General features: G+C 73.6%; 52 protein-coding genes, 1 tRNA gene and 1 pseudogene (1 of these 54 running past the window's edge). 31 read left to right on the top strand and 23 right to left on the bottom strand.

Features of this window, described 5'->3' with window-relative positions; genetic code table 11:
* Positions 1-133 carry the beginning of an HNH endonuclease signature motif containing protein gene (locus BUE29_RS18925; RefSeq protein WP_073392023.1) on the bottom strand. It extends 1130 nt beyond the left edge of the window, so only the first 133 of its 1263 coding nucleotides appear in the window; its start codon is at positions 131-133; the stop codon falls past the left edge of the window.
* Positions 134-178: 45 nt separating this feature from the next.
* Positions 179-1027, bottom strand: a complete 849-nt coding sequence (locus BUE29_RS18920; protein WP_073392022.1) for a DUF4253 domain-containing protein — start codon at positions 1025-1027, stop codon at positions 179-181.
* 131 nt (positions 1028-1158) lie between these two features.
* On the opposite strand from BUE29_RS18920, the gene BUE29_RS18915 reads away from it, so the two are divergent.
* The 6 genes from BUE29_RS18915 to BUE29_RS18890 are packed head-to-tail and all read left to right on the top strand — an operon-like array spanning position 1159 to position 5776.
* Positions 1159-3114: a VWA domain-containing protein gene (locus BUE29_RS18915; protein WP_073392021.1), complete on the top strand. Its 1956-nt coding sequence runs from the start codon at positions 1159-1161 to the stop codon at positions 3112-3114.
* The gene (locus tag BUE29_RS18910; protein ID WP_073392020.1) at positions 3111-3482 is read left to right on the top strand and encodes an SET domain-containing protein; all 372 of its coding nucleotides are present in this window, start codon (positions 3111-3113) and stop codon (positions 3480-3482) included. Before BUE29_RS18915 ends, BUE29_RS18910 begins: the two co-directional genes overlap by 4 nt.
* A gap of 9 nt (positions 3483-3491) precedes the next feature.
* Positions 3492-3941, top strand: a complete 450-nt coding sequence (locus tag BUE29_RS22625; RefSeq protein WP_073392019.1) for a DUF2269 family protein — start codon at positions 3492-3494, stop codon at positions 3939-3941.
* A complete protein-coding gene (locus BUE29_RS22620) occupies positions 3938-4414 on the top strand; it encodes a GNAT family N-acetyltransferase (protein WP_073392018.1) in 477 nt (158 codons plus the stop codon). The genes BUE29_RS22625 and BUE29_RS22620 overlap by 4 nt, the downstream gene beginning before the upstream one ends.
* Before the next feature lie 16 nt (positions 4415-4430).
* Positions 4431-4919, top strand: a complete 489-nt coding sequence (locus BUE29_RS18895) for a SigE family RNA polymerase sigma factor (RefSeq protein ID WP_073392017.1) — start codon at positions 4431-4433, stop codon at positions 4917-4919.
* The gene (locus BUE29_RS18890; protein WP_073392016.1) at positions 4916-5776 is read left to right on the top strand and encodes a hypothetical protein; all 861 of its coding nucleotides are present in this window, start codon (positions 4916-4918) and stop codon (positions 5774-5776) included. The genes BUE29_RS18895 and BUE29_RS18890 overlap by 4 nt, the downstream gene beginning before the upstream one ends.
* Before the next feature lie 113 nt (positions 5777-5889).
* Here the strand turns inward: BUE29_RS18890 and BUE29_RS18885 are convergent, their stop codons facing one another.
* Positions 5890-8313: a bifunctional acetate--CoA ligase family protein/GNAT family N-acetyltransferase gene (locus tag BUE29_RS18885; RefSeq protein ID WP_200800317.1), complete on the bottom strand. Its 2424-nt coding sequence runs from the start codon at positions 8311-8313 to the stop codon at positions 5890-5892.
* A 100-nt stretch (positions 8314-8413) separates the two neighbouring features.
* Entirely contained in the window at positions 8414-9586 is a 1173-nt protein-coding gene (locus BUE29_RS18880; RefSeq protein WP_073392015.1) for an acetoin utilization protein AcuC, read from the bottom strand.
* A 76-nt stretch (positions 9587-9662) separates the two neighbouring features.
* Here BUE29_RS18880 and BUE29_RS18875 point away from each other — a divergent pair, with 76 nt between their 5' ends.
* The gene (locus tag BUE29_RS18875) at positions 9663-10076 is read left to right on the top strand and encodes a hypothetical protein (protein ID WP_073392014.1); all 414 of its coding nucleotides are present in this window, start codon (positions 9663-9665) and stop codon (positions 10074-10076) included.
* 10 nt (positions 10077-10086) lie between these two features.
* Positions 10087-10659 carry a GNAT family N-acetyltransferase gene (locus BUE29_RS18870; protein WP_073392192.1) on the top strand — a complete coding sequence of 191 codons (573 nt, stop codon included), beginning with the start codon at positions 10087-10089 and terminating at the stop codon, positions 10657-10659.
* A 6-nt stretch (positions 10660-10665) separates the two neighbouring features.
* Here BUE29_RS18870 and BUE29_RS18865 read toward each other — a convergent pair whose 3' ends face one another.
* The 4 genes from BUE29_RS18865 to BUE29_RS18850 all read right to left on the bottom strand — a co-directional run bounded on the left by BUE29_RS18865 (position 10666) and on the right by BUE29_RS18850 (position 14044).
* Positions 10666-11442, bottom strand: a complete 777-nt coding sequence (locus tag BUE29_RS18865) for a thioredoxin-like domain-containing protein (RefSeq protein ID WP_073392013.1) — start codon at positions 11440-11442, stop codon at positions 10666-10668.
* A gap of 59 nt (positions 11443-11501) precedes the next feature.
* Entirely contained in the window at positions 11502-12326 is an 825-nt protein-coding gene (locus BUE29_RS18860) for an SDR family oxidoreductase (protein ID WP_073392012.1), read from the bottom strand.
* Positions 12327-12411: 85 nt separating this feature from the next.
* Complete coding sequence (locus BUE29_RS18855; protein ID WP_073392011.1) at positions 12412-13443, bottom strand: LLM class flavin-dependent oxidoreductase; 1032 nt, start codon at positions 13441-13443, stop codon at positions 12412-12414.
* Between the two features lie 25 nt (positions 13444-13468).
* Positions 13469-14044, bottom strand: a complete 576-nt coding sequence (locus tag BUE29_RS18850) for a TetR/AcrR family transcriptional regulator (RefSeq protein WP_073392010.1) — start codon at positions 14042-14044, stop codon at positions 13469-13471.
* 83 nt (positions 14045-14127) lie between these two features.
* On the opposite strand from BUE29_RS18850, the gene BUE29_RS18845 reads away from it, so the two are divergent.
* Entirely contained in the window at positions 14128-15003 is an 876-nt protein-coding gene (locus tag BUE29_RS18845) for an SDR family oxidoreductase (protein ID WP_073392009.1), read from the top strand.
* 21 nt (positions 15004-15024) lie between these two features.
* On the opposite strand, the gene BUE29_RS18840 is transcribed toward BUE29_RS18845, so the two are convergent.
* Complete coding sequence (locus BUE29_RS18840) at positions 15025-16170, bottom strand: cystathionine gamma-synthase (protein ID WP_073392008.1); 1146 nt, start codon at positions 16168-16170, stop codon at positions 15025-15027.
* A 106-nt stretch (positions 16171-16276) separates the two neighbouring features.
* On the opposite strand from BUE29_RS18840, the gene BUE29_RS18835 reads away from it, so the two are divergent.
* On the top strand, positions 16277-17218 hold the full coding sequence (locus BUE29_RS18835) for a serine hydrolase (protein WP_073392007.1): 942 nt from the start codon (positions 16277-16279) through the stop codon (positions 17216-17218).
* Here the strand turns inward: BUE29_RS18835 and BUE29_RS18830 are convergent.
* The gene (locus BUE29_RS18830; RefSeq protein ID WP_073392006.1) at positions 17197-18573 is read right to left on the bottom strand and encodes a cystathionine beta-synthase; all 1377 of its coding nucleotides are present in this window, start codon (positions 18571-18573) and stop codon (positions 17197-17199) included. The genes BUE29_RS18835 and BUE29_RS18830 overlap by 22 nt on opposite strands.
* 84 nt (positions 18574-18657) lie before the next feature.
* Here BUE29_RS18830 and BUE29_RS18825 point away from each other — a divergent pair, with 84 nt between their 5' ends.
* Entirely contained in the window at positions 18658-19689 is a 1032-nt protein-coding gene (locus BUE29_RS18825; RefSeq protein WP_143168261.1) for an SGNH/GDSL hydrolase family protein, read from the top strand.
* A 54-nt stretch (positions 19690-19743) separates the two neighbouring features.
* Positions 19744-20964 (top strand): acetyl-CoA C-acetyltransferase, encoded by a 1221-nt coding sequence (locus BUE29_RS18820; RefSeq protein ID WP_073392005.1) that lies wholly within the window; start codon positions 19744-19746, stop codon positions 20962-20964.
* A 73-nt stretch (positions 20965-21037) separates the two neighbouring features.
* Here the strand turns inward: BUE29_RS18820 and BUE29_RS18815 are convergent, their stop codons facing one another.
* Positions 21038-21820 (bottom strand): Bax inhibitor-1/YccA family protein, encoded by a 783-nt coding sequence (locus BUE29_RS18815; protein WP_200800315.1) that lies wholly within the window; start codon positions 21818-21820, stop codon positions 21038-21040.
* Positions 21821-22073: 253 nt separating this feature from the next.
* On the opposite strand from BUE29_RS18815, the gene BUE29_RS18810 reads away from it, so the two are divergent.
* Both BUE29_RS18810 and BUE29_RS18805 read left to right on the top strand, forming a co-directional pair.
* Entirely contained in the window at positions 22074-23402 is a 1329-nt protein-coding gene (locus tag BUE29_RS18810; protein WP_073392004.1) for an acyl-CoA dehydrogenase family protein, read from the top strand.
* The gene (locus tag BUE29_RS18805; RefSeq protein WP_073392003.1) at positions 23402-24619 is read left to right on the top strand and encodes an acyl-CoA dehydrogenase family protein; all 1218 of its coding nucleotides are present in this window, start codon (positions 23402-23404) and stop codon (positions 24617-24619) included. Before BUE29_RS18810 ends, BUE29_RS18805 begins: the two co-directional genes overlap by 1 nt.
* Here BUE29_RS18805 and BUE29_RS18800 read toward each other — a convergent pair.
* Positions 24612-25226, bottom strand: coding sequence for a TetR/AcrR family transcriptional regulator (locus BUE29_RS18800; RefSeq protein ID WP_143168260.1), 615 nt, complete (start codon positions 25224-25226; stop codon positions 24612-24614). The two genes, BUE29_RS18805 and BUE29_RS18800, sit on opposite strands and share 8 nt — an antisense overlap.
* Positions 25227-25342: 116 nt before the next feature.
* Here BUE29_RS18800 and BUE29_RS18795 point away from each other — a divergent pair, with 116 nt between their 5' ends.
* The gene (locus BUE29_RS18795) at positions 25343-27568 is read left to right on the top strand and encodes an MMPL family transporter (RefSeq protein WP_073392002.1); all 2226 of its coding nucleotides are present in this window, start codon (positions 25343-25345) and stop codon (positions 27566-27568) included.
* On the opposite strand, the gene BUE29_RS18790 is transcribed toward BUE29_RS18795, so the two are convergent.
* The gene (locus tag BUE29_RS18790) at positions 27508-28392 is read right to left on the bottom strand and encodes a LysR family transcriptional regulator (RefSeq protein ID WP_073392001.1); all 885 of its coding nucleotides are present in this window, start codon (positions 28390-28392) and stop codon (positions 27508-27510) included. The two genes, BUE29_RS18795 and BUE29_RS18790, sit on opposite strands and share 61 nt — an antisense overlap.
* 97 nt (positions 28393-28489) lie before the next feature.
* Between BUE29_RS18790 and BUE29_RS18785 the strand changes: the two genes are divergently transcribed.
* Positions 28490-29575 carry a quinone oxidoreductase family protein gene (locus tag BUE29_RS18785; RefSeq protein ID WP_200800314.1) on the top strand — a complete coding sequence of 362 codons (1086 nt, stop codon included), beginning with the start codon at positions 28490-28492 and terminating at the stop codon, positions 29573-29575.
* A 205-nt stretch (positions 29576-29780) separates the two neighbouring features.
* On the opposite strand, the gene lon is transcribed toward BUE29_RS18785, so the two are convergent.
* Entirely contained in the window at positions 29781-32090 is a 2310-nt protein-coding gene (lon, locus tag BUE29_RS18780; protein WP_073392000.1) for an endopeptidase La, read from the bottom strand.
* A 228-nt stretch (positions 32091-32318) separates the two neighbouring features.
* On the opposite strand from lon, the gene BUE29_RS18775 reads away from it, so the two are divergent.
* The 9 genes from BUE29_RS18775 to BUE29_RS18730 all read left to right on the top strand — a co-directional run bounded on the left by BUE29_RS18775 (position 32319) and on the right by BUE29_RS18730 (position 44726).
* A complete protein-coding gene (locus tag BUE29_RS18775; RefSeq protein WP_200800313.1) occupies positions 32319-33035 on the top strand; it encodes a GntR family transcriptional regulator in 717 nt (238 codons plus the stop codon).
* Entirely contained in the window at positions 33032-34864 is a 1833-nt protein-coding gene (locus BUE29_RS21640; RefSeq protein ID WP_084181451.1) for an N-acetylmuramic acid 6-phosphate etherase, read from the top strand. The genes BUE29_RS18775 and BUE29_RS21640 overlap by 4 nt, the downstream gene beginning before the upstream one ends.
* Complete coding sequence (locus tag BUE29_RS18760; protein ID WP_073391999.1) at positions 34861-36015, top strand: anhydro-N-acetylmuramic acid kinase; 1155 nt, start codon at positions 34861-34863, stop codon at positions 36013-36015. The genes BUE29_RS21640 and BUE29_RS18760 overlap by 4 nt, the downstream gene beginning before the upstream one ends.
* Positions 36012-37115 (top strand): N-acetylglucosamine-6-phosphate deacetylase, encoded by a 1104-nt coding sequence (nagA, locus tag BUE29_RS18755; protein ID WP_073391998.1) that lies wholly within the window; start codon positions 36012-36014, stop codon positions 37113-37115. Before BUE29_RS18760 ends, nagA begins: the two co-directional genes overlap by 4 nt.
* Positions 37112-38164 carry an SIS domain-containing protein gene (locus tag BUE29_RS18750; RefSeq protein WP_073391997.1) on the top strand — a complete coding sequence of 351 codons (1053 nt, stop codon included), beginning with the start codon at positions 37112-37114 and terminating at the stop codon, positions 38162-38164. Before nagA ends, BUE29_RS18750 begins: the two co-directional genes overlap by 4 nt.
* A gap of 40 nt (positions 38165-38204) precedes the next feature.
* Entirely contained in the window at positions 38205-39767 is a 1563-nt protein-coding gene (locus BUE29_RS18745; RefSeq protein WP_073391996.1) for a sodium:solute symporter, read from the top strand.
* On the top strand, positions 39764-41131 hold the full coding sequence (locus BUE29_RS18740) for an exo-beta-N-acetylmuramidase NamZ family protein (RefSeq protein WP_084181449.1): 1368 nt from the start codon (positions 39764-39766) through the stop codon (positions 41129-41131). Before BUE29_RS18745 ends, BUE29_RS18740 begins: the two co-directional genes overlap by 4 nt.
* Positions 41128-42903 (top strand): serine hydrolase domain-containing protein, encoded by a 1776-nt coding sequence (locus tag BUE29_RS18735; protein WP_073391995.1) that lies wholly within the window; start codon positions 41128-41130, stop codon positions 42901-42903. The genes BUE29_RS18740 and BUE29_RS18735 overlap by 4 nt, the downstream gene beginning before the upstream one ends.
* 104 nt (positions 42904-43007) lie before the next feature.
* Positions 43008-44726 (top strand): glycoside hydrolase family 3 protein, encoded by a 1719-nt coding sequence (locus BUE29_RS18730; RefSeq protein WP_159440906.1) that lies wholly within the window; start codon positions 43008-43010, stop codon positions 44724-44726.
* A 47-nt stretch (positions 44727-44773) separates the two neighbouring features.
* Here BUE29_RS18730 and BUE29_RS18725 read toward each other — a convergent pair whose 3' ends face one another.
* A complete protein-coding gene (locus BUE29_RS18725; RefSeq protein WP_407657350.1) occupies positions 44774-46402 on the bottom strand; it encodes an acetolactate synthase large subunit in 1629 nt (542 codons plus the stop codon).
* A 160-nt stretch (positions 46403-46562) separates the two neighbouring features.
* Here BUE29_RS18725 and BUE29_RS18720 point away from each other — a divergent pair, with 160 nt between their 5' ends.
* From BUE29_RS18720 to BUE29_RS18710, 3 genes are all read left to right on the top strand, one after another.
* The gene (locus BUE29_RS18720) at positions 46563-47096 is read left to right on the top strand and encodes an acyltransferase (protein ID WP_159440905.1); all 534 of its coding nucleotides are present in this window, start codon (positions 46563-46565) and stop codon (positions 47094-47096) included.
* Positions 47097-47151: 55 nt separating this feature from the next.
* A complete protein-coding gene (locus tag BUE29_RS18715) occupies positions 47152-47556 on the top strand; it encodes a nitroreductase family deazaflavin-dependent oxidoreductase (RefSeq protein ID WP_073391992.1) in 405 nt (134 codons plus the stop codon).
* Positions 47557-47661: 105 nt separating this feature from the next.
* Positions 47662-47847, top strand: coding sequence for a DUF5302 domain-containing protein (locus BUE29_RS18710; protein WP_073391991.1), 186 nt, complete (start codon positions 47662-47664; stop codon positions 47845-47847).
* An 80-nt stretch (positions 47848-47927) separates the two neighbouring features.
* Here BUE29_RS18710 and BUE29_RS18705 read toward each other — a convergent pair whose 3' ends face one another.
* Positions 47928-49763, bottom strand: a complete 1836-nt coding sequence (locus BUE29_RS18705; protein WP_073391990.1) for a phosphoenolpyruvate carboxykinase (GTP) — start codon at positions 49761-49763, stop codon at positions 47928-47930.
* A 146-nt stretch (positions 49764-49909) separates the two neighbouring features.
* Positions 49910-50281, bottom strand: a pseudogene (locus BUE29_RS18700) (winged helix-turn-helix transcriptional regulator); the annotation flags it as partial.
* 92 nt (positions 50282-50373) lie between these two features.
* Between BUE29_RS18700 and BUE29_RS18695 the strand changes: the two are divergent.
* On the top strand, positions 50374-51207 hold the full coding sequence (locus BUE29_RS18695) for an alpha/beta fold hydrolase (RefSeq protein WP_073391988.1): 834 nt from the start codon (positions 50374-50376) through the stop codon (positions 51205-51207).
* 7 nt (positions 51208-51214) lie between these two features.
* On the opposite strand, the gene BUE29_RS18690 is transcribed toward BUE29_RS18695, so the two are convergent.
* Positions 51215-51287, bottom strand: a tRNA-Leu gene (locus BUE29_RS18690).
* Positions 51288-51339: 52 nt separating this feature from the next.
* On the opposite strand from BUE29_RS18690, the gene BUE29_RS18685 reads away from it, so the two are divergent.
* A complete protein-coding gene (locus BUE29_RS18685; RefSeq protein WP_200800312.1) occupies positions 51340-51756 on the top strand; it encodes an acyl-CoA thioesterase in 417 nt (138 codons plus the stop codon).
* On the opposite strand, the gene BUE29_RS18680 is transcribed toward BUE29_RS18685, so the two are convergent.
* Positions 51722-52534, bottom strand: coding sequence for a uracil-DNA glycosylase (locus tag BUE29_RS18680; protein WP_073391986.1), 813 nt, complete (start codon positions 52532-52534; stop codon positions 51722-51724). The two genes, BUE29_RS18685 and BUE29_RS18680, sit on opposite strands and share 35 nt — an antisense overlap.
* Before the next feature lie 91 nt (positions 52535-52625).
* On the opposite strand from BUE29_RS18680, the gene BUE29_RS18675 reads away from it, so the two are divergent.
* Positions 52626-52973: a DUF4235 domain-containing protein gene (locus BUE29_RS18675; protein WP_073391985.1), complete on the top strand. Its 348-nt coding sequence runs from the start codon at positions 52626-52628 to the stop codon at positions 52971-52973.
* 4 nt (positions 52974-52977) lie between these two features.
* On the opposite strand, the gene BUE29_RS18670 is transcribed toward BUE29_RS18675, so the two are convergent.
* From BUE29_RS18670 to eno, 4 genes are read right to left on the bottom strand one after another with little or no spacing between them, the layout of a single operon-like run.
* Positions 52978-53934, bottom strand: a complete 957-nt coding sequence (locus tag BUE29_RS18670; protein WP_234971518.1) for a Ppx/GppA phosphatase family protein — start codon at positions 53932-53934, stop codon at positions 52978-52980.
* Positions 53901-54398, bottom strand: coding sequence for a DUF501 domain-containing protein (locus BUE29_RS18665; protein WP_073391984.1), 498 nt, complete (start codon positions 54396-54398; stop codon positions 53901-53903). The genes BUE29_RS18670 and BUE29_RS18665 overlap by 34 nt, the downstream gene beginning before the upstream one ends.
* A complete protein-coding gene (locus BUE29_RS18660; protein WP_073391983.1) occupies positions 54395-54799 on the bottom strand; it encodes an FtsB family cell division protein in 405 nt (134 codons plus the stop codon). The genes BUE29_RS18665 and BUE29_RS18660 overlap by 4 nt, the downstream gene beginning before the upstream one ends.
* Before the next feature lie 5 nt (positions 54800-54804).
* On the bottom strand, positions 54805-56112 hold the full coding sequence (eno, locus tag BUE29_RS18655; RefSeq protein ID WP_073391982.1) for a phosphopyruvate hydratase: 1308 nt from the start codon (positions 56110-56112) through the stop codon (positions 54805-54807).
* Positions 56113-56348 lie beyond the last annotated feature (236 nt).

Here is a 56348-nt window from a genome sequence, read left to right as displayed (position 1 = left end):
GGTGCTCCATCGCCGCGAGCCGGTTCCGCAGCCGCTCCACCTCCCGCCAGGTGTCCAGCAGGCAGGACTCGTCCCACGACGACAACTCGGCAACCAGCAGCGAGTCCGCCGCGTCACCGAGTTTCGTGGTCATGTGTTCGATTCTAGCGTCTGAAGCGACATCAGACAAGAGTTCAGGTCAGTCCCACCAGAACCACCACGACTGCCGCACCACCTGGCCGGTCACCAGCGCCTGCAGCGTCTGCACACCCTGGTCGACGACGTCCGGGCAGTAGGCGTACTGCTCCCGCCCCACCGCGAGCGCGTCCACCGCCGCCACCGGTGGCCGCGGCACCGACAGCTCCAGGGTGTCGAAACCGAGCGTCACCAGTTCGGCGCCGAAGCGCTCGTGCCAGTGCCGCAGCACGGCGTAGTGCTCGTCGCCGCTGATCTCGGCGTTCGCCGCACCGGTCCACGAGAGCAGGGCCGGCACCTCGCAGCCACCCGCCCGGGCCGGGACGAACGCGAGCACCGTGGGAGCCCCTGCCGCGACGAAACCCGCCGGCTGCACCGCGAGCGCGGGCAGGTCCGCAGCGTCGATCCCCCAGTCGAGCGGTGCCGCGAGCCCCTCGCCGTCCGAGGCCAGCGCCGCCGGGTCACGCTCGGCCAACCACCACGCGGCGTCGATCTCGGCGCCCGCGGCGACCGAACCCGGCTCGTGGTCCCCGCCGGCGATGCTCACCGTCTCCCCGACCGAGGCCGGATCACCGAGCAGGAACGGCCACTGCCCGGTCCGCTCGTAACTCGCGCGCGCATGCCGCCACAGCCCGAGCGGCTCGCCGTGCTCGATCACCGTGCCGAGGACCGGCACCTCCCCCGCCGTCCCGAGCAGTGCCAGCTCGGGGAACCCGGGTTCCTCCTCGCGCAACAGCCGCGTGAGGTCGTCGGCGCGCGGATCGGGCGACGGACGGAAAGCCCAGTCGCCGTGCGGCGGCGGCGCGTCGTCGGTCGGCGGGACGTCGCGTCGGTCTCGGCGGAACCAGGCCATGCACCACCCTGGCACGGCCGCGCATGCTCGGACAGGACGTCGCCCAGCGGTGCGCGCAGACGAGCGCGCAGGGTCTGGCCATCCCCCGACGAGGGCGGCACCGGCCGCCGCCGGTGATTACGCTGGGACCGATGAGCGTTCGCTACGGCGCATGGGCCGGCGGCCCGGACCCGATGGAGCCGCCCTACGACATCCGGCAGGCCCTCGACGAGATCGGGGACGACGTACTGGCCGGCACGTCGGCCCGCGACGCGCTGAACCGGTTGCTGCGGCGCGGCCCGAGCGGCCGCGACGGCCTCGACTCCCTTCGCCGCCGGGCCCGGGAGCGCTCGCGCGACCTGCGCCGGTCGGGGCGGCTCGACGGCACCCTCGACCAGGTCCGCGAACTCCTCGACCAGGCGCTCGAGGAGGAGAAGCGCGCGCTGTTCCCGATCCCGGACGACGCGGCGCGCATGGCCGAGGCCGAGCTCGACACGCTCCCGCGCGACATCAGCCGCGCCGTCCGCGAGCTCGCCGACTACCAGTGGCGCTCACCAGAGGCCCGGCAGACGTACGAGCAGATCCAGGACCTGCTGCGCAGCGAGGTGCTCGACGCGCAGTTCGCCGGCATGAAGGACGCCGTGCAGAACGCGACCCCCGAGGATCTCGAACGCGTCCGGCAGATGATGAGCGCCCTCAACGAGATGCTCGACGCCGACGCCCGCGGCGAGCACACGCCCGAGGACTTCGCGCAGTTCATGGCGCAGTACGGCGACTTCTTCCCCGAGCAGCCGCAGAACCTCGACGAGTTGGTCGACCAGCTCGCCCGTCGCGCCGCCGCCGCCCAGCAGCTGCTCGACTCGCTGACCGCCGAACAGCGCGAGGAACTCGCCGGGCTGATGGCGCAGGCGATGGCGCAGTCCGGCCTCGCCGACGAGATGTCCCGCCTGCAGCAGGGCCTGCGCGCCGCCCGCCCCGATCTGCAGTGGGGCGGCCGGCAGCGCATGGACGGCGAGCAGGGCATGGGCTACTCCGACGCCACCGGTGCACTGGCCGAGCTAGCCGACCTGGACCAGCTCGACGAGCTGCTGAGCCAGGACTACCCGGGAGCGAGCCTCGAGGACATCGACGAGGAGCTCGTCGAGCGGGCGCTCGGGCGGGCCGCCGTCGAGGACATGGCGCAGCTGCGGCGCATCGAGCGGGAACTGCGCGAGCAGGGGTACGTGCAGCGCGGCAGCGACGGCCTGCGGCTCAGCCCCCGGGCACTGCGTCGGCTCGGCAGCACCGCGCTGCGCCGCGTCTTCGCCCTCGTCGAGGCCAAGGGACGAGGCGGGCACGACGTCCGCGACGCCGGCGCCGCGGGTGAGATCACCGGCGCCAGCCGCGAGTGGCGCTTCGGCGACGAGCAGCCGTTGGACGTCGTGCGCTCGGTGCGCAACGCCGTCCTGCGCAACGCGGGCGCGGGGGCGCGCGAGGTGCGCATGCAGGCCGAGGACTTCGAGGTGGTGGAGACCGAACGACGCGCGTCGGCCGCGATCGCGCTGCTGGTCGACATGAGCTACTCGATGGAGCTGCGCGGCACGTGGGGCGAGGCGAAGACGACCGCGCTCGCGTTGCACTCGCTCGTCACCACCAAGTACCCGCAGGACGCGATCGAGATCATCGGCTTCAGCGACTACGCCCGTGTCATGAGCCCCAACGCGCTGGTCGAGCACGACTGGGACCGCGTGCAGGGCACCAACCTGCAGCACGGGCTGATGCTGGCGCGACGGCATCTCGACAAGCACCGCGGCGCCGAGCCGATGATCCTCGTGATCACCGACGGCGAGCCGACGGCGCACCTCGCCCCCGACGGCTTCGCCGACTTCGCCTGGCCGCCGACGGACGAGACGATCGCGGCGACACTGGCCGAGGTCGAGCGCTGCACCCGCCGCGGCGCCACCATCAACGTGTTCATGCTCGACGACGACCCGCGCCTCGTCGCGTTCATGCAGGACGTCGGCCGCCGCAACGGTGGGCGGGTGTTCCAGCCCAAGCGCGGTGCGCTCGGCGAGTACGTCGTCGCCGACTACCTCACCAGCCGCCGCGGCACGCGCCGCGCGGGGTGAGCGTCCGGGCGTCGAGCATCGCCGGGAACGGCGTGTTCGCCGACGATCCGTACGCGACCGGGGCCGTCGTCCTCACCCTCGCCGACGACGGCACCGGCCCGCTGAACCACAGCTGCGACCCGAACCTGGGATGGACGCAGTCACGCACCCTCGTCGCCCTGCGCGACATCGCGCCGGGCGACGAGCTCACCGTCGACTACGCGACCGCGATCGACGACGCCGCGTTCGCGCTGGCCTGTCACTGCGGCACGTACCGCTGCCGCCAGCTGGTCGAGGGCACCGACTGGCGCATCCCCCAGCTGCAGCGGCGCTACGCCGGGCACTGGGCTCCGCACGTCCAGCGGCTGATCGGCGACGCGGCTCGATAGCCTCGCGGCATGTACGACTTCCTGCTCGCGCTGCACGTGCTGTTCGCCGTCTTCGCCGTCGGCCCGCTCGTCCACGCCGCCACCACCGCAGGTCGGGGCGTCCGCAAGGGCGACGGGGTGGCCACCGCGGCGTCGGCGCGCCTGCTGCGGGTCTACGGCTACGCCTCGGTGCTGGTGATCCTCAGTGGACTGATCCTGATGAACCTCGACTCCCCCTACGGCCCGGGCAAGGTCGGCGAGTTCGGCCAGACCTGGATCTGGCTGTCGTTCCTGCTGTGGCTGGTCGCGGCCGGCGTGATCCTGGGCGTCGTCGTCCCGACCCTCGACCGCGCCACCGCCCTCATCGGCGAGGAGAAGTCGGTCGTCGCCCTGACCGGCCGGGTCGCGGCCGCCGGCGGGATCGTCGGGCTGCTCTTCGCCGTCGTCGTCTTCCTCATGGTCTACCGACCGGGACGATGACCGTCGGCATCCGCGAGGTCGACGCGGCCGTCACCCGCCCGCTGCGCCTCGACGTCCTGCGCCCGGGCCACACGCCCGACACCGTCCCCCCGGGCGACGTCGCCGGCGCCGTCCACCTCGCCGCGTACGACGACGACGAGCTGGTCGGCGCGGTCGCCGTGCACGAGCACGCCTTCGCCCCACGCCCCGCCGAGCCGGCGATGCAGTTCAGCGGGATGGCGGTCGCCGAGGACCGGCGCGGCAGCGGGGTCGGCGCGGCCCTGCTCGCCGCCGTCGTCGCCACCGCCGAGCGACACGGCGCGCAGGTCGTCTGGTGCAACGCACGGTCCTACGCCCGCGGGTTCTACGAGCGCGGCGGGTTCGCCGCGATCGGCGACGAGTTCATCATCGCCGCGGCCGGCAACCTGCCGCATTTCGTCATGTGGCGACGGATCGGGAACCAAACCGCCGTCCCGCCTCGTCCTCCTGGGTGAACCGGACGGGAGCGACATGCGTGACGAGGCGGGTTTCCGCGCGTTCGTCGAGGCGAACGGCGCCACGCTGCTGCACGCCGCCCGGTTGCTGACCGGAGACCACCACCGCGGCGAGGACCTCGTGCAGACCGTACTGACCAGGGTGTACCTGAAGTGGGGGCGCATCGACGCCCCGCTCGCCTACGCCCGCAGAGCACTCGTGACCGCCCACGTCGACCAGGGTCGGCGGCGCTGGTGGGGCGAGCGCCCCACCGACACGCTTCCCGAGGTGCCCGAGCCGGGGGCCTCGGTGGCGGCGTCCGACCAGCGCGACGAGCTGCGCCGGCTGCTGGCCGAGCTGCCGGCGCGCGACCGCGCCGTCGTCGTGCTGCGCTACTACTGCGACCTGTCCGAACAGGACACCGCGGCCACGCTGGGCGTGCCCGTCGGCACCGTCAAGAGCAGCTGCGCGCGGGCACTCGCCCGGCTGCGCGTCGAGGTCACGTCGGGAGGTGCGACGGTATGAGCCCGTCCGAGGACGACCTGCGCGCGGCCCTGCGCGCCGGCGAGCACGACCCGAGCGGACGCCCGGACGCCGACCACGTCGTCGCGCTCGGCCGGCGGACCCGGAGCCGCCGGCGGGGCCGGCTCGCCGCGGTCGCCGGCTCGGTGGCGCTCGTCGTCGTGGCGGCCGGGGTGACGACGGTGCTCGTCGGCCGCGACGACGGCGGCACGACGCTGGCCGACCCCACCGGGCCCGGCGTGTCCGCCCCGCCCGGCTCGTCGGTCTCGAGAGCGGCCGGTCAGCGCAGTCCGGCTACGCCGTCGTCGGCACTGTCGTCGGGGCCGTCGTCGCACCGGCCGGCCGATCCCGCACCCCCCGGGTGCCCGGCGACCTTCCCGCAGCGCGCCCTTCCCGGCGGCGGCAGCCCGGGACAGTTCGGCGCCGACGGGTCGGTGCTGCCGACGTCGGTGACGGTCGTGTCGGTGTGCAACTACGGCACCGCCACGATCGCCGCCGCCGGCGCACCCGCGGCGCAGCTCGTCCTCCGGGGTTCGGCGGTGACGGCACTGCGGCAGGCACTGGACTCCGGTGACACCCAGGCCCGGGTCCCGGGGTGTCCGGCGGCGCTCGCCTCGTCGATCCGGCAGGTCGCCTTCGTCGGGGTCACCGCGACCGGCGCGCCCGCCCGGGTGGTGACCACGACGCTCACCGGCAGCTGCGGGCAGCGCGCCACGAACGGCACCGCGTTCCGGTTCTCCTGGCAGCTGCCGGCGGGGCTGAGCGGTCGCATCTACGCGTTGAAGCAGCTCCCGCTCCCGCCGCGGTCGTTCCCGCGACCGGCGCCGACCGGACGCAACATCGGCTCGCCCGTCCGCTGACCGACGCCGCCGGAACCCCACCGTCCCTCCGCGTGATCACGAGGCCGAAACGGCCGTGGGGACGACCACCGCGTCCTCCTGATCACGATGGGGGCGCTCGGCCCGGGCGTGGCTCAGAAGCCGCGCAACCGGCGGGGCCCGCTGTCGGCGCGGGCGGTCGGCGGCGCGACCCGGACCGCGACGTCGGTGACGTGCGCGCCGAACGGGGTGGCCAGCACGGTCAACCGGCACTCGGCGATCTCGGGCAGGGCGTCGCCCAGCACCGACAGCCGCAGGGCGAGATCGGCGAGCGCACCGGTGTCGCACGGCGCGTTGCCGCGATAGCCGCTGAGCAACGGCGCCGCCCGCGGCGACGCGATCAGCCGCTCGGCGTCGAGGCCGGTGAGGGGGACGGCCGCGTAGGCGGTGTCGCCGAGCAGCTCGGTCGCGACGCCCCCGATGCCGAAGGACACGAGCGCGCCGAACGAGCGCTCGTCGAAGACGGCCAGCTCGACGCCGACGGTGTCGGTCGGATGTTCCAGCGACGGGGTGATGCCCGCGCTGCCCGCGAGCCGCAGCGCCTCGTCGTCGCTGAGCGAGCGGCCGCTCGGACTTTCGGCGAGCGCCCCGTGGACGACGTCCCGCGCGGCGGCGAGGTCGACGTCGGTGAAGACCGGCAACGTGCCCGGCTCGGCGAAGCGCCACCGCGCGTACCGCACCGCCCGCGCGAGGGCGCGCACCGCCCGTTCGGGCGAGGGGTAGGACGGCACCGAACCGCGCGGCGGGGCGTCGTCACCGATGCCGGCCAGCACGTCGGGGACGCCCTCGAAACCCAGGAACGTCGACAGCACGGGCTTGTCCGAACCCTCGGCGACCGAGCGGACCGCCTCGGCGACCTCGTCGCCGGCCCCCTGCAGCAGCGGAGGGACGAACACGACGGCGACGGCGTCCACGTCCGGGTCGTCGACCGCCGTCCGCAGCGCCTGCGCGAACGCGGCCGCCCCCGCCTCCACGCCGACGTCGTCGAGCCGGGTCAGCCGCAACCCCTCGGCGGCGCACGAGTTGGCGACGAGCACGCCGATCGCGGTCGAGTTGCCCACCACCGCCACCCGGTCGCCGCGGGGCAGCGGCTGGGTCGAGAGCAGCAGCGCGATGTCGAACATGCCGCTGACCGTCTCGACCCGGATGACGCCGGACGCCTCGATGAGCGCGCGGGTGCTGATCTCGGGCACCTCCATCGCGGTCGTCTGGGCGAGTCCGGCGACGGGCGCGGTGGCCGTGCCGCTCTTGACCAACACGATCGGCTTGGTCCGCCCGAGGCGACGCGTCAGCCGCGCGAACTTGCGCGGGTTGCCGAAGCTCTCCAGGTACATGAGGACGACGTCGGTGCGCTCGTCGGTCTCCCAGAACTGCAGCAGGTCGTTGCCCGAGACGTCGGCACGGTTGCCCGCGGACACGAAGGTGGAGACGCCCAGCCCGCGTCGCGCGGCCTCGCCGAGGATGGTGACGCCGAGCGCACCGGACTGCGAGAAGAAGCCGACCCGTCCCGGCAGCGGCGGCAGCGGCGCGAGGGACGCGTTGAGCCGCACGCCGGGCTCGGTGTTGACGACACCGAGGCAGTTCGGCCCCACCACGCGCATCCCGTGCGAGCGCGCGGACGCGACGAGCCGGCGCTGGGCCGAGCGGCCCGCGTCCCGCTCGTCGGGGTCGCTGCCACGCTCGCCGAAGCCGCCGGAGATCACGACGAGGCCGCGGACGCCACGCTGCGCGCACTCCTCCACCACTCCCGGCACCGAGGCGGCCGGCACCGCGACGACGGCGAGGTCGATCTCGTCCGGAACGTCCAGCACCGATGCGTAGGCGCGGACGCCGTGGACGTGCCGGGCATCGGGGTTGACCGGGTACAGCGGCGCGTCGGGGCTCATCCGCAGCAGGTTGCGGAACATCGCGTTGCCGAGCTTGCCGTCGTCGTTGCTCGCGCCGACCACCGCCACCGACCGCGGCCGCAGCAGTCGGGCGATCGAGCGGGCCTCCGCGCGCTGCTCCCGCTCGCGCATCACGCGCTCGGTGGTGGCCGTCTCGTCCACCGTGAACTCGAGCGTCACCTCGCCGTACTCGATGTGGCGCGTGGTCTCGTACCCGGCCTCGCGGAACACCCGGATCATGCCGGTGTTCTCGGCGAGGACCACGGCGATGAAGCGTCGGAGCCCGATCTCGCGCGCGGCGGCGGCGAGGTGTTCCAGCAGCACCGACCCGATGCCGCGGCCTTGGTGCGCGTCCGCGACGACGAAGGCGACCTCGGCGTCGTCGATGTCGGGGTAACGCTCGTAGCGCCCGACGGCGATGATCTCGCCGGCGAGCTCGGTCACGAACGCGACGCGGTCGCGGTGGTCGACGGTCACGAAGCGGCGCAGGTCGCGCTCGGGGATGCGCGGGTAGGCCGAGAAGTAGCGCAGGTAGCGCGTCCGCTGCGACAGCCCGGCGTGGAACGCGACGAGTGCGTCGGCGTCGGTGGGCCGGATCGGACGCAGGTGCACCGTCCCGCCGTCCGCCGCCACGACGTCGGCCTCCCAGTGCGCCGGCGGCTCCGGAGAGTCACTTTTGGCGGCTGAGCGCGGTATACCGCGCTCAGCCGCCAAAACCGGGTCGTCGGACGGGTCAGTCACGGGGATCGTCCGGGTCGAGACCGAGCAGCGGGAAGACCGCCCGCCGCGTCGCGCCGATGGCGCCGTCGAGCCAGCCCTCGCCGCCGGGCACCCAGGGGACGACCTCGGCGAGCGGCCCCTCCCCCATCCGGTCGGGCAGCGCGCCGGTCACCCCCCGCCCGCGCAGGTAGGACGTCCAGCCCGGCGGGACGGCGGCGTCGGCGGCGACGGCCGCGCCCGTGGCCTCGGCGAGCAGGTGCGTCCAGGTGCGGGGCACGCAGCGCAGGACGCCGTACCCGCCGCCGCCGAACGCCAGCCACTTCCCCCCGGCGACGTCGTGGGCCAGGGCGTGCATGCGCGCGATCGCCGCGCGCTGGCCGTCCACCGTCAGCTGCAGGTTGGCGAGCGGGTCCTCGTGGTGGGTGTCGCAGCCGCACTGCGACACGAGCACCTCGGGTCGGAAGGCCCGCACCGCACCCGGTACGACCGCGTCGAAGGCCCGCAGCCAGCCGGCGTCGGTCGTCCCCGGCGGCAGCGCCACGTTGACGGCCGTCCCCTCCGCGTCGCCGCGGCCGACGTCGCCGGGCAGCCCCGTCCCCGGGAACAGCGTGCGCGGGTCCTGGTGCAGGCTCACGGTGAGCACGCGCGGGTCGTCGTAGAAGGCGGCCTGCACGCCGTCGCCGTGATGGACGTCGATGTCGACGTACGCGACGCGTTCCGCCCCGGCCGCGAGGAGCTCGGTGATGGCGAGGACGGCGTCGTTGAAGATGCAGAATCCGGCGGCGTGACCGCGCATCGCGTGGTGCAGTCCGCCGGCGATGTTCACGGCGTGCTCGACCTCGCCGCCCCACACGAGATGCGCGGCCTGTGCCGAGCCCCCGGCGATCAGCGCCGACGCGTCGTACATGCCGGGGAAGACGGGGTCGTCGTCGGTGCCGAGCCCGAACCCCTGGTAGGACGGGTCGTCGCTCGCCGCCCGCACGGCGTCCAGGTACGCCGCGTCGTGGACGGTGAGCAGCTGCTCGGTCCCGGCCGCGCGGGGCGGGCTGACCTGCAACCGCTCGAGGACGCCGAGCTCACGGGCGAGGCGGACGGTGAGGTCGAGGCGCACCGGGCTCATCGGGTGGTCCCCGAAGTCGTAGGCCAGGTATCCCTCGTCCCAGATCGCTCCGGCGCGGCACTCCATACCCTCCGACCGTAGTGACGACGTCCGGGTACCGGTACTCAGGCATGCCGGCGCGCCCGTGACCAGGGTCGGAGCCGTGACCGCCACCGTCATCCGTGTCCTGGTCGCCGTGCAGGTCGTGCTCGGTGTCGTCGCGACGGCCCTCAGCGGGTTCGCCGTCGTGCTGTGGCTCGTCTGGTTCACCGGTGGCCGGTTCGACGGCGACGGCGTCGTGCTGGTGCTGCTCGGGGTGACGTCCGCGCTCGCCACCGTCGTCGTGGGCGGCGCGGGCCACCGCGCCGGTGCGGGCGATCGCGGCATGGTCGTCACCCTCGCCGTCGCCGAGCTGGTGCTCGGGCTGGGACTCGTGGCGCTGCTGACCGTGACCGGGATCAGCGGCGCCCTCGGCCCGCTGGGGCTGGTCCCGCTGCTCGACCTGCTCTGCTGCGTCGGCGTCCTCGTCGGGTGTGCGAGGGCGTTGCAGCAGGGCGCGGCCGAACTCGACGCCTAACGTGGGCCGGGTGTTGCGCCCCGACTACCCCATCGTCACCGAACGGCTGCTGCTGCGCCCGCTCGACCCGGTGGCCGACGTGGACGCCGTGCACGCCTACCAGTCGCTGCCCGACGCCGTCCGGTACGTGCCCTACGGCCCACGTAGCCGCGCGGACGTCGCCGAGAACCTGGCGTCGAGCCGGATCCGGTCGACGTTCGAGACGCCCGGGCACACGATCTCGTTGGCCGTGGTGCTGCGCGAGAGCGGGGCGCTGATCGGGGACGTCATGCTGGTCTGGAGCAGCGAGGTCCACCGCCGCGGCGAGATCGGCTACATCCTGCACCCCGACCACCACGGGCACGGGTACGTGACCGAGGCGTGCGAAGCGCTGCTGCACATCGCGTTCGAGCAGCTGGAGCTGCACCGCGTCGTCGCCCGCATCGACGAGCGGAACGCCGCGTCCGCCGCCGTGCTACGGCGGCTCGGCATGCGCGAGGAGGCCCGGCTCGTCGAGAACGAGTGGTTCAAGGGCGAATGGACGACGGAGCTGGACTTCGCGGTGCTCGCGCGGGAGTGGCGCGAGCGGCGCGCCGCCGGTTGAGGCGGGTCAGGCCGGGTTGGGCTGCTTGCTGCCGTCGCGGGCGGGTCGGCCACCCACGGCGATCGACACGCTGTCGACGGGGGCGTCCGCCTCGGGCGAGTACGTCGCGTTGCGTCGGAAGGTGTCGACGAACTGCTGCAACCGCGGATCCGTGGCCGAGGTGAGCTTGAGCTGGTAGCCCCAGGACGTCACGACGATGGGCGCCTCCGGGGTGTCGTCGGGCCACGGCGACAGCAGGACGAAGCGGTTGGCCTGCGGCGTCCCGCCCGGGCCGCGATTGCCCTCGGCCAGCATCGACTGCCGGTCCACGAACGCCACGAGCCTGTCGAGCTGCGCCTGCGGCAGGCCCGGCTCGTAGGTGATCCACACGGCGCCGTGCTCGAGGTCGTGCACGGCGCGCTCGCTCGGCACCGGCTTGGTGTAGACGCCGGCGTTCACCCAGTGCGCACTATGCGGGCCACCCACCGGGGGCTGGACGCGGTACCGCACCGGCCCCTGCGCGTGCTGGTGCTCCAGCGTGCCGGTGCCCGCGGTCCCCGCCGCCGGATAGCCGGCGGTGTCGTAGGCGACGACGCCGGCGACGCCCGTGGTGTTCGTCACCGTGGCCACGGGACGCTGGATCGTGAGCGGCCCGGTGACCTTCTTCGGCATCACCTGGGCGCTGTCGTCGGCGGCCGCGCTGCCGCCGCCCCAGCTCAGTGCGGCGGCGGCGAGGACGGCGGTCAGCAGGGCGTATCCGACGTGGACCCGGCGGCGGACGGGACGAGAGGTAGGCACGTGCATTGCCTCGACGGTAGCGACTCGTCCGGATTTGTCACGGCGGCCGACACGCCGTCGGGACGCTATCCCTGGGCCGCCAGCGCCACCGGCTGCCACTCCCGCCACGTCGCGAGGCGGGACTCGTAGTCCTGCTCGGCGATGCCCAACGGCGCCTTGCCGAAGAAGGCGCGCAGCGGCGGCTCGTCGGCGTCGACGATCTGCAGGACCGCGACACCGCTGGCCGTCGGGTCGCCCGACTCCGCCGTGCGCGACCGGCGCTGCTCGGCCGCCTGCTCGCGGAACGTGTCGTAGGCCGGCAACGGCTGCGCGTGCCGGGCCGACGAGCCGCCCCAGTCGGTGGAGAAGCCGCCGGGCTCGATCAGGGTGACGTGGACGCCGAAGCCGGCGACCTCCTGCGCCAGCGACTGGCTGATGCCCTCGAGCGCCCACTTGGACGCGTGATAGGCACCCACGTTCGGGAACGCGCTGATGCCACCGATCGAGGACACCTGCAGGATGTGACCCGAACCCTGCGCGCGCAGGAAGGGCAGGGCCGCCTGCGTCACCCACACCGCGCCGAACAGGTTGGTCTCGAGCTGGTCGCGGAGCTCCGCCTCGCTCAGCTCTTCCACGAGGCCGAACTGGCCGTAGCCGGCGTTGTTGACGACGACGTCGAGGCGGCCGAAGTGCTCGTGCGCCTGCGCCACGGCGGCGAAGTCGGCGGCGCGGTCGGTGACGTCGAGCTGCAGCGGCAGCAGCCGGTCGCCGTAGCGGTCGGCCAGGTCGTCGAGGGTGCTCGTGTCGCGCGCGGTGGCGGCGACCGAGTCGCCACGGTCGAGAGCGGCGATCGTCCACTCGCGGCCGAAGCCGCGGGACGCGCCGGTGATGAACCAGGTCTTGGCAGTCATGCCGTGTGGGTACCCCGGCGACCGGCGCGCACGGCGCCCCTCGGCGGTGAGAAAGCAGACCGCGGGACGCGGAATAGCCCCGAACTCAGGCCGGCTGCCACCCCAGGGCCGGTCCGAGCCGGGTGGCGATGTCGGTCAGGATCTGCACGTAGTCGGCCTCCTCGAAGCTGAACGGCAGCGCGAACGCCACCTCGTCGACGAGCCGGAACCCGTCGTGGGCGTGCAGCTGCTCGGCGATCCGTTCGGCGGGCCCCACGAGGTCGGGCGCGAACAGCATCCGCGCGGGGCCCTGCGGCGCGGTCGTGCGCGGCAGCCGGGCGGCGGCGTACGCCTCGTACTTCGCCCGCTGCTCGGCCGACGCCGAGTCCGTCGGGACGACGACGAGACCCTGCGAGACGCGGGCGGCGGCGCCGGCCGGGTGGTGCTCGCGGAAGCGCCGGATCTGCGCGGCCTGGATGGGCGCGAAGTCGGCACCGGCCGGCTCGCCGTCACCCTCGGCCTTGACCACGCTGCTCGTCAGCAGGTTCAGGCCGTGCTCGCCGGCCCACTGCGCCGAGCGCAGGCTGCCGCCGCCGTACCAGAGCCGGCCGGCCAGGCCCGGCGAGTGCGGCTCGACGCGGTCGGACCACGCCTCGATGCCCTCGACGCCGGCGAAGGACGCGGCCGGCTCACCACGCACGTGGGCGAGCAGCCGCTCGACCCGGGTGTAGCCGAAGTCCTCGGCGTCGGCGGTGTCCGGGTACAGCGCGCCGCGGACGTCCTGCCAGTGCATCGGCGGTCCCACGCTGATGCCCGGGTTGATCCGGCCGCCCGAGAGCACGTCGAGGGTGCCGAGGTCCTCGGCCAGCCGCAACGGGTTCTCCCAGCCCAGCGGCGTCACCGCCGTCCCCAGCTCGATGCGGGTGGTGCGCTGCGTCAGCGCACCGAGCACCGCGACGGGCGAGGAGATGCCGTACTGCAGGTGCCGGTGGCGCAGCCAGGCCGAGTCGAAGCCGAGCTGCTCGCCCAGCTCGACCATGCGCAGCGTGGACTCGTGCCCCGGTCGCGGGTCGGCGCCGTCGAACAGGCCGATGGTGAGGAAGCCGAGCCGCCGCAGCGGGGCGTCCGGTGCGGGCATGCGGGTCGTCCTCCTCGGATCCGGGTCAGCCGAGCGTCGCGGTGGCGCCGCGGAGCTCGGCGAGGGCGGCGAGCGCGTGCTGTGCGAGCAACGTATCGTCCCGCTCCCCCTCGGACCACGCCGCGTAACCGCGCTTGAAGGCCAACACGCCGAGCTCGGCGGCGAGCTGGGCCGTCGGGTCGGGGACGCCGCGCGCGAGCAGCGCCGTGGTCATCGCGGCGGCGAGACCGACGCTCTTGAGCGCGTCGCGTTCCTGCAGCTCGGTGCTGGCCGCCACGGCCGCCTTCAGTCGGGGCCCGAGATCGCGGTTCAGCGGACCCATCGCGCTCGACGCGCGTTCGAGACCGCCGGCGACCGCGTCGAGCGGACCGGCGGTCGCCGGCGCGTCGGCGATGCCCTCGGCGAGCAGCGTGCTCAACGTCCCCTGGCCGGCGACCAGGACCTCGCGCTTGTCGGCGAAGTGGCGGAAGAACGTGCTCTTGGTGACGCCGGCCCGTTCCGCGATCTGCGCCACCGTGGTGTCGTCGTAGCCCTGCTCGGTGAACAGGTCGACCGCGGCGATCACGAGTCGCTCGGTCGCCCCCGGCTGCCATCGGGCCATGCCGCCATCCTAGTGACGGGACCGTTGTCCCATCACCCTGCTACGGTGACGGGACAACTGTCCCATCACTCCCGGAGAGCGACATGCACGTCTTCGTCACCGGCGGCACCGGCACCATCGGCTCGGCCGTCGTCGCCGAACTGCTCACCCACGACCACACCGTCCTCGCCCTGGCCCGCTCGGAGCGGTCCGCACGTGCGCTGACCGACGCCGGCGCGCAGGTGCTGCGCGGAGGGCTGGCCGACCTCGACGTCCTGCGCGCCGGCGCCGAGCAGTCCGACGGCGTGGTCAGCCTGGCCTTCGACCACGGCGACCCGGACACGCTCGCCGACTCGATCGCGCAGGAGAGCGCCGCGACGGCCGTGCTGGGGGCGGCGTTCGTCGGCAGCGACCGGCCCCTCGTCACGGTGTCGGGGACGCCGTGGGTGGCCGGCCGCGTCGCGACGGAGGCCGATCCGCTGCCGGCCGATGGACCGGTGGCCGGCCGCGCGCGTTCGGTCGAGGCGCTGCTGGCGCTGGCCACGCAGGGCGTCCGCAGCTGCGCCGTCCGCATGCCGCGCACCGTGCACGACGAGGGCAACGGCGGCTTCGCCGGGCTGCTGGCCCAGGCGGCGCGCCGCATCGGCGTGGCCGGCTACCCGGGGGACGGCACGCAGCGGTGGCCGGCCGTCCACGCGCTCGACGCGGCCGTGCTGTTCCGGCTGGTGCTCGAGTCCGCGCCCGCCGGGTCGTCCTGGCACGCGGTCGCCGACGAGGGCGACGCGGTGCGCGACATCGCGACGGTCATCGGCCGACGACTGGGCCTGCCCGTCGAGGCGGTGCCGGCGGAGACCTTCGGCCCGTTCGGCCCGATCTTCGCGATGGACCAGCCGGCCTCCAGCGCGCACACCCGCGACGCCCTCGGCTGGCGGCCGACCCACCCGAGCCTGCTGGCCGACCTCGAGAACCTGCAGCCCTGATCGCGGCCGCGGGCCGACCGGTCAGGCCAGCGCGGCGGTGAGGTCGGCCAGCAGGTCGCCGGCGTCCTCGATGCCGACCGAGAGCCGCACGAGGTCGTTGGGGACCTCCAGTGGCGACCCGGCGACGCTCGCGTGGGTCATGCGGCCCGGGTGCTCGATCAGGGACTCCACCCCACCCAGGGACTCCCCGAGGGTGAAGACCTCGACGAGGCCGCAGACCTTCAGGGCGGCCTCCTCGCCGCCGCGCAGGCGGAACGAGACCATGCCGCCGAAGCCGCTCATCTGGCGGGCCGCGACCTCGTGGTTGGGGTGCGACGGCAGGCCCGGGTAGAGCACCTGCGCGACGGCGGGATGCTCGCCGAGGAACTCGACGACCCGTTCGGCGTTCGCGCAGTGACGGTCCATGCGCACGCCCAGGGTCTTGATGCCGCGCAGCACCAGCCACGAGTCGAACGGCCCCGCGACCGCACCCATGGCGTTCTGGTGGAACGTCAGCTGCTCGCCGAGCTCGGCGTCGGCGACCACGAGCGCGCCGCCGACGACGTCGGAGTGCCCGCCCAGGTACTTCGTCGTCGAGTGCACGACGACGTCGGCGCCGAGGGCCAACGGCTGCTGCAGGTACGGCGAGGCGAAGGTGTTGTCGACGACGAGGCGCGCACCCGCCTCGTGCGCGATCCCGGCCAGTGCGGCGATGTCGGCCACGCCGAGCAGCGGGTTGGTCGGCGTCTCGCACCAGATGATCCTGGTCTCGGGACGTACGGCGGCGCGGACCGCGTCCAGGTCGCCGAGCGGGACGGGCGTGAAGTCCAGACCCCAGTTTGCGCAGACTCGCGCAATCAGCCGATAGGTGCCGCCGTACGCGTCACCGGGCAGGATGACGTGGTCGCCGGGGCGGCACACCGCGCGCAGCAGCGTGTCCTCGGCGGCGAGCCCGCTCGCGAAGGCCAGCCCACGTTCGCCGTTCTCGATCGCGGCCAGCGACCGTTCCAGCGCAGTGCGCGTGGGGTTGGCGCTGCGGCTGTACTCGTAGCCCTCGCGCAGCCCGCCGACGCCGTCCTGCTTGTAGGTCGACGTCGCATAGATGGGGACGACCACCGCCCCCGTGCGAGGGTCCGGTTCCTGGCCGGCGTGGATGGCTCGTGTGTCGAATCCGGTCACCTGGTGCACGCTACTGCGCCGGGTGACCGGCGGTGCGCCCGCAACAGTTCCGACGGCTCGCCGCGTCGTACGGCGCATGGGACGACACCGACAGCGGTCATGTCGCGCACTCGCGGTGGCGGGCGCGCTCTGCGCCGTCGCCACCTGCTCCTTCGGCGCGGGGGTGGTGGTGGCGCGGGCGCAGGGCGAGGCGGTCACGCAGCAGCGACCGGCGGCACCGGCCGCCGCGACCGGAACGACCCGGACGGCCGACCCGACCACCCCCTCGTCGCACCCACCGGCCGCGGCGACGACCCGCAGCGACGGCCGCGGAGCGGCGACACGCTCGGTCCTCGACACCACGCTCGCCGCGGCCGCGCCGGGCACGCTGTCGGTCGCCGCCGTCGACACCGAGACCGGCACGCGCTATCGCGGCGGCGACCGCGACGGTCACTGGCTGGCCAGCGTCTACAAGCTGCTCGTGCTCGAGGCGCTGCTGCTGCGCCACCAGGACGCCGGGACGGCACCGACCGCGGACGAGGCCGAGGCGGCGCGGGCGATGATCGAGCACAGCGACAACCGCGCCGGATACCGGCTCTACACGCGCGTCGGCGGGGCCGGTGCACTGGCCGACACCGCACGGCGGATCGGGCTGACCGACCTCGGCACCGGCCGCAGCGACCCGGCCTTCACCCGCACCGGCGCCGCGGGCTGCGTGCGGGCGCTGCGCGCGCTGACGCGGCCGGGCGAGCTCAGCGCGCCGTCGCGCCGCTTCGCCCTCGACCTGCTGCACGCCGTCGCGACCGACCAGCGGTGGGGTGTCGGCGCGGCGGCCGACGGCGACGACTTCGCCAACAAGAACGGCTGGCTGTCCGTCGACGACGGCAACGGCTCCGGTGAGGACGACGGTGGCCGCTGGATCGTGAACAGCGTCGGCATCGTGCCCGCGGGCGGCCACCAGGTCGTCGTCGCCGTCCTCACGCAGCACCAGCCGTCCTACGCGGGCGGTGTCGCGCTCGTCCGGCGCCTGGCCCGGCTGGCGGTGGCGGCCGCCCGTTACCCGACGCCGGCGAGATGACCGAGCAGGTCCTGGCGCGTGATCACGCCGGCCGGCTTGCCGTCGACGTGCACGAGCAGGGCGTCCGCCGTCCCGAGCGCCGCGACCGCCTGCGAGACGGACTCGCCGGAACCGATGATCGGCAACGGATCGGACATGTGCGGCTCGACGGAGTCGGCCAGCGACGCCGACCCGGCGAAGAGCGCCTCGAGCAGGTTGCGCTCCGAGACCGACCCGACGACCTCGCCGGCCGTGACCGGCGGCTCGGCCCGCACGATCGGCATCTGCGAGACGCCGTACTCGCGCAGGATGTCGATCGCGTCGCGGACGGTCTCATTCGGGTGCCCGTGCACGAGCGACGGCGTGTCGCCGGACTTCGCGCGCAGCACGTCGCCGATGGTCTCCTCGCCCGGCGTGTCCACGAAGCCGTAGTCGCTGAGCCACGTGTCGTTGAAGATCTTGGACAGGTAGCCGCGACCGCCGTCGGGCAGCAGCACGACGACGACGTCGTCCGGACCGGCGTGCTTCGCGACCTCGGCCGCGGCCACGACGGCCATGCCGCAGGAGCCGCCGACGAGCAGCCCCTCCTCACGGGCGAGGCGCCGCGTCATCGCGAAGGAGTCGGCGTCGCTGACCGCGACGATGCGATCGCAGATCGTGCGGTCGTAGGTGTCGGGCCAGAAGTCCTCGCCCACGCCCTCGACGAGGTACGGCCGCCCGGTGCCGCCGCTGTAGACCGACCCCTCGGGGTCCGCGCCGATGATCTGGACGCGACCGCCGGAGACCTCCTTGAGGTAGCGGCCGGTGCCGCTGATGGTGCCGCCGGTGCCGACGCCGGCGACGAAGTGCGTGATGCGCCCGTCGGTCTGCTCCCACAGCTCGGGCCCGGTGGTCTCGTAGTGCGAGCGCGGGTTGTTGACGTTGGCGTACTGGTTGGGCTTCCAGCCGCCCGGCGTCTCGCGGGCGAGCCGGTCGGACACCGAGTAGTACGAACGCGGGTCGGCGGGGTCGACGGCCGTGGGGCAGACGACGACCTCGGCGCCGTAGGCGCGCAGCGCGTCCACCTTGTCGCCGCTGACCTTGTCGGGGCACACGAAGACGCAGTGGTAGCCGCGCTGCTGCGCGACGATGGCCAGCCCGATGCCGGTGTTGCCCGACGTCGGCTCGACGATCGTCCCGCCCGGACGCAGCTCGCCGGACTGCTCGGCGGCGTCGATCATCCGGACCGCGATGCGGTCCTTGACCGAGCCGCCCGGGTTGAAGTACTCGACCTTGGCCAGGACCAGGGGGCCGGGGTCGGCCGTTCCGGCGGTGTGTCGCAGGCGGACCAGCGGGGTGTTGCCGATCAGCTCCACGAGCGAGTCGCTGTAGCGCATGGCGCACACGCTAGCGCCCCGCCGATCCCGGGCGGACCGGTCACGAGGAGCGATGTCGACGTCGCGATGTCCTAGCCTCGCGGTGTGAGGGGAACACGCCGGGCGCGCCACATCGCCCTCTGGGGCGGCGGCGCCCTCGGGGTGCTGGCAGCCGGCGGCAGCGGTGCCCTCGCCGGCGTGCTGTTCGCCGAGACGAAGCTCGCCCGACGCCGCATCCCGCAGGCGACGACCGACCCACCGGTCTCGCACGACACCACCTGGGCGGCGGCGGGGGTGAGCCGGACACGTACCCCGATCCGGCTGGCCTGGATGGGCGATTCGACGGCCGCGGGCTACGGCGTCGTCCACGATCGCGAGACACCGGCGGCGCAGCTGGCGATCGGCATCTCCGAGGCCGCACGGCGGCCGGTCCACGTCACCAACGTGGCCGTCGTCGGCGCGACGTCGGCGAACCTGCCCGACCAGCTCGCCCGGCTGCGTGCGCTGGGCCGGCACCGTCCCGAGCTGACGGTGATCATGATCGGCGCGAACGACGTCACCGCCCGCAGCGCACCCGCCGTCGCCGTGCCCCACCTGGAGGACACCGTCCGCGCGCTGGTCGACGGCGGGGTCGAGGTCGTCGTCGGCACCTGCCCCGACCTCGGCACGATCCGGCCGATCTCGCAGCCGCTGCGCGCGTACGCGCGCCGACTCTCGCGTCGAATGGCCCGCGAGCAGACGGTCGCCGTCGTGCGGGCAGGCGGACGGACCGTCTCGCTCGGCGACCTGCTCGGCCCGCTGTTCATGACGCGACTCGAGCTGTTCAGCGAGGACCGCTTCCACCCCTCGGCCGCGGGGTACGCCGAGGCCGCGGCCGCGATGCTGCCGTCCGCGCTGGACGCGCTCGGGTTGCGGACGCGAGCCCGGTCCGCCTCGGCGTTCACGACGCGGCGCGTCAAGCCGGTCGCCCGGGCGGCCGCGCAGGCGGCGGCGCACCCCGGCACCGAGGTCGTCGGGGCCGAGCGGTTCGGCAGGGCCGAGAACCGACGCGGGCCGCTGGCCCGGCTACGACGCCGACTGCCGCGCCGGCGCAGCCTGCCGCCGACGTCGCCCGACGGGGCCGTTCCCGTCCGCTGACCCACCGGTGGCACCATCGGATGCGGACCGCTGTTCGCGCGTGAAGGAGCCCCGATGCCCGAAGCCGTCATCGTCTCGACCGCCCGCTCGCCGATCGGCCGCGCCGGGAAGGGGTCGCTCGTCGGCATACGGCCCGACGACCTCGCCGCGCAGATGGTGCGCGCCGCCCTCGACAAGGTGCCCGAGCTCGATCCCCGCGAGCTCGACGACCTGATGATGGGCTGCGGCCAGCCCGGCGGCGAGTCCGGCTTCAACATCGGACGCACCGTCGCCGTGCAGCTCGGCTACGACTTCCTGCCGGGCACGACCGTCAACCGATACTGCTCGTCGTCGCTGCAGACCACGCGCATGGCCTTCCACGCCATCAAGGCCGGCGAGGGCGACGCCTTCGTCTCGGCCGGCGTCGAGACCGTCTCGCGCTTCGGCAACGGCAGCAGCGACGGGTGGCCGAACTCCCGCAACGAACGCTTCGACGAGGCGATGGCCCGCACCGCCAAGGCGGCGGAGTCCGGCGCGAGCGAGTGGCACGACCCGCGCGAGGACGATCACCTGCCCGACGTCTACATCGCCATGGGGCAGACGGCCGAGAACGTTGCCCTGCACACCGGCATCAGCCGGGAGGACATGGACCACTTCGGCGTCCGGTCGCAGAACCTCGCCGAGCAGGCTCTCGCGTCCGGCTTCTGGGCGCGCGACATCACGCCGGTGACGCTGCCCGACGGCACCGTCGTCGAGAAGGACGACGGGCCGCGCGCGGGCGTCACCTACGAGGCCGTGTCGCAGCTCAAGCCGGTGTTCCGCCCCGACGGCTCGGTGACCGCCGGCAACTGCTGCGCGCTGAACGACGGCGCCGCGGCCGTCGTCGTCATGAGTGACGAGAAGGCCCGCGCGCTCGGGCTCACCCCGCTCGCCCGCATCGTCGCGACCGGCGTGTCGGGTCTGTCGCCGGAGATCATGGGCCTCGGTCCGATCGAGGCGTCGACGCGCGCCCTGGCCAACGCCGGCATGGGCATCGCCGACATCGACCTGGTCGAGATCAACGAGGCCTTTGCCGTGCAGGTCCTCGGCTCGCAGCGCGAGCTGGGCATCGACATCGACCGGCTGAACGTCAACGGCGGCGCCATCGCGGTGGGGCACCCCTTCGGGATGACCGGCGCCCGCATCACGTCGACGCTGATCAACTCGCTGCGGTTCCACGACAAGCAGTTCGGCCTGGAGACCATGTGCGTCGGCGGCGGCCAGGGCATGGCGATGGTCCTCGAACGGCTCTCCTGAGCGCGGTGGCCGCAGACGCGAACGCCGCCGGCCTGCGCGGGGCAGACCGGCGGCGCCGGGAGACGGGGGTGCGTCAGTCGCGGGCGTACCCGAGCAGGCGCAGGATCTCGATGTAGAGCCACACCAGCGTGACGGTGAGGCCGAAGGCCGCGAGCCACGCCATCTTCTGCGGCGCGCCCTGCCGGATACCCCGCTCGATCATGTCGAAGTCCAAGACCAGGTTGAAGGCCGCGATCACGATGCACAGCAGGCTGAAGCCGATGGCCATCGGACCGCCGGAGCGCAGGCCGAGGCCGTCGTCGGTGAACAGGTAGGCGACGAGGTTCACGACCATGAGTCCGAAGACCCCGATCGTGGCGCCGACCACGACACGGGTGAAGCGCGGCGTCACCCGGATCGCACCGATCTTGTAGACGAACAGCATCCCGCCGGCGACCATCGCGGTGCCGACGACCGCCTGGATGACGATGCCGGGCTTCCACTGCTCGAACGCGTGGCTGACCGCGCCCAGGAAGACGCCCTCGAACGCCGCGTAGATCAGCGCCGTCGCCGCGTTCACCCGCTGGGTGAAGGCGAGGAACATGCCCAGGCCCGCGCCGGCCAGCGCGCCGATGAGCAGCGCCGGGAGGAAGAGTCGATCGGGCACCGCGACCCAGGTGATGGCGCCGACGGCGAACACCGTCGCGAGCATCGCGGCGGTGCGCTGCACCACGGAGTCCAGCGTCATGTACCCGCCACCCTGGCGGGGACCGGCGTACGCGGGCTGGTCGTACATGCCCTGCAGCTCGGTGGCGCTGGGCGCGGGATAACCGCCGTTGCCCATGCGACCGAAGTTGTTGATCACCGGGTTGGACACCGCGGCCGACCTCCTCGATTGGTGACGACGACGGGTGCGAACACCGTCATCCGTTCAACGCAGCTTAGACAGCGGGCGTTCCCGGCCGGCCCGCCCCGCACAACCCCACAGGCCCCGTACAGGTTGCGCCCCGGGCCGACGGGCGCCGCCGGCCTGTGCCGCCGCCCACTGCCGATTGCGTCGTCCGCCTCGACCGGTAGATTTACCTGGAACTACGTGTACCAGTGACTTTCCGACCTGGGGGTTGTCAGGTATGTCTGGCCGTAACCGACGGGGCCGCGACGTGATGGGCGTCGGGCTCGCCGCCCTGAACCGGCTCGCCGGCGTCTCCGTCATCGACAGGCTCGGCCTGCGCAGGCAGACGGAGAAGGCCGTCTACGAGGCGAGCCGCGCGGGCTTTCGCACCGTGGCCGCGGCGAACCGGACGTTCGCGAAGGCACCGGGCCGCGGCGCGGGCAAGCGGCCGAGCACCGCGACCGGCAGCGGGCTGTTCGACCTGACGCCCACCGACGAGCAGAAGATGTTCGTCGAGGCGACGAGCGAGTTCGCCGCCGAGCAGCTGCGCCCGGTCGCCGCCGACGCCGACGCCGAGTGCGCGGCACCCGACACCGTGCTCAAGCGCTCCGTCACCGAGCTCGGGCTCGCCCAGCTCACCGTGCCCGAGTCGCTCGGCGGCATGGCGAGCGAGCGCTCGGTCACGACCGGCGCGCTGGTCGCCGAGGCCCTCGCCCACGGCGACATGGGCCTGGCCGTCGCCTGCCTGGCGCCGGCCGCGGTCGCGAACGCGCTGGTGCTGTGGGGTGACGAGTCGCAGCAGCAGACCTACCTGCCCGCCTTCGTCGGCGACGACGTCCCCGCCGCCGCGCTGTGCGTGCTCGAACCGCGCCCGCTCTTCGACCCCTTCGACCTGCGGACCACCGCCCGCGAGACACCGGACGGCTACGTGCTCGACGGCGTGAAGTCCCTGGTGCCGCGGGCCGCGAGCGCCGAGCTCTTCGTCGTCGCGGCGGCGCTCGAGGGCACGCCGGCGCTGTTCGTCCTCGAGTCGGGGACGACGGGCATCACCGTCGAGTCCGAGCCGGCGATGGGGTTGCGGGCCGCCGCGACCAGCCGCGTCCTGCTCGACGGGGTGACGGTCCCGAAGGCAGCGCTGCTGGGGGCGGCGGCCGCCGACGTCTACGCCGACTGCATCCGGCTCTCGCGCATCGGGTGGGCGTCGCTCGCCTGCGGCACGGGCAAGGCGGTCCTCGACTACGTGATCCCCTACGTCAACGAACGCAAGGCCTTCGGCGAGCCGATCAGCAACCGGCAGGCGGTCGCGTTCATGGTCGCCAACATCGGCATCGAGCTCGAGGGCGCGCGACTCACCACGCTGCGCGCCGCGGCCCGCGCCGAGCAGGGCAGGAGCTTCGCCCGCGAGGCCGCCCTGGCGCGCCGGCTCACCGCCGAGTACGGCATGCAGATCGGGTCGAACGGCGTCCAGCTGCTGGGCGGTCACGGCTACGTCAAGGAACATCCGGTGGAGCGCTGGTACCGCGACCTGCGTGCCGCCGCGGTCATGGAAGGTGCGGTGCTGGTCTGATGGCCATCAGTCTCGAGACGCCGAAGAAGTTCGCGCAGATCGTCAACCAGGCCCACCAGGTCTCGACCGAGATCTTCCGGCCGATCTCGCGCAAGTACGACCAGGCCGAGCACGAGTACCCCAAGGAGCTCGACACGCTCGCCGCGCTCATCGACGGCATGAACGACGGCGGCGAGGGCGGCACGGGGGCGCGAGGTGTGCGCCGCGACGAGGCGAAGGACAAGCCGGGCAACAAGAACGGCAGCAACATGTCCTCGGTGCTGTCGATCATGGAGGCGTGCTGGGGCGACGTCGCCCTCGTGCTGTCGATGCCGCGCCAGGGGCTCGGCGACGCGGCGATCGCGTCGGTGGCCAACGACGAGCAGCTGCAGCGTTTCGGCGGGTTGTGGGCCTCCATGGCCATCACCGAGCCCGGCTTCGGGTCCGACTCGTCGGCCGTCTCGACGACCGCGGTGCGCGACGGCGACGACTACGTCATCAACGGCGAGAAGATCTACGTGACCGCGGGGGGCCGTTCCAACGCCGTCGTCGTGTGGGCCACGCTGGACAAGAGCAAGGGCCGCGCGGCCATCAAGTCGTTCGTCGTCCCGAAGGACACGCCCGGCTGCCGCGTCGAGCGGCTCGAGCACAAGCTCGGCATCCGCGCGTCCGACACCGCGACGATCATCTTCGAGGACTGCCGCGTCCCGAAGGAGAACATGCTCGGCGACCCGGACGTCAACGACGACACCGGACAGGGCTTCGCCGGCGCGATGCAGACCTTCGACAACACCCGCCCGCTGGTCGCCGGGATGGCGGTCGGCTGCGCGCGGGCGGCGCTGGACGAGATCGAGGACCTGCTGCGCGAGGCCGGCGTCGAGGTCGACTACGACCGACCGTCCTACGCGCAGCCCGCGGCCGCGGCCGCGTACCTGCAGCTGGAGGCCGACTGGGAGGCCGCCTACCTGTTGACGCTCGAGTCGACGTGGATGGCCGACAACCGCAAGGCCAACTCGCTGCAGGCCTCGATGGCCAAGGCCAAGGCCGGCCGCGTCGGCGTCGAGATCACGACGAAGTGCGTCGAGCTCGCAGGGTCGCTGGGCTACAGCGAGAACTCGCTGCTGGAGAAGTGGGCGCGCGACTCGAAGATCCTCGACATCTTCGAGGGGACGCAGCAGATCCAGCAGCTCATCATCGCGCGACGCCTGCTGGGCAAGAGCTCCGGCGAGCTCAAGTGACGTCCGCCGCCGCCGGGGCGAGCACGGCTCCCAGGTAGGCGAGGACGGACTCCCGCAGCCCCGCGACGTCGTCGCCGGTCGCGATCGCCTTGAGGTACTCGCCCAGGGTGGCGCCGATCGTGGCGCCGCGGACGGCGATCATCGGATGGTCGACCGGCAGCCCGACGCGCGCGGCGATCGCGGCGGCGCCGAGCTCGGCGGACTCGGTGAGGTGCGCACTGCCGAGGGCGCCGAGCCCGGGGTTCGTCCGGTACATCGCGAGCGCGAGCCGGGCCAGCTCGGGGTCCAGCGAATCGGTGACGGCGACGAGCCACTGGTCGAGCAGGTCGAGCAGGTCGGCGTCCGGCCGGCTGCGGAAGGACGCGGTCAGCCGGGTCGCGAGGTCGTCGGCGAACGCGGTCGCGAGCTCCAGCTTGCTCGGGAAGTAGCCCGACACCGTGCGCGGCGCGACCTCGGCCGCCTCCGCGACGTCGGCGACGGTGGTCTCGTCGTAGCCGCGCTCGGCGAACAGCCGCATCGCGGTGCGCTGGATCAGATCGCGACGTCGCGCCTTGGACCGTGCGCGCAGCCCGCCGCCCGTGACGGCACCATCGGACGGGTCGGACACTGCGCGACCCTAACACGTGCGGCAATTTTGCATCCGACGGCAATGATGCTTACCGTGGCAGTCGTCCCCCTGCCGCCGGCCATCGGCGTGCCGCCCGCAAGCCCAAGGAGCCCCGCGTGTCCGTCCGCCTCTACCGCCTCGCGCGCTGGTGCTTCCGCCGTCGCTGGATCGTGCTCGGGGGCTGGCTCGCCGCGGTCGTCGCGGTGGTGGCGCTCGCGCAGCTCTCCGGCGGCAAGACGACCAACACCTTCACCATCCCCGGCACCGAGGCGCAGCAGGTGGTCTCGGTGCTGCAGCACAAGCTGCCGGCGGCCTCCGGCGCCACGACGCAGGTCGTCTTCGCACGCGAGGACGGCGACATCACCGACACCGCCGACCAGGCGGTCGTCGCCCGGACGGTCCAGCAGCTCGGCCGGGTGCCGCAGGTGACCACCGTGACCGACCCGTTCCGGACCCACTCGGTGTCGCCGGACAAGTTGCTGGCCCTGGCCACGGTCTACTACGACTCGGCGCCGGGCGACGTGAAGACCGGCACGCTCGACCGGCTCGACCCCGCCGTCGCGGCGGCACGCGACGCCGGCCTGCGCGTCGAGTTCACCGGCACCGTCTACCCGCAACCGACCGAGGCTGCGAGCCCCGAGGCCATCGGCATCGTCGTCGCCCTCGTCATCCTCGTCCTGACGTTCGGCTCGCTCGTCGCCGGCGGGCTGCCGATCGTCACCGCGCTGTTCGGTGTCGTCATCTCGCTCATGGGCTTCACCGCCCTCGCCGCGCTCGTCGACATCGCCACCGCCGCGACGTCGGTGGGGACGATGCTCGGCATCTCGTGCGGCATCGACTACGCACTGTTCATCCTGTCGCGGCACCGCAACCACGTCCTGCACGGCCACGACCCGCAGGAGGCCGCGGGGCGTGCCGCGGGAACGGCCGGCAGCTCGGTCGTCTTCGCCGGCCTGTCGGTCGTCATCGCCCTGTGCGGCCTCGCCGTGGTCGGCATCCCGTTCCTCACGACGATGGGCCTGGCCGCGGCCGGTGCGGTGCTCGTGGCCCTGCTCATCGCGCTCACGCTGCTGCCGGCCGCGCTCGGCTTCGCGGGCTCGCGGGTCGCCCGCTTCTCGCGCCTGCCGCTGCTGCGCCGGGCCGGCCCGGCGACCCGGACGGCCGTCACCCGCCCCGAGGACCTGCGCGGGACGCGCTACGCGGCGTGGGTCGTGCGGCACCGGGTGCCCGTCCTGCTGGTCGGCGTCATCGCGCTGGGCGCCCTCGCCATTCCGGTGACGAGCATGGAGCTGGGGCTGCCCGGCGCCGGGTCGCGCACCACCGACGACACGTCGCGCCGGGCCTACGACCTCACCACGGAGCACTTCGGCCCCGGCTACAACGGCACGCTCACCGTCGTCGCCCAGGGTGTGCGCGACGCTGCGCAGGTGGCACCGGTCGCCACCGAGCTCGGCCGCGAGGACGGCGTCGCGTCGGCGACGGTCTCGACCGTCGCCAACGGCATCGCCCTCATCAGCGTCGTCCCCACGACCGGCCCCAACGACCAGGCGACCACCGACCTCGTCCATCGCATCCGTGACGACCGCACCCGCATCGAAGGGGCGACGGGCACGCACGTCCTCGTCGGCGGCGCCACCGCCACCGACATCGACGTCTCGGGCAAGCTCGGCGCCGCCCTGCCGGTGTTCCTCGTCGTCGTCGCCGGCCTGGCGTTCGTCCTGCTCACGTTCGCGTTCCGCACCGTCCTCGTGCCCCTCAAGTCCATCGTGGGCTTCCTGCTCTCGGTGGGGGCCGCGTTCGGGGCCGAGGTCGCGGTCTTCCAGTGGGGCTGGCTGAAGGGCGTCTTCGGGGTGGAGCCGAGCCAGACCCTGAGCTTCCTGCCGATCATCCTGCTGGCCATCATCTTCGGGCTCTCGAGCGACTACGAGGTCTTCGTGGTGTCACGCATCAAGGAGCACTTCACCAAGCACGGCGACGCCCGTCAGGCCGTCGTGCTCGGCACGGGGCAGTCGGCGCGGGTGGTCACCGCCGCGGCACTGATCATGGCGGCGGTGTTCGCGTCGTTCCTGCTCGGCCACGACCCGATCATCAAGTCCATCGGCTTCAGCTTCGCCGTCGGCGTGCTCGTCGACGCGTTCGTCGTCCGGTTGACCCTCGTCCCCGCGGTGATGGCGATCGTCGGCGAACGGATCTGGCACCACCCGGCGTGGTTCGGCCGCCTCGTCCCCGACCCCGACATCGAGGGCGAGCGGCTCGACGCCGCGCTGGCCCGGGAGGCCGCTCAGGGCGAGCGCAGCGCCGAGACCACGGCGGCGACCTCCGGCGTCGGCCGGCCCGGCTGACAAACGACGACGAGACGTCGTACCTCGGGCGGCGCGTCGGCCACGCGGACCAGGTCGACGCCCCCGGGTAGCAGCGGCGCGACGTCAGGGGTCACCGTCGTGACGCCGCAGCCGGCGGCGACGAGCTGGAGCTTGGTCAACCAGTCCCGCGCGGCGTGCGCGACGCGGGGCCGGCCCGGCAGACCGGGCCAGACCCCGAGCAGCGGCTCGGCTGCCGTGCCCGGGCTCGCGATCCAGTCGGCGGTGGCGAGCTCCGCCACGCCGACCTCGCCGCGGCCGGCGTAGCGACTGTCCGACGGCACGGCGACCACGAGCTCGACGTCGCCGATGCGCTCGGTGACGAGCCGCGGCGACTCGGCGTCGGGCGCGCGGAACGGCGGTCGCGCCGTGACGACGGCGAGGTCGAGGGTGCCGGCGCGCAGCGAGCGAACCAGCGCCGGGGTGGTTCCCTCCCGCGTCGTCACCCTGATGTCGGGGTGACGACGCCGCAGCGACGCCAGGGCGGCGGGCAGCAGCGCGAACCCGGCGCTGACGAACGCACCCAGGTGCACCGACCGCTCGCGCGCCCCGGTCAGCTCGCGTCCGGCGGCGGCGAGCTCGTCCAGCACCACGCGGGCATGACGCGCCACGATCACCCCCTCGGCGGTCAGTCGGGAACCTCCCCTGCCCCGGTCGAAGAGGGTGACACCCGCTTCGCGTTCGAGCACCGCCACCTGGCGCGACACCGCCGACTGCGTGTAGCCGAGGCGACCGGCGGCAGCGGTGAACGAGCCCTGTTCGACAACAGCGAGCAGCACCCGCAGGCCGGTCATCGAGAGATCCATGATGAAACATGATGACTTAGATGCTCGACAGTCGTTGGACGCATGTCCGCGCGGTTCCTACCGTCGATGGAACAAGCAGCCATGAGCGGAGGAAATCGTGCGAGCAGCGGTGCTGACGGAGTTCGGACAGCCACTGGCGGTGCGGGAGGTGCCGGACCCGAGCGCGGGCGGTGGCGAGGTGCTGGTCGAGGTCATGGCGGCGGGTGTCCTGCCCTATTCGGCCGAGGTCTTCGGTGGGGCGCGCAGCTACCCGCTCGAACCGCCGGTGATCCCCGGCGTCGGCGCGGTGGCCCGAGTGCTGCGGACTGGCCCCGACGCCACCTCGCTGCGGGCGGGCGACGTCGTGTGGTGCGACCCGACCGTCCGATCGCGTGACGGCGGCGTCCTGGGCGACATCACGCTGCAGGGCTGGAGCTCGCGCGGCGAGGGTGGCCTGCTCCTGTCACGTCACTTCCACGACGGCACGTGGGCCGAACAGGCGGTCGTGCCGACCGAGAACGCGATCTTGCTGCAGCGCGGCGCGGTCGGGGCGGCGCAGGCCGCGCGATGGTCCGGGTTGGGGGTACCCCTCATCACGTTCGGCGGACTGGACGCGGGTGACCTGCGCGCCGGCGAGACCGTCCTGGTCAGCGGCGCCACCGGGAACTTCGGCAGCGCGGCCGTGGCCGTGGCGCTGGCCATGGGTGCAGCCCGGGTGATCGCGGTCGGGCGCAACCGGAGCGTGCTCGACGGACTGGTGCGGCGCTTCGGTGAGCGGGTCGTCACCGTCGCCCTCTCGGGCGACCCCGACGCCGACCAGCGAGCGATGCGGGCCGCGGCCGACGATCCGATCGACCTCGTCTTCGACATGCTGCCACCGGCGGTGGGTGCCGAGGTCGCGCGGAGCGCCGCGATGACGGTGCGCGAGTACGGCCGGGTCGTTCTCATGGGCGGTGTGGGGATGCTCGGCGGTGACGACCTCGCGCTGCCCTATCCGTGGCTGATGCGCAACTCGGTCACGGTGCGCGGGCAGTGGATGTACCGGCTCGACGTCGTCCCCCGGCTCCTGGCCATGGTCCGATCGGGAGTGCTCGACCTCGCAGGCGACGACGTCACGACGTTCCCGCTGGACGACGTCGCGGCCGCGGTCGCGCACGCGGCCGCGCACGGCGGTCCGTTCGAGCGCACCGTGCTGGTGCCCTGACACCGGCGACGTGCGGCACGGGGTCACCCGGGGTCCTCCCCCCGAGGCGATTCAGGGCGGTCACCGATAGCGCGAGCAGGTCGCGGCGGGCACCGTGGAGTCATGACCACACCAGCGCCTCGGACCACCACGACCTGACCACGACGCACTTTTGGCGGCTCGACGCATCATGCTGCGTCGAGCCGCCAAAAGTGTTCGGACGGGGTCAGGCGGCCTGGGTCACGGCGTCCTGCCGCTCGAGCGCGTGGGCCAGGATCTCCGCCACGTCCCCGACCGGCCGGACGTCGAGCGCGGCGAGCACCTCGGCCGGGACGTCGTCGAGGTCGGGTTCGTTGCGCTGCGGGATGAACACCGTCGTCAGCCCGGCACGCTGCGCCGCGAGCAGCTTCTGCTTCACGCCGCCGATCGGCAGCACGCGGCCGTTGAGCGTGACCTCGCCGGTCATGCCGACGTCCGAACGGACCGGGACACCGGTGGCGAGGGACGCCAGCGCCGTCACCATCGTGACGCCCGCCGACGGCCCGTCCTTGGGGACGGCCCCGGCCGGCACGTGCAGGTGGATCGTGCGGTCGAGCGCCTCGACGAGATCGGGACGGTGCGAGCGCAGGTAGCTGAGCGCGATGTGCGCGGACTCCTTCATGACGTCGCCCAGCTGGCCGGTGAGGTGGAGCCGCGCCTCACCCGGCATCGCCGTGGCCTCGATGAACAGCACGTCCCCGCCGGTGCCGGTGACGGCGAGCCCGGTGGCTACGCCCGGAACCGCGGTCCGCTCGGCGGACTCGGGCAGGAACCGCGGCCGGCCGAGGAAGTCGCGCAGGTTCGACTCCTCGACGTGGATCGGCGTGTCGTCGGCCGCCAGCTTTGTCGCAACCTTGCGCAAAACGCGGGCGACGGCTCGCTCGAGCTGCCGCACGCCGGCCTCGCGGGTGTACTCGCCCGCGATGCGCCGTAGCGCCTCGTCGCTGATGCTCACCTCGTCGGTGTTCAGCGCGGCCCGCGACAGCTGCCGCGGCACCAGGTGCGTGCGGGCGATGGAGACCTTGTCGTCCTCGGTGTAGCCGTCGAGCGTGACGACCTCCATGCGGTCGTACAGCGCTTCGGGGATCGTGTCGGCGACGTTCGCCGTCGCCAGGAAGACGACGTCGGACAGATCGAGATCGACCTCGAGGTAGTGGTCTCGAAAGGTGTGGTTCTGCGCGGGGTCGAGCACCTCGAGCAGCGCCGCGGCCGGGTCGCCGCGGAAGTCCGAGCCGACCTTGTCGATCTCGTCGAGCAGGACGACCGGGTTCATCGAACCGGCCTCACCGATCGCCCGGACGATGCGGCCGGGCAGCGCGCCGACGTAGGTGCGGCGGTGACCGCGGATCTCGGCCTCGTCGCGCACGCCCCCCAGGGCCACGCGGACGAACTTCCGGCCGAGTGCGCGGGCCACGGACTCGCCGAGCGACGTCTTGCCCACGCCGGGCGGCCCGACGAGGGCGAGGACCGCGCCGGAGCCCCGGCCGCCGACGACCTCCATGCCCCGCTCGGCACGGCGGGAACGGACGGCGAGGTACTCGACGATGCGGTCCTTCACGTCGTCCAGCCCGTGGTGGTCGGCGTCGAGGATCTCGCGGGCGCCGGCGATGTCGGTGTTGTCGTCGGTCTTCTCGCCCCACGGCAGGCCCAGCACGGTGTCGAGCCAGGTGCGGATCCAGCCGGTCTCCGGACTCTGGTCGGACGCGCGCTCGAGCTTGTCCACCTCGCGCAGCGCCGCCTCGCGCACCTTCTCGGGCAGGTCGGCGGCCTCGACGCGGGCGCGGTAGTCGTCCGAGCCCTCGGGCTCGCCCTCGCCGAGCTCCTTGCGGATCGCGGCGAGCTGCTCGCGCAGCAGGAACTCACGCTGCCGCTTGTCCATGCCCTCGCGGACGTCGGTCTGGATCTTCTCGCTGACCTCGAGCTCGGCCAGGTGGTCCCGCGCCCAGGCGAGGACGCGCAGCAGCCGCGCCTCGACGTCGGGCGTCTCCAACAGCTCCCGCTTCTGCTCGTCGGTCAGGTACGGCGCGTAGCCCGCGAGGTCGGCCAGTTCGGACGGGTCGGTGATGCGCTGCACCGAGTCGACGACCTGCCAGGCGTTGCGGCGCTGCAGGATCGCGATCACGACGGTGCGGTACTCGTCGGCGAGCCCGCGCAGCTGCTCGGTGACCGGCTCGTCGGCCACGGGCTCGGCCTCGACCCAGAGCGCCGCGCCGGGGCCGGGCACGCCGGACCCGAGCCGGGCGCGGCGGCCGGCCCGCAGCACCGCGGCCTGCTCACCGCCGGGCAGCCGGCCGATCTGCTCAACGGTCGCGATCACGCCGTAGGTGGGGTAGCGGTCGGCCAGCCGGGGCGCAAGCAGCAGCTCGCCGTCGGAGCCGGCACGGGCGGCGTCGACCACGGCACGCGTGTCGGCGTCGAGCGCGACCGGCACGACCATCCCCGGCAGCACGACGACGTCGGGCAGGGACAGGATCGGCAGGGTCAGCACGTCGGACATGGAAGCCTCGATTCTTGAGCGATACCGACTCAAGACAGCTGCGGCCGGCGATGTTCCCCCGGCCCGTCCGCCGACAGCGAACGGCGGCGTTCACTCTCCGCGTCCGGCGCTCCCGCCCTGCTCGGCCCCCGTGCCAGCGCGGTGGTCACGACGTCTCGGCCGCGCGGAACCGGGGCCGACCACGCCACCCCCTTGCCGCCACCCCGGCAAGAGGTCTATACCTGTCGCGTGCCAATTCGTGCGGATCAGGTCGAACGGTACGTCCGCGATCTCGCCGAGCAGCTCGGCCCGGGGGCCGTGCTGCCCGGCGAGCGCGAGCTGGCGCACAGCTGCGGGGTCTCCCGGATGACGGTCCGCCGGGCCCTGGACGAGCTCGAGGAGCGCCGGGTCGTCGAGCGCCGGCACGGCGCGGGGACGTTCGTGCGGCGCCCGGCCGCGGCGCAGCCGCTCATGGCGACGTCGTTCCACGAAGACATGCGGCGACGCGGCTTCGCGCCGGCGTCGAGCCTCGTCGACACCGGGACGCAGCGTGCATCGGCGGGGCTCGCCGCCCAGCTCGAGATCGCCGAGGGCGACCCGGTGCTGGTGGTGCGCCGGCTCCGCCTCGCCGACGCCGACCCGATCGCGCTCGAGACGCTCCACGTCCCCGTCGACCGGACCCCCGGCCTGGCCGGCGAGGATCTCGCGGACGGCTCGTACTACGCCGTGCTGCGCGAGCGGTTCGGCCGCCGCGTCGCCAGCGGCCGGCAGACGGTCTCCCCGGTCGTCCCGCCCACGGCCGACACCGACCTCCTGGGCGTCCCGACCGGCACCGCGGTGTTCCGCTTCGTGCGGATCTCGCGCGACCACCACGGCGACGTCGTCGAGCTGGTCGACGCGCTCTACCGCGCCGACCGCTACCTCATCGAGGTCGACATCCTCCCGCCGTCGGAGGGCAAGCGATGACGCCCGCGCTCCCACCCGTCACCGACGTGCTGGTGGACCTCGGCCGCAGCCACACCCGCGTGGTCGTCGACCCCGCCGACGGCGGTGTCGCCGCGCAGCCCGTCGACGTGCGCAGCGGACGCGGCGCCGGGCTGGTCGACGCCGCAGGCGCGATCGGTGCCGCCCGGACGGCAGCCGCGGCGGTGCGGGCGGCGGTCGCGCTGCCCGAGCGGTGGCGGCTCGCGGTGTGCGCGCCCGGCGTCGTCACCGCCCCCGCGCGAGCGCAGGAGTTCGCCGACGCGCTCGCCGGCGCGTTCGACCCCGCGCCGAGCGAGGTGCTGGTCGTCAGCGACTCCGCCGCCTGGCAGGCCGGCGCGTTCGCCGGGGGCGACGGCGCGGTCGTCGCGCTCGGCACCGGCGCGGTCGTCGTCGCGCGCGACGGCGCGACGATCACCCGGCTGGACGGCCGGGGCCTGCTGCTGGGCGACATCGGCGGGGGCGCGTGGATCGGGCTGCAGGCGCTGCGGGCCGCGACCGACGCCGACGGCCCGCTCCGCGACGCCGCGCTGGCGCGCTTCGGCACGCCCGCGAGCTGGCCCGGCCTGCTCGGCGAAGCGGATCTGGCGGCCCGGCTGGCCGCCTTCGTCCCCGATGTCGTCGCGACCGCGGCCGCCGGCGACGCCCGCGCGCACACCGTGCTCGACGCCGCGGCCGCCGGCGTCGCCGCCACCCTCGCGCCGCTTCCCGAGCAGCTGCCGACGGCCGTCGTCGGCGGTCTCGCCGCGGTGCTCGGTCCCCGGCTGTACGCGGAGGCCCCGCGCACCTGGCAGGAACCGGCCGGTGACGCCGTCGCCGGCCTGCGGACGCTGCTGGCCGACCTCGGCCCGTTCGCCGCCGAGGCCAGCCACGGAGCGTCGGCCCCGCGGGAGCACGACACCGACGGCCTGCCGACCGAGGCGGTCGCCGCCGACACCGCCGACCTCGACACCTGGCCGACCGAGCGCCTGGTCGCGCGGCTCGCGGCCGGGCACCGCGGGGCGACGCAGGCGGTGGTCGACGCCGTCGGCCCCCTTGCTCACGCCGCGGACCTCGCCGGCGCCGCCCTCGCCGGCACCGGTCGGCTCGTCTACGTGGGCGCCGGGACGCCCGGGCGGCTCGCCGTCCAGGACGCCGCCGAGCTGACGCCGACCTTCGCGCTCGACCCGGCCCGGGCGGTCGTGCTGCTCGCCGGCGGCTCGGTGGCCGGCGCGCAGGCGGTCGAGGGCGCCGAGGACGACACGGCCGCCGGTGCCCGGGACGTCGACGCGATCACGGCCGGGCCGGCCGACGTCGTGGTCGGCGTGACGGCCTCCGGCCGCACGCCGTACGTGCTGGCCGCCCTGCGGCGCGCCCGCGAACGGGGCGCGGCGACCGTCGGCGTCTGCAACGTCGTGGGCAGCCCCCTCGCCGCGGTCGCCGACGTCACGGCGGAGCTGCTCACCGGTCCGGAGGTCATCGCCGGATCGACCCGGCTCGCCGCCGGCACCGCCCAGAAGATCGCCCTCAACACGCTCTCGAGCGCGGCGATGGTGCGCGCCGGCGCGACCTTCGGTCCGTGGATGGTCGACATGCTGGCCAGCAACGACAAACTGCGCCGTCGCGCCGTGCGCATCGTCCGCGACGCCGCCGGGGTCCCCGACGCGACCGCGAACGAGGCTCTGGACGCCGCCGACCGCTCGGTGCAGGTCGCGCTGGTCATGCTGCTCGCCGATGTCGACGCCGCCGTGGCCCGCGACCGGCTGGCTGCCGCCGGGTCGGTGCGGGCCGCGCTCGCGACCGACCCGCAGCCCTACGGGATCGGTGTCGGATGAGGGTCGTCGGCATGCTCTCGGGGACGTCGGTCGACGGTCTGGACGTCGCGGTCGCCGACCTGACGATCGGCACCGACGACGTCGCGACACTGCGACCGGTGCACGCCGAGACCGTCGCGCTGCCCCGGGACGTGCGCCGGGCCGCGCTGGCGGTCCTGCCCCCGGCGACGACGACCGCGGGGGAGCTGTGCCGTCTCGACACCGAGTTCGGCCGGTTCTGCGGAACGGTCGCCGCCGCGGCCGTCCGCGAACACGGTGGCGAGCTCGTCGCCTCGCTCGGGCAGACCGTCTTCCACTGGATCGAGGACGGCGCCGCGCGCGGCACGATGCAGGTCGGACAGCCCGCCTGGATCGCCGAGGCGACCGGCCTGCCCGTCGTCAGCGACCTGCGGGCACGCGACGTCGCCGCCGGCGGACACGGGGCACCGCTCGCCTCCACGCTCGACGCGCTGTGGCTGCACGGCCCGGAGCGTCGTGCGGCCCTCAACCTCGGCGGCATCGCCAATCTGACCGTCGTCGGCGGGGACGGCGCCGCGGTCCTCGCCTACGACACCGGCCCCGCCAACTGCCTGCTCGACGTGGTGGCCGACCGTGCGGCCATCCGTGAGGGCTTCGACGTCGACGGCCGGCTCGCCGCCGCCGGCCGGGTCGACGAGGACCTCCTCGACCGTCTGCTGGCGGAACCGTATTTTGCGCAGGATCCGCCGAAATCGACCGGGCGCGAGCTCTTCACGGCCGACTGGCTGGATCGGGCGATCGACGGACGCGAGATCGACCAGCACGACCTCGCCGCCACCCTCGTCGAGCTGACTGCCCGCACCGTCGCCGCGGCGTGCCGGGCCCACGACGTCACCGCGGTGGTGGGGTCGGGCGGGGGCATGCGCAACCCCGTCCTCACCCGACGACTCGGGGCTCTGCTGGCCCCGGCGCCGTTGCGCTCGACCGACGAGCTCGGCCTCCCCGCGGACGCCAAGGAGGCCTACCTCGTGGCCCTGCTGGGCTGGCTGACGTGGCACGGGGTGCCCGGCGTCGTGCCGGGCGGCACCGGCAGTCGTACGCCCCGCGTGCTCGGCCGCATCACCCCGGGTGACCGGCCGCTGCGGCTGCCCGAGCCGCTGGCCCGCGTGACCGGGTTGGTGATGGCCCGATGAGCCGCCGGCTGGGAGTGGCCGCGGCACTGGTCGGCGACCGCCTGCTGCCCGGTGACGTCGCCGTCGCCGACGGCCGGGTCGAGGCCGTCGGGCTCGCCCCGGCCGGGGCCACGGGCATCGCCGCGCCGGGCCTGGTCGACGTGCAGGTCAACGGCTACGCCGGCGTCGACGTCGCGGCCGCGGACGCCGCCGAGCTGGCGACGCTGCACCGGGCGCTGGCGCGCGACGGTGTCACGTCCTTCGTCCCGACCCTCATCACCGGTGACCCGGACGCCACGGTGGCGGCGGCCGAGCGGCTGGCGGCGCTCGACGAGACCACCGACCGAGGCGCCCGGTCGCTGGGCACGCATCTCGAGGGCCCGTGGCTGGCGCCCGAACGCCTCGGCACCCACCCGGCCGCGCACCGGTGCGACCCCGACGCCGCCGGCGTCGAGCGGCTGGTGGCCGGCCATCGCGTGGTGCTCGTGACGCTCGCGCCCGAGCTGCTCGGTGCCCTCGACGCGGTGCGGCGCCTCACCGCGCACGGCGTCGTCGTGCTGCTCGGGCACAGCGCCGCCACCGCCGACGCGGCCCGGGCCGGGTTCGCGGCCGGCGCCCGAGGCGTCACCCACCTGTTCAACGCGATGGAACCGCTGCGCGGGCGCGAGCCGGGGTTGGCCGGTGTCGCGCTGACCCGTCCGGACGTCGTCGTCGGTCTCGTCGCCGACGGCCATCACGTCGCGCCCGAGAACGTGCAACTCGCCTTCGCCGCCGCGCCCGGCCGGGTCGCGCTGGTCACCGACGCGACCGCGGCGGCCGGCATGCCCGACGGCCGGTACCGGCTCGGCGACGTGCCGGTCACCCTCGGCGGCGGCGCGGTGCGCAACGCCGAGGGTGCACTCGCCGGCAGCGCGGCGACACTCGCGGGGTGCGTCCGGAACGCCGTCGGGGCCGGCGTCCCGGTCGCCGCGGCGCTGCACGCCGCGAGCACCACGCCCGCCCGCCTGCTCGGCCGCGACGACGTCGGCACGCTGCGGCCCGGCACGACGGCCGACGTCGTCGTGCTCACCGACGAGCTCGTCGTGCGCAGGGTCCTGCTCGCGGGCCAGGAGGTCTCATGACCCATCTCGACGCCGAGCTGGCCGAGCAGCCCGCCGCGATCGGTCGGCTGCTCGACACGCTGCCCGCCCACGTCGAGCGGATGCGCGCGCTGGCCGTCGACGCCACCGGGCTCACGCTCGTCGCCCGCGGCAGCTCCGACAACGCCGCGCGGTACGCGCAGTACCTCGTGCCCATCCGCTCGGGCCTGCCGGTGACGCTGGCCACGCCGAGCCTGTCGACGGTCTACGACCGCACGCCGTCGTTCGCCGGGCAGCTCGTCGTGGCGGTCTCGCAGTCGGGCCGCTCGACCGACATCGTCGCCGTCCTCGCCGCGGCGCGGGAACAGGGCCGTCCCACGGTGGCGATCACGAACGACCCGGGCTCGCCGCTGGCCGCGCACGCCGACCACGTCGTCGACCTCGCCACCGGGCGGGAGCGATCCGTGGCGGCGACCAAGACGTACACGACGTCGCTGGTGGCGGTCGCCGGCCTCGCGCTCGCGCTGGGCCCCACCTCGGGCGACGACGGCGCGTGGGAGGACCTGCGGGCGCTCCCCGGACTGGTCGCCGACGCCCTCGTGGCCGCCGACGCCCCCGCCCGCGAGACCGCCCGGACGCTGCACCCGGCGAGCCGGGCCGTGGCGGTGGGGCGCGGCCTCAACCTGGCCACCGCCCACGAGACGGCCCTCAAGATCACCGAGCTCACCGGCACGCAGGTCGTCCCCTACTCCCCCGCCGACCTGCGGCACGGCCCGATCGGAGCGGTGACGCCGGAGGTGCCGGTGCTGCTCGTCGCCCCGGACGAGGCCGCCACCACCGGCGTCCTCGACCTCGTCCCCGAGCTGCTCGGTCGCGGCGCCGCCGTCCACGTGCTCGGAGCAGCGACGAACGACGCGTCCCTGCCCGACGGCGTCACCACGATCGTGCCCGTGCCGGCGGGGGTGCCGCCGTGGCTGAGCGCGGTGGTCGCGGTCGTCCCCGGCCAGCTCGTCGCCCGTGCCCTCGCCGTCTCGCGCGGCGTCGACATCGACCGTCCCGGTGGCCTGTCGAAGGTGACCGTCACCCACTGACCTGACAGCGCAGTTCCGCTCGAACGCAGAGGAGAAGCTCGTGCACGACGCGATCAACGTGACCGTGATCGTCGCCTACCTGGTCGTCATCGCGGTGATCGGACTGCGGCTGTCCGGCCGGCAGCGCACCGCGGCGGACTATTTCACCGGCGAGCGTTCCATGCCGTGGTGGTCGGTGATGGGCTCCATCGTCGCGACCGAGACGTCGACGCTCACCGTCATCAGCGTCCCCGGCGTCGCCTACCTGACGAACTTCTCCTACGTGGAGCTCGCGTTCGGTTACATCATCGGGCGCACCCTGGTGTCGTTCGTGCTGCTGCCGCTGTACTTCCGCGGCGGCTTCGTCAGCGCTTACCAGTACCTCGGCGAACGCTTCGGTCGCCACGTGCAGGGGCTGGCGTCGCTGACGTTCCTGATCACCCGGCTGCTCGCCGAGGGGGTACGGCTCTTCGCCTCGGCGATCCCGATCAAGCTGCTGCTCAAGGAGCTCGGGGTCTCGGTCAACTACTTCGTCATCATCCTCGTCCTGTCGCTGATCACGGTGGCCTACACCTACGTCGGCGGCATCAAGGCCGTCATCTGGACCGACGTCATCCAGATGACGCTGTACCTCGGTGGCGCCGTCGTCTGCATCGCCGTGCTACTCGGCCACACGGGCGTGAGCGCGCTCGGCGACGCCCTCGACGCCGGCAAGTTCCACATCTTCCAGACCGACGACTGGAGCTTCTTCAACCTCGTCACGAATCCGTACGCGTTCCTGACCGCGGTCGTCGGCGGCGCCATCTTCGGCATGGCATCGCACGGTTCGGACCAGCTCATCGCGCAGCGCGTGCTCGCGACCAAGAGCCTCTCCGACGGTCGCAAGGCCATGATCGGCAGCGGTATCGCCGTCACCGTGCAGTTCGCGCTGTTCTCGCTCGTCGGCGCGCTGCTGTGGGTCTACAAGGACGGCGCGGCGCTCGACAAGCTGGGCTTCAAGACGTCCGACCAGATCTTCCCCGACTTCGTGCTGCACGGCCTGCCGGTCGGCCTGTCGGGCCTGCTCATCGCGGGCATCCTCGCCGCCACGATGGGCTCGCTCTCGTCGGCGCTGAACTCGCTGTCGAACTCGACGGTCGCCGACATCATGAGCGCCTGGCTGGGCCGCCGTCCCACGCCCGAGCAGATGTTGACGATCGCGCGCTACGCGACGCTCGCCTGGACGGCCGTGATGGTGGTCTTCGCGTCGCTGTTCGACGACACCGGCAGCCAGGTCGTGGTCATCGGCCTGTCCATCACCGGCTACACCTACGGCGCCATGCTCGGCGCGTTCATCCTCGGCCTGCTCGTGAAGCGCGCGGGCGAGGTCGCCGCGGCGATCGCGCTGGTCACCACGGTGGTGGTGATGGCGTGGGTCGTGCTGCGCGTCAAGGTCACGCCGGCCGGCGACATGCTGTGGTGGGAGGCCGACAAGGCGAAGGGCACCGGCCTGGCGTTCCCGTGGTTCGTGCCGCTGGGCGTGCTCATCACGCTCGTCGTCGGTGGCCTGGTAGCGCTCGTGCGACCCGCGCGACCGAAGGCACCACCGGCGGTCGACGACCGCGAGCCGGTGGTGGCCCGATGACCGGCCCGAGCCGTCGCCGCGTCCTCGGCGCCGGGGCACTCGGGGTCGCGGCCGCCGCCGTCACCGGCTGTGTGGGCGACGCCGCGACGACGCCGGCCGCCGCGAGCAGCCCGCACCCGTCCACCCACTCCACCCACCCCGCTCACCCCGGTCACGGCGCCGGCGCGATGCGCGTGCGCACCGGGCTGGCGCGACTTGTCGACAGCGGCTACCGCGTCCTGCGCGGCCGCAAGGTCGGCGTCCTCACCAACCCGACCGGCGTCACCGACGACCTCGACTCGATCGTCGACGTCATGCACGCCGACGACCGCGTCGACCTGCGCGCGGTCTTCGGCCCCGAGCACGGCTTCCGCGGGACGGCGCAGGCCGGCGGGTCCGAGGGCAGCTCGGTCGATCCACGCACCGGGCTCACCGTCTACGACCTCTACAACCTGGCTTGGACGGAGATGGCGCCGCTGTTCGACGAGGCGGGCGTCGACACGATCGTCTTCGACATCCAGGACCTCGGCGTGCGCTTCTACACCTACATGTGGACGCTCTACGACGTCATGACGGCCTGCGCCGCGAGCGGCCGACGCGTCGTCGTACTCGACCGGCCCAACCCGCAGGGCGGCAACCGCGTCGCCGGTTTCCGACTGCTGCCGCGGCTCGAGACCCTCGTCGGTCGCGCGCCCATCGTGCAGCAGCACGGCATGACCGCCGGCGAGCTCGCCCGCCTGCTGGCCGCCGAGTACCTGCCCGACCGTGCCGGCAAGCGGCTCGACCTGACCGTCGTCCCGATGACCGGCTGGCGTCGTGACCGGCCCGGTGACACCGGCGGGCTGCGGTGGGTCGCGCCGTCGCCCAACATCCCGACCGTGACGTCGGCGCTCGTGTACGTGGGCACCTGCTGGTTCGAGGGGACGAACCTGTCGCAGGGCCGCGGCACCACCCAGCCGTTCGAGCTGATCGGCGCACCGTACGTGGACGAGAGGTGGACGGCGGCGCTGCGTGCCGCGGGGCTGCCCGGCGCCGACTTCCGCGAGGCCGCGTTCGCCCCGACGTCCGCGGCGTACCAGGGCGAGGTGTGCCGTGGGGTGCAGACCTACGTGACCGACCCGGTCGCCTTCGACGCCGTACGGACGGCCGTCACGATGCTGACGTCGCTGCACCACCTCTACCGCGACTTCGCCTGGCGCTACGACGAGGGCGACAAGGTCGAGCCGTACGACATCGACAAGCTGGCCGGCAGTCCCGCGCTGCGACAGGGGGTCGATGCCGGTCACTCCCCCGCCCGGATCGTCCGGACGATGCGCGCCGACGTCGCCGGGTTCCGCAGCCAGCGCCGGCCCTACCTCATCTACCGCGAAGGAGACTCCCGATGAGACGTCTGCTCGTCACGACCGCCGTCGTCGCGCTCGGCGTGGGCGCGGCCGCGGACGCATCCGTCGCTGCCCCCGCGCCGCGCGAGCAGAACTCGCCGGCGCAGGTCGTCCCCGCCCCCTCCGCCGCCCTGCGCGGCATGCTCGGGCACCCCGTCCGCACGCTGCACCACGGCTCGCCGCGCAGCGCCGGCCTGCTGCCGGCGTCGATCGACCGCATCGGTGCCGACGTCGAGGCCGGCATGCAGCCGCAGGGCACCGGCGGCCACCCGCTGTACCCGGGCGGGGTCGCCCTCGCCGCGCACGACGGCGTCGTGGTGCACGAGTCCGCGCACGGGTACGCGTCCCTCTACGCCGACGACACGCCGACGCTGCTGCCGGCCGACCAGCGCGTGCGCACCCGGACCGACACGATCTACGACCTCGCGTCGCTGTCCAAGCTGTTCACCGCGATCGTCGCGATGCAACTGGTCGACCGCGACCGCCTCGACCTCGACGCCCGGGTGGTGCGCTACCTGCCCGCCTTCGGCTCGCACGGCAAGGGCGACATCACCGTGCGTCAGCTGCTGACCCACACGTCCGGCCTGGCACCGGACCCGGTGCCCGGCCTCTGGCAGCGCCCCGCCGCCGAACGCGTCCCGGCCATCCTCGACAGCGTCCCGCAGGCGGCTGCCGGCAGCGCCTACGTCTATTCCGACATCAACATGATGACGGTGCAGCTGATCGTCCAGGCCATCACCGGCACGCGACTCGACGCGCTCGTCCGCGACGGCATCACCCGTCCGCTGCGCATGACGAGCACGATGTACAACCCGCCGGCGTCACTGCTGCCGCGGATCGCGGCCACCGAGTACGAGCGCGTTCCGGATCGCGGCATGGTCCGCGGCGTCGTGCACGACGAGAACGCCTGGGCGCTCGACGGCGTCGCCGGCCACGCCGGGGTGTTCTCCGACGCCGACGACCTCGCCGTGCTCGCGCAGACCCTGCTCAACGGCGGCGTGTACCGCCATCAGCGCATCCTCTCCGCTACTGCGGTGCGGGCGCTGATGACCAACCTCAACCAGGCGTACGCCGGTCACAACCACGGCGTCGGCTTCGAGCTGTACCAGTACTTCTACATGGGCGCGCTGGCCACGCCCTACACGATCGGGCACACCGGGTTCACCGGCACCACGTTCGTCGTCGACCCCACCACGAACTCGTTCGCCATCCTGCTCACGAACCGGGTGCACCCCAGTCGCAACTGGGGGTCCAACAACCCCGCCCGACGCGCGGTGGCCGACGACCTCGCGGCGGCCCTGCCGGTGCACCCGGCGCAGGGCCGCACGTCGTGGTACGCCGGCCTGGCCGACGCGACCACCTCGACGCTCACCGCGCCGTTGGACGACGCCGCCACAGGCGGCGACCGGCTCGGCTTCGCGCTCTGGTACGACACCGAGCCCGGGGCCGACGTGCTCACGCTCGAGCAGAGCAGCGACGGGGTCACCTGGACGACGCTGCCCTTCGCGTTGCGCGACCACGGCCGCACGTTGGCCGCGCCCGAGGGTTCGGTCTCGGGTTACGCGCGACGGGCGTGGTGGCGCGCCGACGCTCGTCTCGCGGCCGGCACCACCCAGCTGCGTTGGACTTATCGCACAGATGCGCAATATCACGGTCTCGGGATCAGGCTCGACGCGATCGACGTGACGTCCGACGGCACCACCCGCTTCGACACCGCGCGGCGCGCCGACGCCGCGCGCGTCCGCCTCACCGGCTTCGTCCCCAGTTCGCACTGATCGCACCGCACCACCCACCGAGCGGAGGAACCATGCACAGGAGACCACCCCGATTCCGCGCCGTGATGGCCGCGGCGGCGCTGGCGGCCGGTACCGTCACGGCGATGACCGGACCGGCGGACGCGGCACCACGCGGCGCGCACCGCCCGGACCGCGTCGGGCAGCTGCTGAGGTCGATGTCGCTCGAGGAGAAGGTCGGACAGCTGTTCGTCACCTACGCCTACGGCACGACGGCCGACACCACCGATCCCGCGGCGGTCGCCCAGAACCGCGAGCTCTACGGCGTCGACAACGGCGCGCAGCTCGTCGCCAAGTACCACCTCGGCGGCGTCATCTACTTCACCTGGGCGAACACCCTCACCGACCCGGCCACCATCGCCACGCTCTCGAACGGACTGCAGCGGGCGGCGACGACGTCCGGGGCGAAGGTGCCGCTGCTGACGACGATCGACCAGGAGGGCGGCCGGGTCGTCCGCATCGGCGCTCCCGCCGCGGTCTCGCCGGGCAACATGACGCTCGGCGCGAGCTTCGACCCCCGGCTGACCTACTCGGCCTACCGCGCGAACGCCGAGCAGCTGCGGGCCCTGGGCATCAACGTCGACGACGCCCCCGTCGTCGACACCAACACCAACCCCGCCAACGCCGCCGACGGTTCCCGCGCCTTCGGCGACACCCCGCTGCAGACCGCCGTCTTCGGCGCGGCCGCGGTGCGCGGTCTCGAGTCGCGCGACGTCGCCGCCGTGGCGAAGCACTTCCCGGGGCTGGGCAGCACCGAGGTCAACACCGACTTCGGTGAGGCCGTCAGCGACCAGACCAGGGCCGAGTTCGAGCGGTACGACCTGCCCGCCTTCCGCGCCGCCGTCGCGGCCGGCACCGACCAGATCATGGCGGCGCACATCGTGGCGCCCGCGCTCGACCCGACCGGCGCCCCGGCCAGCCTGTCCAAGCCGATGGTCACCGGCATCCTGCGCGACAAGCTGCACTACGACGGCCTCGTGGTCACCGACGCGCTGAGCGCCGAGGCGCTGCACGACTACACCAACACGCAGCGGGTCGTCGGCGCGCTGCAGGCAGGGGTCGACCAGCTCCTCATGCCGACCGACCTCGCCGACGGGATCGACGCCGTGCTCGCCGCCGTCCGCTCGGGCGAGATCAGCACGCAGCGCATCGACGAGTCGGTCCGGCGCGTGCTCACCGCCAAGCAGAAGCTCGGCCTCTTCGACGCGAACCAGGTGGACGTCGCCAAGGCCGCGGCGAGCGTGGGAACCGTCGCCCAGCACCGGACGATGGCGACCGCGGCACGGCGCGGTGTCACGCTCTACCGCAACTCGGCCGGCACGCTGCCGCTCGCGGCGAACCCGGGCACGAAGGTGCTCGTCACCGGCTACGGCGCCACGACCAGCACGACGCTCACCGCCGACCTGCAGGCCAAGGGCGTGCAGGCCACCCGGGTCTACACCGGCAGCGCACCGAGCGACGCCGCGATCGCCGCGGCGGTGACGGCGGCGAAGGACGCCGACTACGCCGTCGTCATCAGCAACGACGCGTGGGGCGACGCGCAGCAGCGCGCGCTCGCCGCGCAGGTACGCGCGACCGGTACGCCGACGATCGTGCTCGCGGTCGGCGCGCCCTACGAGCTGGGCTACGCACCGGAGACGCCGACCTTCCTCGCCACGTTCGGCTATCAGGCCGACTCGCTGCAGGCCGCGACCGACGTGCTCTTCGGCGCCCAGCCGAGCGGCCGGTCGCCGGTGACGGTCCGCACCCCCGACGGCACGAGCGTCGTCGCGAAGCTGGGCTCGGGTCTGCGCTACCACCGCTGACCGCCTCGGCGGTAGCCGCTCGAAGCCGAGCGGCTACCGCCGGAGTACTACGACAGCGTCTCGTCCAGATCGCCGAGCGAGCTGATGAGATCCAGGTTGGCGGAGTAGTCGACCGGGCAGGCGATGACCGACACGGTGTCGTCGGCCAGCGCGGTGCGCAGCGTCGGCAGCAGCTCGTCGGCGGCCTCGATGCGATAGCCCTTCGCCCCGAAGCTCTGCGCGTACGCGACGAAGTCGGGATTGCCGAACGCGGTGTCGACGTTCTTGCCGATCTCCAGGTCCATCTTCCAGCTGATCAGCCCGTACGCGTCGTCGACCCAGATCAGCACCACCATCGGGACGTGGAGCCGGAGCGCCGTCTCGATCTCCTGCGAGTTCATGAGGAACGCGCCGTCGCCGGTCGCCACCAGCACCTTGGCGTCCGGGCGCGCGATCTTGGCGCCGATGGCGCCCGGCACCGTCCACGCCATGGTCGACAGGCCGTTGGAGATCAGGCAGGTGTTCGGCTCGTGGGTCGGGTACAGCCGCGCCATCCACATCTTGAGCGCGCCGGTGTCGACCAGCACGACGTCGTCGCGTCCCAGCGCGGCCCGGGTGTCGGCGACGACACGCGCCGGCGCCAGCGGGAACCGATCGTCGCCGCGGCCACGTTCCAGCTCGGCGTCGAGCAGCTCGCGGATGCGCTCCCCGCCCGAGGACTCGTAGGTGACGTCACCGAGCGCGTCGCCGAGCGCGTCGAGGCTGCTGGCGACGTCGGACACGAGACCGACCGCGACGTCGTAGTGGGCGTCGACCTCGGCGGCGAAGCGGTGGACGTGGACGATCGCCTTGTCCCCCCGCGGGTTGATCCGCACCGGGTCGAACTCCTGCAGCTCGTAGCCCACGGCGACGATCACGTCGGCGGAGTCGAAGCCGAAGTTGACGTAGTCGTGGCGCATGAAGCCGACGGCGCCGAGCGCGAGCGGGTGGTCGTCGTCGAACACGCCCTTGCCGTGGAAGGTGGTCGCGACGGGCACGCCGAGCCGCTCGGCGAAGCGGCGCAGCGCGTCACCCGCGCCGGCCCGCGCCGCGCCGTGGCCGGCCAGCACGATCGGGTTGCGGGCGCCGCGCAGGATCGCCGCGGCCCGCTCGACCTGGTGCGCCGACGGCTCCTCCGGACGCGGGACGTTCACCGGCAGCGGCCCCGACCCGGGTGCCACCTCGGCCTCCTCGACGTCCTCGGGAACCGCGAGATACACGGCACCGGGCCGCTCGGTCTGCGCGAGCTTGAACGCCTTGCGCACCATCTCGGGCACCGCGCCCGGTGTCGCGACGAGCTCCGACCACTTCGTGACCGGGTCGAACATCGAGACCAGGTCGACGCCCTGGTGCGACTCCTTGTAGCTGCGGTTGTTGCCGACCTGCGCCGACAACGCCAGCAGCGGCGTCGAGTTGGTGGTCGCGTCCGCGGTGCCGAGGAGCAGGTTGATCGCGCCCGGACCCAGCGTGGCGGAGCAGACCCCTGCCCGCCCGGTCAGCCGGCCGTAGGTCTCGGCCATGAACGACGCGCCCTGCTCGTGACGGGTGAGCACGTACTCGATCGTCGAGCGCGAGAGCGCCTCGACGAGCCGGATGTTCTCCTCGCCCGGGATGCCGAAGACGTGGGTCACGCCCTCGTTCTCGAGACACTCGACGATCAGGTCCGCGGCGGTCCGGGCAGGCGTGGTCACGCCCTCCGACGCTAGTGGCGGACGCCGCCGGGCGCGCCGTCCGCGCGTCGAGACCCGGGCCACAACCGCGGGCTCCGCACCGGGTCTCGGCGGGCGAGCACGCGCGATCTCACCTACTGTGCGGCGGATGGGTGTTTCGGGGGAGACCATCCGCTACTGGTTGCTGAACGCGATCGTGAACTCCGAGCTCGTGCCCCGGCACTGGCGGGTCCGGCTCATGCGGCGGTGCGGCATCGAGCTGCCCGACGACGCCATCGTCTACGCGGGCCTGCGGCTGCGCCCGGGCCCGATCACCTTCGGTGCGCGACCGGGCATCAACCGCAACTGCCTGCTGGACCCGGGCGAGGCGGGCATCACCATCGGCGACGACGTCGGTATCGCGGCCAACGTGGTGATCACCGCCGCCACCCATCACCTCGGCGGGTCGGGCAAGCGGGCGGACGGGCCACGCTCCGAGCCCGTCGTGATCGAGGACGGCTGCTGGCTCGGCGTCGGCGCCGTGGTGCTGCCCGGTGTCACGGTGCGCCGCGGTTGCGTCGTCGGCGCGGGCGGCGTCGTCGCGTCGTCCACCGAACCCGACGGGATGTACGTCGGGGTCCCGGCGCGGCGGGTCCGCGACCTCGACGGCACACCGGCGGCCGAGCGCGGCCTGCTTCGGTGACGGGCGGGGTGGGCACGCTCACGCTATCGACCGAGCGAAGGAGACGACCCGAGCGATGCTGTTTGGCAAAGAGCACGTCGAGCGCTACGAGGCCACCGACGGCGAAGAGGGTTACCACTGGCAGAACGGGACGACGATCCTGCTGCTGCACACGACCGGCCGCAAGTCGGGCAAGGAGTACACGCACCCGTTGATCTACCGCGACTACGGCGACGCGTACCTCATCGTCGCGTCCAAGGGCGGCGACCCGCAGGCGCCGGACTGGTACAAGAACATCGAGAAGGATCCCGACGTCTCGCTGCAGATCAAGGCCGACACGTTCGCCGCCCACGCCCGGACGGCGACCGCCGACGAGCGGCCGGCGATGTGGCGGCACATGGCCGAGGTCTGGCCCGACTACGACGAGTACCAGAAGAAGACCGACCGCGAGATCCCCGTCGTGGTCCTCGAACGCAGCTGAGCCGTCCCGACGGTGGCGGCGCCGGGGTTCGCGCCGGTGTCGCCGCCGCCGGGATGCACGGGAACCCGGTCGCCCCAAGACGGCGGGTCGTGCAAGGCTGGCGACATGGCTGACTCCGAGAGCGCCGGCAAGCAGACCAGCGAGCAGACCAAGGATCGCTTCCGCGAGGCGCTCGAGCGCAAGAACGCCCTGCGTCATCCGCACGAGGACGCCTCGCAGCACGACTCGAAGGTGCACGACGCGCACGGTGCCGCGGGCGGCAAGCGCCAGCACCGTCGCAAGAGCGGCTGACTCTCACGCCGCCGCGACCGCGGCGCCGAGGCGCTGCGGTCGCGGCAGGATAGCGTGGGGCCGCGCCGGCTGGACCGAGGTCAGTCGTCCAACGCGGCGGCGACGCGGCGATGGGCCTGCCAGATCGCGTCCGGCAGGCCGGGCAACCCTTCGAGGTGCTCCTCGCGGTGCTCGATCTCCTGCCGCCACCGACCGATGTCGATGGTCAGGATCGTCTCCAGGTCCGCATCGGAGATGGCGACGCCGTCGAGATCGAGCTCCTCGCGCTTGGGGACGATGCCGACCGGGGTCTGCGTGCCGCTGACCTCGCCGTTGCGCAGCTGTAGCAGCCACAGCAGCGGACGCAGGTTGTCCCGGTACCCGGGCCACAGGTAGTGCCCGTCCTCGGGATCGCGCTGGAACCAGTTGACGTGCGCGAAGATCGGCGTGTCCGTCGCCCGACCGATGACGTCGAGCCAGTGGGCGGCGTAGGCGCCCTCGGCGTAGGACATGAACGGCCGCATCGACATCGGGTCGTAGCGCAGCTGCCCCTCGACGCCCTCCGCCGCGAACGTCGCCTCGGCGCCGAGCGTGAGGCCGTCGTACACGCCCTCGGCGATGTCGGTGATCGCCCGCACCAGCGGTTCGCGGTCGCGGGTGCGGCCGCCGAAGATGATGGCGTCGATCGGCACGCCCTTGGGGTCCTCGTACTCGTCGGCGATGTTGGGCACCTTGGCCAGCGTGACGGTGAAGCGGCTGTTGGGGTGGGCCCACGGCTCGTCCCGCCCGCCGTCGCCGCGCTCGCTGATCAGTCGGCCCTTCCAGTCGCGCCACCCGCCGAGCTCGGTCGGGGGTTCGGGCGTGCGCCCCTCCCACCAGACCTCGTGGGTCTCGTCGTTGTAGGCGACGTTGGTGAACAGGGTCCCGGTGCCGGGTGCGACCGCCGCCAGCGCGGTCGGGTTGGTGAACTCGTTGGTGTCCTTGGCGACGCCGAAGACGCCGAACTCCGGGTTGATCGCGTAGATGCGCCCGTCCGTCGGGTCGACTCGCAACCACGCGATGTCGTCGCCGAAGAACTCGACGTGGTAGCGATCGCCGAGGGAGTCCGGCGGCAGCATCATCGCGAGGTTGGTCTTGCCCGACGCGCTCGGGAAGCCGCCGCAGACGTGGTACTTGCGGCCGGTCTCCCGGTCGGTGATGCCGATGAGCATGAACTGCTCGGCGAGGAACTCGCCGGAGCGCCAACCGTCGTACGCCGCCTGCCGCAGCCCGTGGGCGATCTTGCCCAGCAGCGCGTTGCCGCCGTAGGACGAGCCGTAGTGCAGGATCGTCCGCTCGTCGGCGACGGTGACGAAGTAGCGCTGGTCGTCCGGCGTCCCCTGCCCCAGGTTCTCGAGATCGCCGGTGACGTGGACGCCGCGGACGAACATGGTGGGGTCGGCGAGGTCGTTGACGTGCTCGACGCCCACGCGGGCCATGCGGATCATGTGCAGGACGACGGTGCGGTGGTCGGTGAGCTCGACCCCGGCCGCATAGCGCTCCAGCGGTGACCCGGGCGGCGCCATCAGGTAGGGCACCACGTACATGGTCTTGCCGCGCGAGGCACCGCGCATGCGCTCGACGAGCATCGGCTTCATCTCGTCCGACGGGTGCCAGTTGTCGTAGGCGCCGGCGTCGGCCGGATCGGCGGTGGCGACGATGGTCCGCTCCTCGGAGCGGGCGGTGTCCTTGGGGTGGCTGCGGGAGTAGTACAGCCCCTCCCCCGCAGGCTGGATCTCGTCGGCGGCGAGCGACTCCTCGAGCAGGCGGGCGTCGTCGGCGATGCTCACGACCTCGATGCGGTCGGGCTGGGTGATCTCGGCCCAGCTCGCCACGTACTCGCGGACGTGGGGATTGGTCAGTCCGGCTCGATCCAGCTCGACATCGATGTCGATCATGGCCCCAGGGCCTCCCGTCTGCGCGTCGCCGGCCCGGCGGGCCGGTCCCTCGCTCAGGCTGTACCCGTCCCAGGTGCGGGCGTCCCGCCCTGTGACGGGCCCGACGCCGCCGCCGCGCCGGGCTCGGCGGCGCAGCCGTGGGGCCAGTCGGCCGCCGCGCGGTGGCGAGCCACCGCAGCCATGTGCGTCTCGGCCCATTCGCGCAACGCGGCGAGCGGAACGTCCAGGCTCCGACCGAGGTCGGTGAGGCCGTAGAAGACCTGCGGTGGGACGGTCGCCTCCACCCGCCGTCGCACCAGACCGTCGGCGATCAGGCCGCGCAGCGTCTGCGCGAGCATCTTGTGCGACACCCCCGGCACCCGTCGGCGCAACTCGTTGAAGCGCACCTCGTCCGGGTCCGCGGCGGCCAACGTCGTCACGATCATCGACGTCCACTTGTCCCCGATGCGGTCCAGCAGGTGCCGCGTCGGGCACGCGGGGTCGAAGAGATCACCACGCCGTCCGCTGTCGGTTACCACCCGGTGCCCACCTCACCTCGCGGTGCGCTCTTGCGGCGCCCGCCTGCATGAACCAACGTTGCCTTGGTTCCCGATGGTAACCGGAGGCCTCCATGTTCCGCGCCGTTCCCCTGACCACCGGCCGGCTCGCCGTCACCGTCGTTGGCAGCGGCCCCGCCCTGCTCCTCGCGCATGGCTGGCCCCACAGCCGGCACGTGTGGGACCTCGTGCTCGACCGATTGGCGACGGACCACACCGTGATCGCCCCCGACCTGCCCGGCGTGGGCGACAGCGACGCGCCGCCCTCGTTCGACGCGGCCACCGTGGCCGGCTGCCTCGACGAGGCGTGCCGAGCCCTGGGCCTGGGCGAGTACGCGGTGATCGCGATCGACGCCGCGGTGCCGGCGGCGACCTGGCTCACGCTCGCCCACCCCGACCGGGTTCGCGCCGCCGTCCTGATGGAGAGCGCGCTCCCGGGACTACCGGGCGCCGAGGACTTCCTGGCCGGCGGGCCGCCCTGGTGGTTCGGCTTCCACGCGGCCGCGGGTCTCGCCGAGACGGTGCTCGTCGGACACGAGGCCGAGTACGTCACGTGGTTCCTCGACGCCGGTGCGCCGGGCGGCATCGACGGCGAGCTGCGCGGGCGCCTCGTCGATGCCCACACCGGCCGCGACCGCCTGCGTCACGGGTTCGGCTACTACCGGGCGTTGCCGCGGACCGCTCAGCAGCTGGCCGTGGCCGCCCGGCGCGGCTCGCGCGTCCCGACCCTGGCGATCGGCAGCAGTCCCGTCGGCGACACCCTGGCCCGGCAGCTGGCGCCGTTGTGCGACGACCTGGTCTCGGCCGTCCTGCCCGACACCGGGCACATCATCCCGCTCGATGCACCCGGCGCGCTGCTGGATCTCGTGCTGCCGTTCCTGCGCGACGTCGAGGCCACCCGGGCCTGACTGCCGGTACCCCCGGTCGGACTCGAACCGACACTGCGACCCTTTTAAGGGGTCTGCCTCTGCCGTTGGGCTACGGGGGCGGGCCGCCGTCACGGCTCACCGGGCCATTGTGCCGTCCGGCAGGATGGCCGCGTGAGTGCCGCGACGCCCGACCCGCCTCCCGCACCGGCACTCGGCGTGCCCACGTGGAGCGCGCCGGTGCGCTACGCCGAGGTCGACCAGCAGGGCGTGGTCTTCAATCCGCACTACCTGCTCTACTGCGACGAGGCGATGGGCGCGTTCTGCCTCGGTCGCGGGCTCGGCGACTTCGTCGAGCGGGTGCGGCTGAAACGGTCGGGCCAGACGTGGCACGCGGCAGCCCGCTGGGGCGACGTGGTCGCCGTCGACGCGCGGTGCACCGCGGTCGGGCGCACCAGCCTCACGATGGTCTTCGAGGTCGGCGTCGGCCCGCGCGCCTGCTGCAGCGTCGAGACCGTCTACGTCCACACCGACGCCGGGGGCACGCCGGTTCCGATCAGCGAGGCCGACCGGGCGGCGCTTGCGGGTTGAGGCCGGCGAGGTCGGCGGCGCGGCCGAGCACGGCGTCGAGCATCGGCTCGGTGAGCCGTCCGGTAAAGGTGTTCTGCTGGCTGACGTGGTAACAGCCGAGCACGCTGCGCCCGTCCACGTCGGCCTCGACGCCGTGGCCGAAGCGCGGCACCCGGGCCGGCACCGCGATCCCGGCCGCCCGCAGGGTCGGGAACAGCGTCGTCCACCCGAAGCCGCCCAGGACGACGACGGCGCGCAGCTCGGGCCAGTACAGCTCGAGCTCGCGCAGCAGCCACGGCCGGCAGGCGTCGCGTTCGGCGGTCGTGGGCTTGTTCGCCGGCGGCGCGCAGTGCACCGGCGCGGTGACGTAGGTGCCGCGCAGCGTGAGGCCGTCCCCCGCCGCCACCGAGGTCGGCTGCGACGCGAGGCCGACGCGGTACAGCGAGGCGTAGAGCCAGTCGCCGCTGCGGTCGCCGGTGAACATCCGCCCGGTGCGGTTCGCGCCGTGTGCCGCCGGGGCCAGCCCCACGATCAGGATGCGGGGACGGTCGGCGCCGAACCCCGCGACCGGACGGCCCCAGTACGTCTGGTCGACGAAGGCACGCCGCTTCTCCTGGGCGACCTGTTCGCGCCAGGCCACGAGCCGCGGGCAGGCGCGGCACACCGTGACGCGGGCGCTCACCTCGTGCGCTCCGGGCGCGGCGGCGGCCAGGACACGCACGTCGGCGGGCCGGTGCGCCACCGGCGTGGCGGCGTCGGCCGGGTCGCCCGGCCACCCCGTTCCCGGCGGCACGCTCACGACACAGAGCTTCCCAGCCGCTCGCCGCGCGGCGGTGGGTAGGGTCCGGGGAGGCGGCGGGCGGCAGCCCGGCCCGGACGAGGAGCAGGCGATGGCCCTAGGCGCGAAGATCACCATGAAGCTGATCACCGTGTCGATCAGCGTGCCCGTGACCATGGCGACGAAGAAGGCCGTCGAGAAGACGTGGCTCGCCGTCCGGCCGGACGATCCGCCGCGCAAGGCGAAGGACGCCGACGTCACCTGGGCCGACGCCCTCGCCTGGGCCGCGCTGTCGGCCGCCGGTCTGGTGGTGGCCGACCTCGTGTCGCGCCGTGGCGCCGAGTCGGTCTATCGCACGCTGACGGGCTCCGAGCCGCCGGCGAAGGCGTCGAAGTCGCCGAAGAAGCTCAAGGAGGCCAAGACCCAGGAGCGGATCGCGAAGGGTGCGCCCGCCCGCTGACCGCTCAGCGCCGGGCGAGGCCGAGCGCGATGCCGTCGAGGATGTCGTGCTCGCTCGCGACCAGCCGGTCGGCGCCGATCTCGTCGACGAGGGTGCGCAGGACGAGCGCGCCGGCGGCGATGACGTCGACGCGGCCCGGATGCATGACCGGCAGCGCCGCCCGCTCGCCGCGCGGCATCGCCAGCAGCCGTTCCGTCACCTCGTGCACCTGGTCGCGCGTGATGGACGCGCCGTGGATCGCGCCGGGGTCGTAGCGATCGTGCGCGAGGGCGATCGCGGCCACCGTGGTCACCGTTCCCGCGACCCCAACCAGCGTCGCGGGCTCGGTGAGCGGGACGTCGGCGCGGGCGACGTCGAGCGCGGCGCGGACGTCGGCCACCACGGCCGCGACCTGCTCGGGTCTCGGCGGGTCGTCGTGCAGGTGCCGCTCGGTCAACCGCACGCAGCCGACGGTCATGCTGTGCGCGCGCAGCCCACCGTCGCCACCGCGCACCAGCTCCGTCGAACCGCCGCCGATGTCGGCGACGAGCAGCGCGCGGTCCGCGTCGCCGAGCACGCTCGCGGCACCGGCGAACGAGAGCTCGGCCTCCGCCACGCCGGTGACGACGTCCGGGTCCACCCCCAGCTCGGCCTGGACGAGCGCGACGAACTCGTCGCGGTTGTCGGCGTCGCGGGTCGCGCTCGTGGCCACCATGCGCACCGCCGCCGTGTCGTGCTCGCGGATGAGCGCCGCGTAGTCGCGCAGCACGGTCCGCGTGCGTGCCAGCGCGGCGGGCGCGAGCCGGCCGGTGCGATCGACGCCCTGGCCGAGCCGGACGACCTCGAGCCGGCGGACGACGTCGCGCAGGACCCCGGCGTCGTTGACGTCGGCCACGAGCAACCGCAGCGAGTTGGTTCCGCAGTCGATCGCCGCCACCCGCCGCGGGCTCACGGTGCGGGCACGCAGGGGCCGGCGGCCCACCAGTCCGGCAGCGCCGCGAGCGCCTCGTCCCCCAGCGGATTGCCGCCGGGCCCGATGGCGAGCGCGTGCCCGACCAGGACGTGCAGGCACTTGACGCGGGTCGGCATGCCGCCGGCGCTCACACCGTCGATCTCGGCGACGTGCCCGATCTCCTCGCGCCGGCGCAGATAGGCCTCGTGCGCGGCCCGGTACGCCGCGGCGAGCGTCTCGTCCTCGCGCAGCCGGTCGGTCATCTCGCGCATGAGGCCGCTCGACTCGAGCGTGCCGATCGCCGCCGCGGCGCGCGGGCAGGTGAGGTAGTACAGCGTCGGGAAGGGCGTCCCGTCGGCGAGCCGCGGCGAGGTCTCGACGACGTCCGGCTCGCCGCACGGGCAGCGGTGCGCCACCGCCCGCACCGCGCGAGGTGGGCGGCCGAGCTGGCGGGCGACGATCTCGCGATCCCGGTCGCTGATCGGGTCGCTCATCGCGACGCTGCGCGCACGCTGTTCATCAGCCGGTCGTTCCAGGCCGGTCCCTCGACGCTGCTGTCGGTCGGCGTGCGCCGCGTCTTCTCGATCTCGGTCCGGCCGCCCTTGTCGACCACGACGTAGACGGTGTCGCCGGGCATCGCGTACTGCAGCCGCTCGCGCGCCTGCTGCTGGATGTAGCCCGGGTCGGCGTAGCGCTGCTTGTCCCGGCTGAGCCGGGCGAGCTCGTGCCGGTCCTCGTGCAGCCGGCTCGCCGCGTTGCCGACGTCGGTGCGGCTCGCGAGGTAGCGGTGCACCGGGGAGGCGAGGACGACGACGAGCAGCACCACCAGCACGCCGAGCCCGAGCGCCCGGCCGGTGAGGACGGGGCGGGCCCGGCGGGGGGACGCGGCGGGCACGCGCCTCAGTCCCCGGCGCCCGCCGGCGTGTACTCGCCGGACCGGTAGCGGGGGAACGCGCCGGCGCCGGCGTACCGCGCGGCGTCGTCGAGCTCCTCCTCGATGCGCATCAGCTGGTTGTACTTGGCCACGCGCTCGCTGCGAGCGGGGGCGCCGGTCTTGATCTGGCCGCAGTTGGTGGCGACGGCGAGGTCGGCGATGGTGGTGTCCTCGGTCTCGCCGGACCGGTGGCTCATCATGCAGCGGTAACCGTGCCGGTGGGCGAGGTCCACGGCGTCCAGCGTCTCGGTCAGCGTGCCGATCTGGTTGACCTTGACGAGCAGGGCGTTGGCCGCGCCCTCCTCGATGCCGCGGGCGAGACGCTCCGGGTTGGTCACGAACAGGTCGTCGCCCACGAGCTGCACGCGGTCGTCGAGCTGTCCGGTCAGCCCGACCCACCCCGTCCAGTCCTGCTCGTCGAGCGGGTCCTCGATCGACACGATCGGGTAGTCCTCGACCAGGCCGACGTAGTACTCGATCATCTCGTCGGCGGACTTGTCCGCCCCCTCGAAGCGGTAGCTGCCGTCGGTGTGGAACTCCGTCGCGGCGACGTCCAGGGCGAGGGCGATGTCGACACCCGGGGTCAGCCCCGTCTTGCCGACCGCTTCGACGATCAGGTCGAGCGCGGCCCGGTTGGACGCGAGATCCGGCGCGAACCCGCCCTCGTCGCCGAGACCGGTCGACAGCCCCTTGGCCTTCAGCACCGACTTCAGCGCGTGGTAGACCTCGGCGCCGTGGCGGACGGCCTCGGCGAAGGTGGCCGCCCCGATCGGCGCGATCATGAACTCCTGGACATCGACGTTGGAGTCGGCGTGTGCGCCGCCGTTGAGGATGTTCATCATCGGCACCGGGAGCAGGAACGCGTTCGGCCCGCCGACGTAGCGGAACAGCGGCAGCTCGGCCGAGGCGGCCGCGGCCCGGGCGACGGCGAGCGAGACGCCCAGCAGCGCGTTGGCCCCCAGCCGGCTCTTGTCCGGCGTGCCGTCGAGGTCGCGCAGCGTCTGGTCGAGGATCCGCTGCTCGCTCGCCTCCAGGCCCATGACCTCGGGGCCGATGGTGTCCAGGACGCCGGCGACGGCCTTCTCGACCCCCTTGCCGCCGTAGCGCTCACCGCCGTCGCGAAGCTCCACGGCCTCGAAGGCCCCGGTCGACGCGCCGCTGGGCACGGCGGCGCGCGACAGCGTGCCGTCGTCCAGGGCGACCTCGACCTCGACGGTCGGGTTGCCCCGGGAATCGAGGATCTCGCGTGCGCCAACGGCGTCGATGCTCGCCACGGTCGGTTCTCCTTCGGTGCGGGGAGCGCTGATCAAACGCAGACGCTGGAAACCCTAGCCGGGGTGGCGGGTCATGCTTCGTCGCCCCGCCGACGGACGCCCCGCGGGCGTGGGCGAGCGCCTGCGCGCGACGCGGCTAGGTGTCGTGACCTGACAGGTTGTGTCAGGCGGCGAGCCGGCTGATGGGTGGTCGGCCGCCGAGGGCGGAGTGGCCGCGTCGAGTGTTGTAGTGGGTC

This window comes from Jatrophihabitans endophyticus, from assembly GCF_900129455.1.
GTDB lineage: Bacteria > Actinomycetota > Actinomycetes > Mycobacteriales > Jatrophihabitantaceae > Jatrophihabitans > Jatrophihabitans endophyticus.
The sequence above is the reverse complement of the archived record's forward strand: the minus strand, read 5'-3'. Positions and strand labels throughout refer to the sequence as shown.

Bases quoted from the DNA above. Each gene is read 5' to 3' on its own strand.
- BUE29_RS18715 (WP_073391992.1), top strand. From the start codon at position 47,152: ATGCTGTTTGGCAAAGAGCACGTCGAGCGCTACGAGGCCACCGACGGC.
- BUE29_RS18865 (WP_073392013.1), bottom strand. From the start codon at position 11,442: ATGCACGTGCCTACCTCTCGTCCCGTCCGCCGCCGGGTCCACGTCGGA.
- BUE29_RS18740 (WP_084181449.1), top strand. From the start codon at position 39,764: ATGACCGGCCCGAGCCGTCGCCGCGTCCTCGGCGCCGGGGCACTCGGG.
- BUE29_RS18880 (WP_073392015.1), bottom strand. From the start codon at position 9,586: ATGGAGTGCCGCGCCGGAGCGATCTGGGACGAGGGATACCTGGCCTAC.
- BUE29_RS18665 (WP_073391984.1), bottom strand. From the start codon at position 54,398: ATGAGCGACCCGATCAGCGACCGGGATCGCGAGATCGTCGCCCGCCAG.
- BUE29_RS22620 (WP_073392018.1), top strand. From the start codon at position 3,938: ATGACCGTCGGCATCCGCGAGGTCGACGCGGCCGTCACCCGCCCGCTG.
- BUE29_RS18915 (WP_073392021.1), top strand. From the start codon at position 1,159: ATGAGCGTTCGCTACGGCGCATGGGCCGGCGGCCCGGACCCGATGGAG.
- BUE29_RS18735 (WP_073391995.1), top strand. From the start codon at position 41,128: ATGAGACGTCTGCTCGTCACGACCGCCGTCGTCGCGCTCGGCGTGGGC.
- BUE29_RS18730 (WP_159440906.1), top strand. From the start codon at position 43,008: ATGACCGGACCGGCGGACGCGGCACCACGCGGCGCGCACCGCCCGGAC.
- BUE29_RS18675 (WP_073391985.1), top strand. From the start codon at position 52,626: ATGGCCCTAGGCGCGAAGATCACCATGAAGCTGATCACCGTGTCGATC.
- BUE29_RS18790 (WP_073392001.1), bottom strand. From the start codon at position 28,392: ATGGATCTCTCGATGACCGGCCTGCGGGTGCTGCTCGCTGTTGTCGAA.
- BUE29_RS18805 (WP_073392003.1), top strand. From the start codon at position 23,402: ATGGCCATCAGTCTCGAGACGCCGAAGAAGTTCGCGCAGATCGTCAAC.
- BUE29_RS18855 (WP_073392011.1), bottom strand. From the start codon at position 13,443: ATGCCCGCACCGGACGCCCCGCTGCGGCGGCTCGGCTTCCTCACCATC.
- BUE29_RS18695 (WP_073391988.1), top strand. From the start codon at position 50,374: ATGTTCCGCGCCGTTCCCCTGACCACCGGCCGGCTCGCCGTCACCGTC.
- lon (WP_073392000.1), bottom strand. From the start codon at position 32,090: ATGTCCGACGTGCTGACCCTGCCGATCCTGTCCCTGCCCGACGTCGTC.
- BUE29_RS18845 (WP_073392009.1), top strand. From the start codon at position 14,128: ATGCACGTCTTCGTCACCGGCGGCACCGGCACCATCGGCTCGGCCGTC.
- BUE29_RS18820 (WP_073392005.1), top strand. From the start codon at position 19,744: ATGCCCGAAGCCGTCATCGTCTCGACCGCCCGCTCGCCGATCGGCCGC.
- BUE29_RS18810 (WP_073392004.1), top strand. From the start codon at position 22,074: ATGTCTGGCCGTAACCGACGGGGCCGCGACGTGATGGGCGTCGGGCTC.
- BUE29_RS18720 (WP_159440905.1), top strand. From the start codon at position 46,563: ATGGGTGTTTCGGGGGAGACCATCCGCTACTGGTTGCTGAACGCGATC.
- BUE29_RS18750 (WP_073391997.1), top strand. From the start codon at position 37,112: ATGACCCATCTCGACGCCGAGCTGGCCGAGCAGCCCGCCGCGATCGGT.
- nagA (WP_073391998.1), top strand. From the start codon at position 36,012: ATGAGCCGCCGGCTGGGAGTGGCCGCGGCACTGGTCGGCGACCGCCTG.
- BUE29_RS18850 (WP_073392010.1), bottom strand. From the start codon at position 14,044: ATGGCCCGATGGCAGCCGGGGGCGACCGAGCGACTCGTGATCGCCGCG.
- BUE29_RS18895 (WP_073392017.1), top strand. From the start codon at position 4,431: ATGCGTGACGAGGCGGGTTTCCGCGCGTTCGTCGAGGCGAACGGCGCC.
- BUE29_RS18920 (WP_073392022.1), bottom strand. From the start codon at position 1,027: ATGGCCTGGTTCCGCCGAGACCGACGCGACGTCCCGCCGACCGACGAC.
- BUE29_RS21640 (WP_084181451.1), top strand. From the start codon at position 33,032: ATGACGCCCGCGCTCCCACCCGTCACCGACGTGCTGGTGGACCTCGGC.
- BUE29_RS18710 (WP_073391991.1), top strand. From the start codon at position 47,662: ATGGCTGACTCCGAGAGCGCCGGCAAGCAGACCAGCGAGCAGACCAAG.
- BUE29_RS22625 (WP_073392019.1), top strand. From the start codon at position 3,492: ATGTACGACTTCCTGCTCGCGCTGCACGTGCTGTTCGCCGTCTTCGCC.
- BUE29_RS18830 (WP_073392006.1), bottom strand. From the start codon at position 18,573: ATGCGCTACAGCGACTCGCTCGTGGAGCTGATCGGCAACACCCCGCTG.
- BUE29_RS18760 (WP_073391999.1), top strand. From the start codon at position 34,861: ATGAGGGTCGTCGGCATGCTCTCGGGGACGTCGGTCGACGGTCTGGAC.
- BUE29_RS18705 (WP_073391990.1), bottom strand. From the start codon at position 49,763: ATGATCGACATCGATGTCGAGCTGGATCGAGCCGGACTGACCAATCCC.
- BUE29_RS18890 (WP_073392016.1), top strand. From the start codon at position 4,916: ATGAGCCCGTCCGAGGACGACCTGCGCGCGGCCCTGCGCGCCGGCGAG.
- BUE29_RS18860 (WP_073392012.1), bottom strand. From the start codon at position 12,326: ATGACTGCCAAGACCTGGTTCATCACCGGCGCGTCCCGCGGCTTCGGC.